Annotated in this window: 36 protein-coding genes and 8 pseudogenes; 23 read left to right on the top strand and 21 right to left on the bottom strand. The window is 69.0% G+C overall.

Annotation, left to right across the window (positions count from 1 at the left end; translation table 11 throughout):
• Positions 1–141 precede the first annotated feature (141 nt).
• From AC07CM_RS40685 to AC07CM_RS40665, 5 genes and pseudogenes are all read right to left on the bottom strand, one after another.
• Positions 142–315: a hypothetical protein gene (locus AC07CM_RS40685; protein WP_478881564.1), complete on the bottom strand. Its 174-nt coding sequence runs from the start codon at positions 313–315 to the stop codon at positions 142–144.
• Between the two features lie 293 nt (positions 316–608).
• Positions 609–1,839: pseudogene (locus AC07CM_RS40680) on the bottom strand (ISAzo13 family transposase); the annotation flags it as partial.
• A 221-nt stretch (positions 1,840–2,060) separates the two neighbouring features.
• Entirely contained in the window at positions 2,061–2,843 is a 783-nt protein-coding gene (locus tag AC07CM_RS40675) for a TIGR03084 family metal-binding protein (protein WP_478881563.1), read from the bottom strand.
• 319 nt (positions 2,844–3,162) lie between these two features.
• Positions 3,163–3,891: pseudogene (locus AC07CM_RS40670) on the bottom strand (MFS transporter); the annotation flags it as partial.
• Between the two features lie 245 nt (positions 3,892–4,136).
• On the bottom strand, positions 4,137–4,550 hold the full coding sequence (locus AC07CM_RS40665; RefSeq protein WP_478881562.1) for a DUF4345 domain-containing protein: 414 nt from the start codon (positions 4,548–4,550) through the stop codon (positions 4,137–4,139).
• A 90-nt stretch (positions 4,551–4,640) separates the two neighbouring features.
• Here AC07CM_RS40665 and AC07CM_RS40660 point away from each other — a divergent pair, with 90 nt between their 5' ends.
• Positions 4,641–5,270 (top strand): TetR/AcrR family transcriptional regulator, encoded by a 630-nt coding sequence (locus tag AC07CM_RS40660; RefSeq protein ID WP_478881561.1) that lies wholly within the window; start codon positions 4,641–4,643, stop codon positions 5,268–5,270.
• 493 nt (positions 5,271–5,763) lie between these two features.
• Entirely contained in the window at positions 5,764–6,972 is a 1,209-nt protein-coding gene (locus AC07CM_RS40655) for a cytochrome P450 (protein ID WP_478881560.1), read from the top strand.
• 801 nt (positions 6,973–7,773) lie between these two features.
• Here the strand turns inward: AC07CM_RS40655 and AC07CM_RS40650 are convergent.
• Complete coding sequence (locus AC07CM_RS40650; protein WP_478881559.1) at positions 7,774–8,076, bottom strand: hypothetical protein; 303 nt, start codon at positions 8,074–8,076, stop codon at positions 7,774–7,776.
• Positions 8,077–8,403: 327 nt separating this feature from the next.
• Here AC07CM_RS40650 and AC07CM_RS40645 point away from each other — a divergent pair, with 327 nt between their 5' ends.
• The 4 genes from AC07CM_RS40645 (at position 8,404) to AC07CM_RS40630 (ending at position 17,113) form a co-directional block, all read left to right on the top strand.
• Positions 8,404–8,973 carry a phosphotransferase gene (locus AC07CM_RS40645; RefSeq protein ID WP_478881558.1) on the top strand — a complete coding sequence of 190 codons (570 nt, stop codon included), beginning with the start codon at positions 8,404–8,406 and terminating at the stop codon, positions 8,971–8,973.
• 240 nt (positions 8,974–9,213) lie between these two features.
• Entirely contained in the window at positions 9,214–9,561 is a 348-nt protein-coding gene (locus tag AC07CM_RS40640; protein ID WP_478881557.1) for a CU044_2847 family protein, read from the top strand.
• The gene (locus AC07CM_RS40635; protein ID WP_478881556.1) at positions 9,528–13,769 is read left to right on the top strand and encodes a trypsin-like peptidase domain-containing protein; all 4,242 of its coding nucleotides are present in this window, start codon (positions 9,528–9,530) and stop codon (positions 13,767–13,769) included. Before AC07CM_RS40640 ends, AC07CM_RS40635 begins: the two co-directional genes overlap by 34 nt.
• A gap of 1,223 nt (positions 13,770–14,992) precedes the next feature.
• Entirely contained in the window at positions 14,993–17,113 is a 2,121-nt protein-coding gene (locus tag AC07CM_RS40630; protein ID WP_478881555.1) for an NACHT domain-containing protein, read from the top strand.
• 36 nt (positions 17,114–17,149) lie between these two features.
• Here the strand turns inward: AC07CM_RS40630 and AC07CM_RS40625 are convergent, their stop codons facing one another.
• The 3 genes and pseudogenes from AC07CM_RS40625 to AC07CM_RS40615 form a co-directional block, all read right to left on the bottom strand.
• Positions 17,150–18,703, bottom strand: a complete 1,554-nt coding sequence (locus tag AC07CM_RS40625; protein ID WP_478881554.1) for an alpha/beta hydrolase — start codon at positions 18,701–18,703, stop codon at positions 17,150–17,152.
• A pseudogene (locus AC07CM_RS40620) lies at positions 18,700–19,214 on the bottom strand (LutC/YkgG family protein); the annotation flags it as partial. The pseudogene AC07CM_RS40620 and the gene AC07CM_RS40625, both read right to left, overlap by 4 nt.
• Positions 19,215–19,489: 275 nt before the next feature.
• Positions 19,490–19,621 (bottom strand): hypothetical protein, encoded by a 132-nt coding sequence (locus AC07CM_RS40615; RefSeq protein ID WP_478881553.1) that lies wholly within the window; start codon positions 19,619–19,621, stop codon positions 19,490–19,492.
• Between the two features lie 419 nt (positions 19,622–20,040).
• Here AC07CM_RS40615 and AC07CM_RS40610 point away from each other — a divergent pair, with 419 nt between their 5' ends.
• Together AC07CM_RS40610 and AC07CM_RS40605 are read left to right on the top strand one after the other, a co-directional pair.
• Positions 20,041–20,760, top strand: a complete 720-nt coding sequence (locus tag AC07CM_RS40610) for a helix-turn-helix domain containing protein (RefSeq protein ID WP_478881552.1) — start codon at positions 20,041–20,043, stop codon at positions 20,758–20,760.
• A 108-nt stretch (positions 20,761–20,868) separates the two neighbouring features.
• Positions 20,869–20,979, top strand: a pseudogene (locus AC07CM_RS40605) (IS5/IS1182 family transposase); the annotation flags it as partial.
• A 105-nt stretch (positions 20,980–21,084) separates the two neighbouring features.
• On the opposite strand, the gene AC07CM_RS40600 reads toward AC07CM_RS40605, so the two are convergent.
• Both AC07CM_RS40600 and AC07CM_RS40595 read right to left on the bottom strand, forming a co-directional pair.
• A complete protein-coding gene (locus AC07CM_RS40600; RefSeq protein ID WP_478881551.1) occupies positions 21,085–21,576 on the bottom strand; it encodes a hypothetical protein in 492 nt (163 codons plus the stop codon).
• 76 nt (positions 21,577–21,652) lie between these two features.
• On the bottom strand, positions 21,653–22,162 hold the full coding sequence (locus tag AC07CM_RS40595) for a RipA family octameric membrane protein (RefSeq protein ID WP_478881550.1): 510 nt from the start codon (positions 22,160–22,162) through the stop codon (positions 21,653–21,655).
• A gap of 102 nt (positions 22,163–22,264) precedes the next feature.
• Between AC07CM_RS40595 and AC07CM_RS40590 the strand changes: the two genes are divergently transcribed.
• The 11 genes and pseudogenes from AC07CM_RS40590 to AC07CM_RS40540 all read left to right on the top strand — a co-directional run bounded on the left by AC07CM_RS40590 (position 22,265) and on the right by AC07CM_RS40540 (position 36,944).
• A complete protein-coding gene (locus AC07CM_RS40590; protein ID WP_478881549.1) occupies positions 22,265–24,460 on the top strand; it encodes a hypothetical protein in 2,196 nt (731 codons plus the stop codon).
• 44 nt (positions 24,461–24,504) lie between these two features.
• Positions 24,505–25,380 (top strand): tetratricopeptide repeat protein, encoded by an 876-nt coding sequence (locus AC07CM_RS40585; RefSeq protein WP_478881548.1) that lies wholly within the window; start codon positions 24,505–24,507, stop codon positions 25,378–25,380.
• A 565-nt stretch (positions 25,381–25,945) separates the two neighbouring features.
• Positions 25,946–26,242: a hypothetical protein gene (locus tag AC07CM_RS40580; RefSeq protein WP_478881547.1), complete on the top strand. Its 297-nt coding sequence runs from the start codon at positions 25,946–25,948 to the stop codon at positions 26,240–26,242.
• Entirely contained in the window at positions 26,239–26,895 is a 657-nt protein-coding gene (locus AC07CM_RS40575) for a hypothetical protein (protein ID WP_478881546.1), read from the top strand. Before AC07CM_RS40580 ends, AC07CM_RS40575 begins: the two co-directional genes overlap by 4 nt.
• Complete coding sequence (locus tag AC07CM_RS40570; protein WP_478881545.1) at positions 26,895–31,592, top strand: putative T7SS-secreted protein; 4,698 nt, start codon at positions 26,895–26,897, stop codon at positions 31,590–31,592. The genes AC07CM_RS40575 and AC07CM_RS40570 overlap by 1 nt, the downstream gene beginning before the upstream one ends.
• Positions 31,593–31,594: 2 nt before the next feature.
• Positions 31,595–32,110, top strand: a complete 516-nt coding sequence (locus AC07CM_RS40565; protein ID WP_478881544.1) for a hypothetical protein — start codon at positions 31,595–31,597, stop codon at positions 32,108–32,110.
• A gap of 107 nt (positions 32,111–32,217) precedes the next feature.
• Positions 32,218–32,343 (top strand): annotated as a pseudogene (locus tag AC07CM_RS40560) (IS630 family transposase); the annotation flags it as partial.
• 64 nt (positions 32,344–32,407) lie between these two features.
• Positions 32,408–33,076, top strand: a pseudogene (locus AC07CM_RS40555) (IS701 family transposase); the annotation flags it as partial.
• A 756-nt stretch (positions 33,077–33,832) separates the two neighbouring features.
• Positions 33,833–34,768, top strand: a complete 936-nt coding sequence (locus tag AC07CM_RS40550; RefSeq protein ID WP_478881543.1) for a hypothetical protein — start codon at positions 33,833–33,835, stop codon at positions 34,766–34,768.
• On the top strand, positions 34,699–35,754 hold the full coding sequence (locus tag AC07CM_RS40545; RefSeq protein WP_478881542.1) for a hypothetical protein: 1,056 nt from the start codon (positions 34,699–34,701) through the stop codon (positions 35,752–35,754). The genes AC07CM_RS40550 and AC07CM_RS40545 overlap by 70 nt, the downstream gene beginning before the upstream one ends.
• Before the next feature lie 215 nt (positions 35,755–35,969).
• Entirely contained in the window at positions 35,970–36,944 is a 975-nt protein-coding gene (locus AC07CM_RS40540; RefSeq protein WP_478881541.1) for a HEAT repeat domain-containing protein, read from the top strand.
• A gap of 334 nt (positions 36,945–37,278) precedes the next feature.
• Here the strand turns inward: AC07CM_RS40540 and AC07CM_RS40535 are convergent.
• The 7 genes and pseudogenes from AC07CM_RS40535 to AC07CM_RS40505 form a co-directional block, all read right to left on the bottom strand.
• Positions 37,279–38,095: pseudogene (locus AC07CM_RS40535) on the bottom strand (IS5 family transposase).
• A gap of 198 nt (positions 38,096–38,293) precedes the next feature.
• Positions 38,294–38,884: a DUF4232 domain-containing protein gene (locus tag AC07CM_RS40530; RefSeq protein ID WP_478881540.1), complete on the bottom strand. Its 591-nt coding sequence runs from the start codon at positions 38,882–38,884 to the stop codon at positions 38,294–38,296.
• A 151-nt stretch (positions 38,885–39,035) separates the two neighbouring features.
• Positions 39,036–41,543 carry an acyl-CoA reductase gene (locus AC07CM_RS40525; RefSeq protein WP_478881539.1) on the bottom strand — a complete coding sequence of 836 codons (2,508 nt, stop codon included), beginning with the start codon at positions 41,541–41,543 and terminating at the stop codon, positions 39,036–39,038.
• Positions 41,540–42,706 (bottom strand): LuxE/PaaK family acyltransferase, encoded by a 1,167-nt coding sequence (locus AC07CM_RS40520; RefSeq protein ID WP_478881538.1) that lies wholly within the window; start codon positions 42,704–42,706, stop codon positions 41,540–41,542. Before AC07CM_RS40520 ends, AC07CM_RS40525 begins: the two co-directional genes overlap by 4 nt.
• Positions 42,703–43,857 carry a GNAT family N-acetyltransferase gene (locus AC07CM_RS40515; protein WP_478881537.1) on the bottom strand — a complete coding sequence of 385 codons (1,155 nt, stop codon included), beginning with the start codon at positions 43,855–43,857 and terminating at the stop codon, positions 42,703–42,705. The genes AC07CM_RS40520 and AC07CM_RS40515 overlap by 4 nt, the downstream gene beginning before the upstream one ends.
• Positions 43,854–45,137 (bottom strand): MFS transporter, encoded by a 1,284-nt coding sequence (locus tag AC07CM_RS40510; RefSeq protein ID WP_478881536.1) that lies wholly within the window; start codon positions 45,135–45,137, stop codon positions 43,854–43,856. The genes AC07CM_RS40515 and AC07CM_RS40510 overlap by 4 nt, the downstream gene beginning before the upstream one ends.
• Positions 45,134–46,396, bottom strand: a complete 1,263-nt coding sequence (locus AC07CM_RS40505; protein ID WP_478881535.1) for a phenylacetate--CoA ligase family protein — start codon at positions 46,394–46,396, stop codon at positions 45,134–45,136. The genes AC07CM_RS40510 and AC07CM_RS40505 overlap by 4 nt, the downstream gene beginning before the upstream one ends.
• A 787-nt stretch (positions 46,397–47,183) precedes the next feature.
• On the opposite strand from AC07CM_RS40505, the gene AC07CM_RS40500 reads away from it, so the two are divergent.
• The 4 genes from AC07CM_RS40500 (at position 47,184) to AC07CM_RS40485 (ending at position 52,588) form a co-directional block, all read left to right on the top strand.
• Positions 47,184–47,852, top strand: coding sequence for a hypothetical protein (locus tag AC07CM_RS40500; RefSeq protein WP_478881534.1), 669 nt, complete (start codon positions 47,184–47,186; stop codon positions 47,850–47,852).
• A complete protein-coding gene (locus AC07CM_RS40495) occupies positions 47,849–48,607 on the top strand; it encodes a hypothetical protein (RefSeq protein WP_478881533.1) in 759 nt (252 codons plus the stop codon). Before AC07CM_RS40500 ends, AC07CM_RS40495 begins: the two co-directional genes overlap by 4 nt.
• Positions 48,608–48,993: 386 nt before the next feature.
• Positions 48,994–49,347 (top strand): hypothetical protein, encoded by a 354-nt coding sequence (locus AC07CM_RS40490; protein WP_478881532.1) that lies wholly within the window; start codon positions 48,994–48,996, stop codon positions 49,345–49,347.
• A gap of 1 nt (position 49,348) precedes the next feature.
• Positions 49,349–52,588 carry a CHAT domain-containing tetratricopeptide repeat protein gene (locus AC07CM_RS40485; protein WP_478881531.1) on the top strand — a complete coding sequence of 1,080 codons (3,240 nt, stop codon included), beginning with the start codon at positions 49,349–49,351 and terminating at the stop codon, positions 52,586–52,588.
• 533 nt (positions 52,589–53,121) lie between these two features.
• Here the strand turns inward: AC07CM_RS40485 and AC07CM_RS40480 are convergent.
• From AC07CM_RS40480 to AC07CM_RS40470, 3 genes and pseudogenes are all read right to left on the bottom strand, one after another.
• The gene (locus AC07CM_RS40480; protein ID WP_478881530.1) at positions 53,122–53,394 is read right to left on the bottom strand and encodes an NUDIX domain-containing protein; all 273 of its coding nucleotides are present in this window, start codon (positions 53,392–53,394) and stop codon (positions 53,122–53,124) included.
• Positions 53,395–53,954: 560 nt separating this feature from the next.
• On the bottom strand, positions 53,955–54,662 hold the full coding sequence (locus tag AC07CM_RS40475; protein WP_478881529.1) for a hypothetical protein: 708 nt from the start codon (positions 54,660–54,662) through the stop codon (positions 53,955–53,957).
• A 303-nt stretch (positions 54,663–54,965) separates the two neighbouring features.
• Positions 54,966–55,458: pseudogene (locus tag AC07CM_RS40470) on the bottom strand (PLL family lectin); the annotation flags it as partial.

The following is a 55,458-nucleotide window of genomic DNA, read 5'->3' as shown; positions in this document are numbered from 1 at the left end:
AGGTCTCTCGATGATTCCACGGCCAGACCAACGAGGAATCCACCATCAGGTCACTGACCTGCGAAAACTCCACACGTAGTTCAGTCAACAGGTAAGCGAGTTCTCCTCGCTTCGTGATGGCAGCTGCTGCTGTCAGGAACCTCAACGGTTCGCGGCTCTGCGGATGGTCACCACGGACGGGTCGGTAGGCGGCACCAGCTCCCTGGAGGAGACCTCTACGAGGTGCGCCGGAGCATCGCCGTGTTGCAGGGCGGTCACGTACTCGATGATCTGAGCGTGGGAGAGCACTGGCACCTTTTGGCGAAGGGTGTGCATGGCATGAATCCTCCCCCGAGTGCCTGCCACCGCCCGGACCTCATCGTGTAGATCGTCCACTGCGGTCCGCGTGACCTGCCTTCGAATGCGGACTCGGTAGTCCGCCTCCCACGCTTTCGTTACTGCAGAGACGACACCGATCTGGTGCAGGCTTCCGTCGACGCGGTCAACCAGGTACGGCCCATTCCCGGCCAGCGCGAAGTCTGGGTTTCGCGTGTGCAGATACTCCTCAGATGTGGCTGCAGGTCGTGTGGCGTGAGGGAGTGAGAGCCGTCGGCCGACCTCTGACGTTGCCGGGGAAGGTTTGGGGGTGGCCGGTCATCCTCAGGGTGAAAGGTGTAGTTCCAGTCTCCGTGGAAGCGGTGGCGTGTGATCGGCAGGGCGGCGATGGCCTCGTCACTGATGCGGATGCCGGTGGGGTACTCACCGCTGTCGAGTTCGGCATGCACGGTCAGACCGGTGCGGCTGGTCGTCGCGGCGATGGTCTGGAGCATGACTTCATGGCTGGTCAGGGGCCTGCCGCGCCAGTTCATGGTGATGTAGGAGAACAGCCGGTGCTCGATCTTGTTCCACTTCGATGTGCCGGGCGGCAGGTGACACACCGTGATCCCAAGGCCGGTCTCGGCAGCGAGGTCGGCCAGATGGGTCTTCCAGCCGCGGGTGCGGTAGCCGTTGGAGCCCCCGCCGTCGGCAGTGATCAGCAGCCGGCGGGCGCGGGGGTAGTCGTGCCGGCCACGGGCCTGCCACCAGCGCCGGATCGAGGCAACGGCGAACGCCGCGGTGTCGTGATCGGTGCCGACGGTGACCCAGCCGGTGTTCGCCGCCATGTCATAGATTCCGTAGGGGATCGCCTTCTCAGCTTGGCCTGGGAAGTCGTGCGTCTTGACCCTCACGGGCTGCCCTGCGGGCCGCCATTCCTGCCCGGCGTTTTTGTAGTCGCCGATCAGTTCTTTCTTCTTGGTGTCCACGCTGATCACCGGGTCTCCCGCGTCCCTGTGGTCGCGCGCCCGCTCGTTGAGGTAGCGGAACTGGGCATCCCGGTCCGGGCGCTGAGAGCCTTCGATGGTCTTGGCGTTGGCCTGCAGACTGAAGCCTTCCTCCCGCAGCAGGCCGGCGACCGTGTCAGCGGAGACCCGGTGGCCCTGCCGGGTCAGCGCCGCTGCCAGCTTCCGGGTCGACTTCGTCGTCCAGCGCAGCGGCGACATCGGATCGCCCCGCTCGTCGGGCTCGACCAACGCAAGCAGCGCCGGCCGCAGCCCCGCATCCAGCTCGGTCGCTTTCTTCCGGCCCCCGCCAGGATGACGGACCCGCCCCAACGGAGCCTGACCAGACCAGTTCAGCCACTCCGCGCGAGACCGTGCCTTCCCGAACCCCGGCCGCAGCAGCGACGAGCCTGATCCCACCATGCCCCAGCGACCGCGCTTCCGCCCCTATGGCCAGCCGACGCTGACGCTCGTCCAGATGCGGCAACAACACCTGGAACTTCGCAGCCAGGACGGCCTCGATCCCCTCCGGTCTCCCCATACCAGAACAACGAGTCCCAGAGCCGGAAGCCACGACTTGTTTCCCGGCAAGCCCTAAGGGCCTGTCGGACGGCCGGTTGATTGCGCCGAGCATGGGCCGCTGACGGCCGCGGAATTGTCGCACTGGCACACACCACGCGATCATTCCGGGGCCGTCGCCGTGTCCGGAGGGCAGATCGCAACCGTCACGCGTTTCGCATGACCAGACGCCCCGACACGCTGTCAGAGGAAGACGCGCGCCACCTCCAGCCACTTCTGAGCGTCCTCGCCGGTCGCCGTCAGGTCGGTTTGGGACCAGGGGCGACGCCGGGTGACACACAGGCAGAAGTCGATGGCGCCGCCCTGTACCCGTTGCGCGGCAGCCTCGGGGCCCCACACCCAGGTCCGTCCGTCAGGTGCCGCCAGTTCGACGCGGAAGGGGTCCGCCGGCTCAGGCAGTCCGACGGCGGCGAAGGACAGCCCCCGTCCCAACACCCCCAGCGACGCCACGTGCTGCAGTCGATCCGTCGGGCGGTGCGCCACGCCCACAGCATCGAAGACGTCCTGCCCGTGTGCCCAGGTTTCCATCAGACGAAGTGGCGCCATCAGGGCCGGGGTCACCTTCGACATGTACCAGGGGAATGCGTGGTCCCATGGCGTGTCGCGCAGTGCCGCCGTCAGTTCCGCTCGACCGGCCCGCCACTCGTCCAGGAGTACCGACCGCGGTTTGGCCGCTCCCACGGCGGCGGCCCTGTCTGCGTACCCGCTGCCTTCGGCTTCCGCCCGCCTGAGCTCGGCGTCGAACGCGTCTGGAGTACGTAAGGCGCTGAGTGCGTTCGCGTCCGCCCACGCGAGGTGGGCTATCTGGTGGGCGACCGTCCAGCCCGGTGCCGGTGTCGGTATGGACCAGTCGTCCACTGCCCTGACCAGGACGTCGAGTTCGTCGCCCTCAGCGACCAGCGCGGGCAGGACGCCGGCGTCATCTACATCGGGGACGGCGAGGTTGTAGTTCAACATGTGCGCCATGGTGCCACTCCTTGCTGACCATCACCGGCGTGATCGCCTGGTCAGGCGCAGCACTCGCACCACGAGGCTGCGGCGTCGGCTGGTGTCGCCTCGGCATGTTCCGCTCCCTGCCTGACGTGCCGTCGGGCCCGGGGAGGACTCGGCGGAGTCGGCTCTGAGATGCCGGGGTCGGCGCCGAGGGCGAGTACCCGCTAGGTGCCGTCGAGGCCGTAGTGATCGCCGAGCAGGGTGTAGAACTCAGGTGCGTAGCGGGGCCGGTGAGCGGCGTAGTGCGGCGCGGTGGACGCGAACACACCCTCACCTGGAACAGCACCGGTCCGCGCAGCCGGCGCAGCGCGAACTGGATCCCGGTGGCCGCGGCGAACAGCAAGAAGATCAGGCCCCCGGACAGCAGCCGGTTGTCCGAAGGCGGTGGCCGTGATCGCCGAGGCGAACACGCCCAGGCTCACCCACAGTGCACGCCGGTCGGGCCGGGGCGCGGACGGCAGCCGCAGCACCGCCCACCTGCGACAAGCGCGTCCATGCTGGTGGGGGTAGCGGCATCCGCAGGACCAGCAGCAGGAACAGCTGCACAACGAAGACAGTGACGTCCGGGGCGGGCAGGGTCTGGGAGAGTACGCCGGTCAGCAGCGGCCCGAAGGCCGTGTCGGCCACCATCGACGTCGAGGCGATGAGGCTGGCGTGCTTTTCTCTCCCGCGGGGGCAAGGTCGGAGACGGCGGCCATGCCCGCAGACAGCACCGCTCCCACCGAGATGCTGCTCAACAGCCGGGCCAGCCCGAGCCCAACACCGAGTGCGCGGTGATGAACAGCGCGGTGGCCACCAGCCCGAGAACAAGGCCCGGCACCAGCACCGGACGTCGCCCGTACCGGTCGGCCAACGGGCCGCCGAGAGACAGGGGGATCAGCCGTCCGGCGATGTATCCGGTGTAGACCAACGTCAGGGTCTCGGCGGTGAAGCCGATCTGGTGCTGCCACAGCACGTACAGCGGCGTGGGCTCGTTCGACAGGGCCATGGCCGCGATGCCGGGCCAGGCAGCCAGCCACATTCAGCGCCGGGACTGCGGCTGGGAGGAGGCTGCGTGCGGGCCCGGCTATCGGCAAGCAGCCCCACCAGAGGCGCCACCGCTCGAAGCTGCTCCACGCCGACCCCCGCCCGGGCCCAGCCGCAGGCGAACACCCAGCCCGGCAGCGTGCCCTCCACCAAGAACACATCCCCGCCCTCAGCCCGCCAAAGCGTTCGATAGGCGCGGTCAATGGGGAGCCGGGCCCGGCTTGTCGCCTCGAGGCGCGTTCATTGCCCGGTGGTGACGGTCTCCGCATTGCTGCGCGGCGTGTGCTCATCCGCGCCGGCCAACCAGAAGAGGACCGGGGGCAGGGTGAGTTCGATGACGGCCAGCGCGACCTGGAACCAATGCGGCCAGCCGTGCACGGCGAGCGAGAGCAGCCGGCCCAGGCCGCCCAGCAGGAACACGCCGGCCAGACACCGCACCGCCCGAGCCGGGATGGGCCGCTGCCGTGCGGTCCAGAGCCACGCCAGCCCATAGCCGACGAAGCTGGCCCCCATGAACCGGCCCCAGCTGTCGACCGTCGTGCCGGCAGAACCGGCTCCGGGGATCGCCTCGTTCCCGAGGAGCACGTGGTACAGGCCGATCACCACACTGGACCAGCCCATCAACGTGGTGAGTATGCGCAGAGTCCTTGCCATGATCCCTCCGAGCTGCGCCGGTCCCGCTTAGTTGACATGTGTCTACTAGACTGGATGCACTAGTAGACGTGTGTCAAGTAACCTTCGTTCGTGCCTCCCCGCCAACGGCTCAGTCCCGCCGACCGCCGCGCCCAGCTCCTCACCGTCGGAGCGCGACTCTTCGCCACACGCCCGTACGACGGTGTCCTGATGGAGGAGGTCGCCGAAGCGGCCGGAGTCTCCCGCGCCCTGCTCTACCGTCACTTCCCCAGCAAGCACGCCCTCTTCGCGGCCGTCTATCAGCAGGCTGCGGACCGGCTGCTCGCCGAGACCCGGCTTGACCCCGCGGACTGTCTGGTGGATCAGCTCATCCAGGGCATGGAGGTCCATCTCGACTACTTCGTGGCGAACCGCCACGCCGTCCTTGCCGCGAATCGTGTCCTCGCGGGCGATCCCGTGATCCAGACGATCATGGCGAACGAACTGGACACACTCCGCACGCGCCTACTGGCCGTACTCCCACTCGCGGAAGAGAGTGCCCGCGAGGCCGTGTCCGGCGTCCTGAAAAGCTGGTTGGTCTTCGTCCAGGTCCTCTGCGTCGACTGGCTCACCCGCGAGACCTGTACCCGCACCCAGCTGCGCGACGTCTGCATCGGCGCGGTCCTCGGCGCGCTCCGGCCGCTGCTCGCCGAGGACCCCGCCCCCGACTGGGCGCCGCAGCGGCCCAGCCCACGCGCGTAGGTCCGCCGTCAGAATGTGAGGGAGTGAGGATCCGTCAGTAAACCCCGCGTCAGCAAGGTTTCAGTGCTTGAAACTTAGCGGCGCAAGCGAACCGCAGGAGCGACGCCCGTGACTGGCAGCGGCCGAAGCGACTGACCTCGCAGACGTCGTCGACGCCGAGATCGTCGATGACGAGAACCACAGGCACCTGCCCTCGGTCGCGTCCGACGCCGCAGCCGCGGCGTGCCGCATCACCCGGGACACGATCCTTGCCGAGGGTGAGCTGCCACCTCATGCCGACGCTCACCCCACCTTCACCGCGAAGGACTTCACCCGGTGGCCGAGTGACCGGACCGGCTCGCCGGGCCCCGCCCTCAGGTGAACCAGCGGCGGGAGGTCGGGTCAGTGGCTGGTCACCGGGATGTCAGCCGGCGGTGCTTGTGTGGCCCGGTCGGAGCACCGCCGCCGGGGACGACGTGTGGCGCGGGCATTCGTTCACCATGAAGGGGAGACCGTGCGCGTTGCATACCCCAGTGTGCTGGACTGGCCGCTGGCCCGCGTCTGTCCGCTGTCGCCGCCACCGGCTCTGGGTGTCGTCCGTGACGGGCCGCCGACGCTGGTCCGGCTGCCGGCGGTCGCCGGTGAGGAACAGCTGGTCTGGTTGATCACCCGCCACGAGGACGTGAAGGCCGCGCTCAAGGATCCCCGGCTGAGCGCCGACGAGACCCGGCCCGGCTTTCCGCTGCGCATCCCCGTGCCCACCGACGACCGGCCGAGCGGGTTCCTGCGCATGGACGATCCGGAGCACGGCCGGCTGCGCAGAATGGTCGCCCCCGAGTTCACGGCGCGCCGGGTGCGTATGCTGCGGCCCCGGCTCCAGGAGCTGACCGACCGGGCGGCCGACGCCCTGGCGGCCGGTCCGCACCCCGCTGACCTGGTGCGGGACTTCGCGGCCCATGTGTCGGCGCTGGTCATCGCCCGGCTGCTGGGGATACCGGACGAGCACACCGCCTTCTTCCTGGAGCAGACCCGGATCCTGCTCACGGATGGCGACCCGGCGCTCTCCTTGGCGGCGCACCACCGGATCATCGCCTTCCTGGACGACACCGCGCGCGCCAAGGAGAAGCAACGGGGCGACGACCTGGTCAGCCGTCTGGTCACCAATCACGTGGCCACCGGCGAACTCGACCGCGCCGACCTCCTCGGAATCCTGAAACTGCTGCTCATCGCGGGCCATGAGTCGACGGCCACTCAGATCGCCTTCAGCGCGCTGAGCCTGCTGACCGACGACGGGCTGCGCGCGGAGGTCCTCGCCAGCGGCGGGGCCCTGCTGCCGGAGTTCGTGGAGGAATCGATGAGGTTCTGGTCGATCATCCAGGACAGCGTCGTACGCCAGGCCACGGAGGACGTCCGGATCGGCGAGACCCTGGTCGGCGAGGGCGAGTCGGTGATGATCAGCCTGCTCGCCGCCAACCACGACGCCACGGTTTTCCACCGACCCGAGCGCCTTGACATCCACCGGGACGCCTCCGGTCATCTGCTGTGGGGCCACGGCGCCCACTTCTGCCTCGGCGCGTCGCTGGGGCGTCTGGAGGTGACGCTCGCCCTCGGTTCGCTCTTCACCACGCTGCCGACGCTCCGCCTGGCCTGCGAGGTCGGCCAGCTCCGCCTTCGCGAACATCCAGTCTTCCACTCCCTCACCGAACTGCCCGTCGCCTGGTGAGCGACTTCCGCAACTGCGCCGGGGATTGCGAACTTTCTTTCTCCCTGTCTGTGCGTCGCTGATTTCAACACGGCCGACTGGGCACACAGCAACCGCCCACGGGAGACCACTTCAGCATCAGCATCGGCGGCGCGGTCACCGGCTCCCAGGTCGGAGCCGGCCACACCGTCGAGCAGCACCAGGCGAACCACACCACCCACCACCCACCACCCGGCCAACCTGCACAAAGCCCTTACCAACCTGCGGCGCGAGATCGCCGCCCGCGCAGAAGGCGGCAACCGCGCCGAGGCGGACGCGCTCCTCGACGTACTGCAGTCCGAGGCCGACGCCGGCCGCCCCGTCCAAGGTATCGGCGCCCGCTTGCGTCAATGGATTGCCGCACACACCCCAGGTCTCCTGGAGACCGTCACCACCGTTGTCGTGCCCCTTGCCGTCCAAGCTGCCGCGGCGGCAGCCAGCGGCGCGGTTACCGACGCGCTGCCCCCGGAAACTGAGGATCTTCAGGGTGGCCACCGATCGAGTGACAGGCGCCGTGGCGGAACTCCGTGCTAGAGGCCTCGAGTGATGGTCGAGGAGAAGGCGTCCATCATGCCCGCGAGTGTGGAGCCCTGTTTGGCCGTGCGGACCATCGATGCCGTACCAGGAGGCGAGGCTGCTCTGCACGTTGGCGGGGCCGGACCAGCCGGGCTCGACCGTGCCACCAGCCGTCATGCGTTCGTGGGCGAGAGCGGCAGCGCCGTAGCTGCGCAGCGCCTCCTCCTTCGTCACGGGCCGATACGGCATGTGGTTCGTCTCCTCGTGTCAGGTCAGCTGGGTCTGAACGGCGGCCATGGAGGTGCAGGTGTCGCGGACGCCGTCGTTCTTGTGGAGACGGTGCCGCTCCAGGCGGATGGCGCCCAGGTGGCGGGCTTCGTAGACGAGGGAGCGCCAGGTGGCCGCGGCGGAGGTGTCGCGGGGGCCGTAGGTGTCCCAGAACGCGGTGCGCTCGTCCTGCTTGGCGCTGGCCATGCGGATGGTCCAGTCGGCGGCCGGATCGCCGAAGAGAGTGCGGTCCAGGTCGAGGACCCCGGTGATCACCGGTTCGGGTGCCTTGGAGTCCAGCATGGTGTTGACGGGCCTTCACTAGGCTCCCTGGAGTTGTCGGATTCGACTGCTCTGGAGGGGACTTGGACGAGGAGTACAGCGATGGGTGTTGAGAGCCGAGTCTTACGACTTCCTCAAGCCGCTGCCGGGCCTCGCCGACGAGGTATTCGCAGCCATCGGTAACATCCATGAACGGGCCGCCCGGAACCGTGCTCGGCACGGCACACCGATCATCATCCCGCCGCCCGAGGTGCTGCCTGACCCTCGCCTGAACCTGTTCTTCCGCGTCAGCCCCATGACGGGCCGGAAGCCGAGAAGCCGGATCCGTACCCGCGCTCGACGTGACCGGTGTACTACCGGCAGCTCGGCGAGATCGCACGGCGCGTCCACGACGTCCGCGGCCCCTCCTTCGGGCCCATCACCGGTCCGACATACGGCAGGTGGAGCGAGGCGCTCGCCGCCTCCTTCGAGGACATCGCCGCAGATTTGGAGGGCATCGGCCTCGACGCGTCCGATGTCCGCAAGGTCATCACGGCGGCACACCACCACCAGGCCGTCCTCGACGAGATCACTGAGCCCCGGATGCTCGCGGGAGATCTGTGGCTCCCCAACACACAGCTTGATCACCATGCCTCGGAGCCCGTGATCATCGGTGTGTACGACTTCGACCGGACATGGTGGGGAGACCCTGCGGCCGACTGGACCATCCGCATGGTCACGGCCAAGCCCGACGAGCGACGGAGATTCTGGGACACCTACGGGCCCTTGGACCGGACCGACGCCGCGACCTGGCGCTCGAAGATCTACGAAGCCCGACATCTCGGTGCCCTCCGCCTGGAGCGCCACCGCCTCGGCAACAGTGAAAGTGTGCGGAACAGCTACGAGTCGATGGCGCAGATCCTCGCCACCGTCGCCTGAAGACGGGCTCAGCTACTTCGACAAGGACGTCCCCGATGCCGACCAGCTGCGCGCGGGCCGGCGCGCAGAATCGGACGAAGCGTGTGTTGCTGGGGCGGCGCCGTAGCTGGTCGTACCGGCCGCCGCAGCGTGGCCCTCGACAGGAAGGGCGCGGTAGCTTCAAGCGTTTCGGCCTGCTACCTCCACAACTCCGCAAAGTCGGCAGCAAGATGGGAAACTTGTCTACGGAGGTGCGTGCGAGTGACGGTATTGGAGTTCGCGGCCGGTCAGGACGGACGCGTCTACGTTGAGGTCCCGGACGGGACGAGTGGCGAGGGCGGCAACGGACTGGTCCGGGCGGGCGCGGGGGAACGCATTGCCCGGGCGGCGTCGGACACCTGGCAAGGCGCCCTGGCGGGCGTACGGTCGGCCGCCGAGGGGGCGTTGGCTCAGCTGCGAGCGATCGACCCGCCGCCCGAGGAGGTGGAGGTGACCTTCGGGGTGGCAGTCGACGGGAAGTTCGGTGCGACTTTGGTGTCGGCAGGAACGAGTGCGCATCTGAACGTCAAGGTGGTATGGCGGAACACGGCCGGGACGACGACGGAATGACGGGCCTGGCAAGCCGGCTCGCGGAGCGTCCGCCGTGGCTGGTCCGGTTTCCGCACCCGTACGGTGACAGCGTTGCGGGAGCTGGCGTACTCGTCGGGCCCCGACATGTGGTGACCTGTGCCCATGTCCTGGAGCAGCAGCTCGGCCGACCGCTTCCAGCACCTGGCCTCGACCTGGCGCATGCCGAGGAGGTCGAGATCGAGTTCCCCTTCGCTGGTGAGCCTGGTGCTGCGGGTGGGCGGATGCGAGGCACAGTCGTGGGTTGGGTGCCGATCGCGGCGGATGATTCCGGGGACGTCGCACTGCTGGAACTGGAGTCGCCCGTCGACTGCACCCCGGCTCCGCTGGCATGTCCCCCCGCGCTGAGCGGTCACCGGTTCTCCGTCCACGGTTTCCCCCATGGTGATCCGACGGCCCGGCAGGCAACCGGTGTACTGCGAGGGGCTAGTGGACGGGAGGGACCGTGGGTACAGCTGGACGCGGAAAGTTCGACTGGCTGGGCGATCGAGGTGGGTTTCTCCGGCGCGCCCGTCTTCGACCACAGCAGGGAGGCCGTGGTCGGTCTCGTCGTGATGCGCGACGATCCCCGTACCCGGACGGGACACATGCTGCCCATGTCCTACCTGCGGACGCTCTGGCCCGAGGTGCGGCGCAACTGCGGCTGGCGATTGGACCTGGACACCAGCTATCGCACGCACTGGCGTCCACGGGCACGCGGTTCCGAGATCGATTCCGACACCGGCGAGTGGTTCTTCACGGGCCGTACCGAGGCCCGTCGCGTCATCAGCGCCTGGTTGGAGGAACGGGACCTCGCCGAATACCCGATCCTGTTGGTGACCGGTGGTCCGGGCAGCGGCAAATCGGCGCTCCTTGCACACTCACTGGTCTCGGCCGACCCCCTGCTCGCTCCGACTGTGCCCACCGATGGCCCGCGCCCGCCGACCGGCTCCGTGGACGTCGCGCTCCACCTAAGAGGGCGTACCCGCGGGGACGTGACAGCGCAGCTTGCCGGTGTTTTCGGTGTTGCTGCGGGCGAGCCCCTCGAACTGCTCGCCGCAGTGGGGGAGTTCCCGCCCACCGCGCAATTCTGCGTGCTGGCCGATGCGGTGGAGGAGGCTGCCAGCCTGGAGGAGTCCCTGCAGATCGCCACCCTGCTGCGGCAGTTGGCCCACACCGGCCGGGTCCGGGTACTGGCCGCGGTGCGTACTGCACCCAGCGGTACGCGCAGGGAGCGGATCCTGAGCAATTTCGGCCGCAGCGTCCCACGCATCGACCTGGAGGACAGCCGGTACCTACACCGCCCCGACATCGCCGACTACGTCACACGCCGCCTGGCCAGCGAGAAGGCGGGCGCGGACCGGTACCGCGCGTACCCGCGAGCCGAATTGGCGTCCATCGGCGAGGCCGTGGCCCGCTCGGCCCGCTACAACTTCCTGATCGCCCAGCTCACCGCCGGATGGCTGACCCGCCGCACTGCGCAAAGAGCCGATCCGGGCGGCCGCGGCTGGGAGGACGGACTACCCGAGACCATCGGCCAGGCGATGGATGCCTACCTCGACACCTGCGGTCCCGACACCGAGACCGTCCGGCGCCTGCTCACCGCGCTGGCCTACGCCCGCGGCGACGGCCTGCCCCGCAGCAGCACCTGGCTGGCCATGGCCGACGGCCTCGGCTTCGGCGCCGGGCACACGGCCCGCGATCTGGAGAAGATCTTCGACAGCGCGGCCAACTACCTCGTCGAGCGCGCTCACGAGGACTCGGGACCACACACGTACCGACTCTTCCACGACGCGCTCGACCAGCATCTCCGAGAGGAGTGCGAGCGTGTCCATCATGCACCCGAGGCTGCGATCACGGCCGCGCTCATGGACGCCGTGCCAGTGCACGACGGGCAGCGGGACTGGTCCACCGCCGACTCCTACACCCGTGACCACCTGTCCGATCACGCAGCCGCTGCCGGACAGCTCGACGCCCTGACCACCGACGCCGGATACCTCGTCCACGCCACACCCCAAAACCTCACTCCCCACCTCCGGCACGCCCGATCCGAACCCGCCCGACGGACCGCAGCGATCTACACAACCTCGACCCACCTGCTGCGCCACCTCGCGCCGCACGACCGCCGCGGGCTGCTCGCCATCGACGCCGCACGCTACGGGGACGGAAACTTGAGCGACCGACTTGCCTCCGGCCGCTTATGGCAGCCGCGCTGGGCCACCGGAGGCGTGGTTCACCCCGCCTTGACCGCGTCGGTGACCCGGCGTGGAACCAATGCGGTGGCCTGCACCCTGATCGACGGGCGTCCCCACGCCGTCTGCCTAGGCCAGCTGCGCGACGACGCCATCTACGTATGGGACCTCGACAGCGACGAGATGCGGGCCGAACTGCCGAACGGTCCCAGTCCCAGCCCGCTGGGAATGCCCGTGGTGGCCTGCGCTGTCATCGACGGACGCCCCCACGCAGTCACGGCGCGCTACAACGACGACGGGGTGCGCGTGTGGGACCTGGATGACAACGTGCTGCGTGCCGAACTAGCGACCGGCCACAGCCACGACGTCGGCGCCCTGTCCTGTACCAGCATCGAGGGACGACCCCATGCCCTGGTCAGCGCGCAGCGCTGTGTGCGCGTCTGGGACCTAGAAGACAACACCCTGCGCGCCGAACTGCCGGTCTGCCGCGACGAGGGCGTCGCGACGATCACCTGCACCCTCATCGAGGGACGGCCCCATGCCCTGCTCAGCGGCTACGACGGCGTGATACGCGTCTGGGACCTGGCCGGCGAGATCCTGCGCGCCGAGCTCCGGACCGGCCAGTCCGGTGGCGTGCGCGTCCTGGCCTGCACCGTCATCGACGGGAGGCCACATGCAGTCGGAAGTGGGGAGTTCGGCGACGGCGCCCTGTGCGTGTGGGATCTCGAGAGGAACGTCAAGCGCGCCGAACTGGCGGTCGATGAAGACCGCGGAGTGGTCGCGCTGGACTGCCTTCAGATCGACGGGCGCCCGCACGCCGTCACAGCCGGGTACCTGACCGACGTTGTGCGCGTGTGGGATCTCGAGAACGGTGCCGTGCGCAGCGAACTGCGGACCGGCCACATTGGCGGGGTACGCATGATCGTGTGTACCCCCGTCCGCGGCCGGCCGCACGTCATCACCTCCGGTGGCGGACGGGGCGCCCGGGTATGGGACCTGACTGTCGATGCGCAGCCCCAGGCTGCAGTGAGCGGCCACAGCGGCGTCGTCAACGCGCTGGCCTGCACCGTCATCGACGGCCGACCCCACGCGGTGTCCGGCGGTGCGGACCGCTCCGACGACACCATGCGCGTATGGGACCTGACCGCCGACCGTCCGGACAACAGGCGCGTTGTCCGGACCGGAGGCACAGTGGACGCGCTGGCCTGCACCGGCATCGATGGACGACCGCACGCACTCACCAGCGATTCCCTGTCAGACACCATGCAGGTGTGGGACCTGACGGCTAATCCGCCGCACCTCGCGCGCGCCGCACTCCACACCGGCATTGGCCCGGTGAGCGCCATAGCATGCACACTCATCGACGGACGCCCGCACGCTGTGGCCGGCGGCGGCACCACCATGAGCGTGTGGGATCTGACGGCCGAGCCAGGGCAGGCCGCAGGCGCCACCTTCCGTACCGGTCACCCCGACCGGGTCACCTCCCTGGCCTGCACCATCATCGACGGGCGCCCTCACGCGATCACCAGCTGCTTCATGGACGAAACAGTCCGGGTGTGGGATCTGACGGCCGAGCCAGGGCAGGCCGTGCGCACGGTGCTGCGCACCGGACATAGCCGAGGGGTGCGCGCGCTGGCGTGCACCGTCATCGACGGGCGCCCTCACCTCGTCACTGGCGGCAACTTCGGCGCGAGGGCCGAGACGCGCATCTGGGATCTGACCGCGAACACGTCACAACCTGCCCGCGCCACCCTCGACAGCGGCGCGGTGCGCGCCCTGGCCTGCACCATCATCGACGGCCGACCCCACGCCGTCACCAGTGGCTTCCACGACGACCCCGTGCGCGCGTGGGACCTGACCACGAACGCCTGCGTCGAGGCAATTCACGTCCCGCTGACCGTGAACACCATTGCCGCTTCCGGCCCGTTCATTGTTCTGGGGATGAACGGTGACCTCCTCACCCTCGAGTGGACAAGGGACGGTGCGCAGCGTCGACGCCCCACACTCTCAGGTTCCTGACAACCACGTTCCACGAGGCCTCTTCTGACTTCGAGGCAGCACGCATGCGAGCCCGACGCCCGGGACAACGTTGTACGGATGCCTGCGGGACTCGACAATCCCGGTTCCGACAACCGACTTGCCTAGTGAACGGGCCACAGGTCTCCGGTGAGCAGGCGCGGTTGGGTGATCTCGTCGAGGGCACGGTGGTGTTCTGCGGCGAGGTCGGCGGCCTTGCGTACGTCGGCTGCGTCCAGGCCGAGATGCTCCAGATCGTCGGCGATGGGTGGAGGGAGGCGATTACGGCGGCGCTCCAGGTGGGATGTCCAGGCCCCGCGACCGGACCGAAGTGCGGGCCGCGGACGGCGTGAACGCGTGCCGTGATTTCGCCGAGCTGGGCGAAGAAGCCGGGCCAGAGGTCGCGGGGGTAGGCACCGAGACGCTCGGGGGCGGGCACACCGGTGAGGTGGCTCTGCACGATCCAGTCCCGGCCGGTGATCTCCTGTGACCAGTCGGCGAACAGGACGCGCGGGATGAGGCCGGCGATGGGGGAGAGGTAGGGGATGGTGGCCGCCTCGTTGCGCATCAGTTCCCGCTCGGAGCTGAACTGCTGCCTCGGAGCGGGGGCGATGCGCAGGATGACAGGCGTCTCCAGGGTCTGCTGCAGGTTTGGGTGACAGGTTGACGTGCCCCACGGTTTGGGTTCCAGCTGCGGTGGCTAACTGGCGGCGGGGATAGACGCTGCGTAGCTCATCTCGCGACTCGCTCCTGCCTGCCAGGTTGTCGACCATTTACCCGTGGGCTACCCCACACCAAGATCTCTATCGGTTCTCCAGCACACGTCCTGCTGAAGAGCCCAGGTCACAGGCCGTGGCGTCGGGCTCCATCCCAGATCAGCTCAGGAGAGACAGCACCGACCATGGACTGCAGGCCGTGCGCACAGAAGAGCGCGATCAGTCCGGCGCCCCCAGCGTGGCGGCCACCAGTCCTCACAGCGGCCGAACGGAGCCGTTCGTGTTGCAAGCCGCCGTCGACGCATCGGGAGCTGCGGTCGTGCTGCTCCCCCGAAGCTCCGCTCGGACCTGGAGCAGCTCTTCGAGAGTGGACCGCCGCTGAGATGAATGCATTGGCCTCCACCGATACAGAAGTTGCCGTCACCGACCTGTCGGATCCCAGGAATGTCGTCCGGGTTCCGGCATGATCACCTTGTGAGACGTGTACCCAAGTGGGCTGGACCGCTGTATGTGGGCCTGGTCGTGGCATTCCTGGCGTGGTACACACGCGGCCATCCAATCAACGATCCAGGCACCGTGATCGGTATGTTCACCGGCCTGCTGGGGCTACCCACCACAGTGGTCGCCGTGCTCCGCCCCGGCAAGACCGGACCAGCCCCCGGCCGGCTGGAGGACATGGCCGACCAACTCGTTCAGGGGACGCGCCAGCAGTGGGAGGCCGAGGCGCAGCTACGCCGCCTCAACGACCCATTCCCGCTGTCGGTCGAATGGGAGGCGGCTGACGCGGATCTGGTCGAGTCTTGGTCGCGCTTGAAGGAGTTGGCTGGGGGCTGGCCTGGTCAGTCCCCAGCCAACTCGATGTGGGCTGTCAATTCGGAGGGGCTGTCAGGCAAGGGAGCCGACATCGACAAGGTCTTCGAGCGCGTCCCCACCCGCCGCCTGGTGGTTCTCGGCGAGCCCGGCACTGGCAAGACCATGCTTCTCATCCGCCTCCTTCTGGCCCTGCTCGAACGCCGCCCGCCCGGCGGCCCTGTCCCGGTCCTGTGCGCCCTGGCCTCTTGGGACCCGGAGCGGCAGGACCTGTACGCATGGATGGCCGACCAACTCGCCCGAGACCACCCCGCTCTACATGCCCCTGCCAACCTCCCAGAGCCCACTCCCAGCACCCAGGCACGCGCCCTGCTTGACCAACGACTGATCCTGCCCATCCTCGATGGCCTGGACGAACTCCCCGAAGCCATGCGCGCCCGAGCCCTGCAAGCCATCAACGAGGCACTACCAGCCGGACAGCCACTGGTACTTTCCAGCCGCACCGCCGAGTTTCGTAACGCCCTAACCCCACCAACGGGGACCACCGTGCTCCTGAACGGAGCTGCCGGCATCCGCCTCCTGCCCCTGGATCCCGCAAAAGCGGCCGCGTACCTGGAGCGCGACGCCGGCGGCCCCGGCACCCAGGCCGCAGCCCGCTGGAACCGCATCACCGCATCACTGGGCACTCACGTTCCCGCCTCCCAGGCGCTGAGTACCCCGCTCGGGCTGTTCCTGGCCCGCACCATCTACAACCCCCGCCCCGCCGAGGACTCCACTCACATCCCCGATCCCGACGAACTCCTCGACCAGTCCCGCTTCCCCACCCGCGAAGACGTCGACGCTCACCTGTTCTCCGCCTTCATCCCCGCCGCCTACCGCCCCCACCCCCGACATCCCTCTCGCTGGGACCCCAAAAAGGCCCAGCACTTCCTTGCCTTCCTGGCCCACCACCTTCAGCACAACCTCGATGGCACCCCCGACCTCGCCTGGTGGCAACTCCACAAGGCCCTCCCAAAACGCACCACCGCACTCGCGATCGGGCTTGTATGCGTGCTGCTGTACTGGCTTCTCGGCGCGCTTCAGTTCGCGTTAGCGCTGACTCTTGTGTCATCTCTGTACCCGCCCCTGACCAATCTCTCGATCAGCCCTTCGGCCGTATTTGTGACTCAACTCTTGTTCACGGTCGGACTCGGAGCGGTGACGGCCTGGCTTGCCTCGACCGCACAGGACAAGGGCCCACGGGCGGGGATCCGCTGGAGCCGACGAGGATACGTCTGGTTCGCGGCCGGACTCATGCTCGGGCTCGTAGCCTGGTTTGCGACCGGGTTCATGTACGGCTTCCGAACGGCGATCCCCTTTGGACTCTTCGTCGGACTCACACTCGGGCCTGTGCTCGGGCTCTGGGCCGGGCTCACGTCGGAACAGCCGGACCTCGCCAAGGCAGTGGGGCCGCGCGCGGTTCTGGCTCGAGACCGCCATACTTTCTGGATCATCACGCTTGTAGGTGGAGTGGCGGCCGGGATCGTATTCGGGATCACGTTCGGGATCTGGATGGCAAGAGCGCATCTGTTCTGGTTTGGCTGCTTTGGGGGACTCTTCGCGGGGCTGGCGGTCGGGAGCTGGAGCGGGCTCTCCAGGGCTGTATGGGCGATCTACCTGGTAGCGCGCGTCAGCCTGGCGATCCTCGGACGTGTGCCCTGGCAACTCATGAGATTCCTCGCCGACGCACATGAACAGAGAGGCGTACTCCGGCAAGTCGGCGCGGTGTACCAGTTCCGCCACCTTGATCTTCAACGGCACCTCGCAGAACGCCAGCCCTGACCGAGGGATACGTACTCAGCCGCCAGGAACATAGCCTCAGGACATGCTGCCCCGGCACACCGTCCCCGGAGCCGGGGTGCGGCCCGTGCGGAGGTAGTGGTCGACCTTCTCCGTGACGCAGCGGTTCTGCGGGTATGTGCCATGGCCCTCCTCCCGGGCCGTCAGGAGGACGCCGACGCCGTCGCCCAGGGCGCGGGCCATGTGGCGGGCGCCGGGGTAGGGGGTGACCGGGTCGCCGGCGCCGCCGACCACCAGGACGGGGGCCGCGCCGTCCGCGTCCACCTGGAGGGTGGCGTGCTCGCCGTCGAACGGCCAGTCGTAGCAGAGGTAGACGCCGGTGGACCAGGCTGTGCCGAAGACAGGTGAGGCGGCTTTGACGCGGGCCTTGTCCCGGGCGAGGCGTTCGAAGCCGGGGCGTAGGCTGGAGTCCGCGCAGGTGATCGCGACCAGGGCGGCGCGGCTGTTGTCGCGCAGGGTCGCCGCGCGGTCGGCGGAGCCGATGTCGTCGGCGCTCTTGCTCAGCGGACGGCCGTCGTTGTGGTCGATCAGCGCGGTGAGGGCCTTGGCGAGCGGCGTCCAGCCGTCCGTGCCGAGGCGGAGATGGTCGCTGATGGCGTACGCGAGGTCGTCGGCGTCGAGGTTCCTTCCGGCGCCGGCCGGGGCCGGCTTCTTCTCCAGGCGGTCGGCCAGGCGCGCCATGCGCCGCGCGGCCTCCTCGGGCCCGTCGCCGGTCGGGCAGTGACGGATACGGGCCGCGCAGTGCGCGGCGAACCGGTCGAACGCCGCCTGGACCGCCTTGACCTGCGACACCTGCTCCTCGTCGAGGTCCTCGGTCGGATCGACGGACGCTTCGAGGACGAGCCGTCCGACGTGCGATGGGTACAGGTGGGCGTAGACCGCGCCGAGCGCCGTTCCGTACGAGACGCCGAAGTAGTGCAGCCGCTCGTCGCCGAGGAGGTAGCGCATCAGGTCGAGGTCGCGCGCGGTGTGCGAGGTGCCGATGTACGGGAGGATCGCTCCGGAGTGCTCGGCGCAGGCGTCGGCCCCGTCGTGGCCGGTGTCGTCCGCGGTCTTTCCGCATCGCACGGGGATGGTCGCGCCGACGCCGCGCGGGTCGAAGGAGACCAGGTCGTAGCGGTCGAGGAGCGGCTCGTACTGGTTGAGGCGTTTAGGCAGTCCGCTCACGCCGGACACGCCGGGGCCGCCGAAGTTGAGGACGAGCGAGCCGATGCGCCGGGCGTTCGGCCCGGTGGCCTTGCGGCGGATCAGGGCGACGTCGATCGTTCTGCCGTCCGGTTTCCGATAGTCGAGGGGGGCCTTGATGGTGGCGCAGTCGTAGCCCGTGCGCGCGGTGGGCGGTGAGGTGCAGCGGGACCAGTGGAGGTGCTGGCCGGTGGTGAGCGCGGTGGGCAGACCGGCGGGCGGGTTGTTCGCGGTGAACTCCGTACGCGGCTCCGTGCTCCGGCCGGGGGCGTCGTGCTGGAGCCAGGCGCCGACGGCCCCGATCGCGGCGAGGACGACCCCGGCGATGATGCGCGCGCCGACCGAGAGGCCTGGCCTGCGGCTGCGTATCGGATGTGCGTCACTCATCTAAGTCCCCGCGCTCCCGCCCTTGGACGCGCGCCCCGTTCCCGCATGCCCGTACCCGTGATCGTCCGATCGCCGAATGCGTTCAGGATACAAGCCTCGAGCTCGATGGCACTTACCAGCACCACTTCCAGGGTGCGCGGGCCGTGCACGCCCTCGACCCGGTCCAGTTCGATGTCGGGTCACGGAAGGGGCTGAGATCCAGGTCAGCGGGCGGGTCGGGTCGAGGCGTTCGAGCGCCCGGGGGCACGGAGGGCACGACCTGGTCCGGAACCCTGACGACACAGATGTGATGGTCGGGGACGAGTGTGATGCGGCGCCGGCCCTGATCGGGGCCGCCGTCGAGCACGATCGTGCCGGTCTCGGCGATGGCCACCGCGCAACCGGTGACGACCCGCGCGGCCCCGTCGAGGTCGTACGGAGTGGTCTCGGCGGTGTCCGGAGTCTGATCGGCGCCGGTCGTCGTGAGCCACCTTGGGTCCAGTCCCTCCGGCACGACCACGGACTTCGAACCATGGCACGGGCCCTATGGGCTCATAGCTTCAGTCGGGCTGGTGCGGCGACGCTGAGCTGGCTCTGCGGGCGACGAAGATGCGTCCTCGGCCGTCCCATCCAGTGGCGCTCCGCCAAGCTGCCTGCCCCACGGCGACGAATCGGGCGACGGCGGCGAGCCGCTGGGCCGGAAGGGGTGGGCTCGCCCGTCGCATGTCGTGTGGTGCTGCAGGCGCTTGCAGCGACGGAAACGGCCCCGCACCGCTGGGTGCGGGGCGCGAGGCCGGGCAGGAGGGGTCAGTGCTGGCGGTGGGTTGTGGCGCTGCCGCCGTGCTGATTGACGCGGGCGAGGATGGCGGTCAGGAGCGCTTCGGTGTCCCGTTGGTAGGGCAGTTGCTGGTCGGCGGAGTTGTAGAAGAGTTCGTACACGTCACCGCCGTCGTTCCAGCTCGCCTGCCAGCTGCCGTGGGCGTGGATCGGTGGTGGAGGCGGACCGCGATGCCGTCTGCGGTGGTGCCGCTGAAAGTCACTTCCGAGCTGTCGGCGAGTGGCAGTGTCACATACTGCCCGGCGCTGTCCCGGTCGGACAGGCAGAGGACGCCTGAAGCACGAAGTCGGGTTAGCGGGACGGTGATGCCCTCTTCGGAGGAGTTGTCACTAGTGGGCTGCGTGCGCTCGGACATGATGGTGTCCCCTTTTTCTTCGTGAGTGGGATGGGGGCCGGGCCACGCGGTGGCCGTAGAGGTCCGACTACGGTCTGGCGGCCGTGAGGCCGCAGCGCACGTGAGAGGGGGTGTGCGGCGAGCTCACCGGCAAGACCCACCGTGGGGTGCGCCGGAGATGGCCTGATGCCACCCCGCCGCCGACGCCAGGCCACACGCCACAACGCCCTGAACGAGGCGGCACAACTTGCCGACCGGCTCCAGCGGGCCGGCTACACCAAACGCGACATCGCCCGCATCATCGACCGGGACCCCTCCTTGGTCTCGCAGTTCTACACCAAGAACAAAGGCGCAGCCTTCGTCCCCGCCCTCCGCGAAGTCCTCACCGCCATCGAAGCGGGCGGCATCACCGACCTGCCCGAACTCACCGCCATCGCCGCCCGCCGCATCACCCGCCGCACCACCGCCTCAGGCACCCGCGCCCGCGTGCGCGGCAAAGCCGTCCTGATCACCCCCACCGGCACCGGCACCGGCCGCGTCGCCGCCCAGGCCATCGCCTCCGGATCCACCCGCCTACGCCCCCTGATCGCCGGAGCCGCCCGACAGGGCCTGCGCCTGGCCTTCACCGTCCGCCTCGCCAAAACCGGCTACGTTCACCCCTCCGGCAGCCGCACCGACTCACCCGGCATCCGCCGCAGCGTCATCCAACGCACCGACCACTCCGAAGAACGCTCCTACGGCTCGGCCCAGACCGGGGGCTTCGACGCCACGGACATCGCCCGCCGAGTCGACGCCACAGGCGGAGACGTCACCGCCGCCATCCACCAGTGGCTCGTAGAAACAGGACGCATCCACCCGGACGCGCACATCCTCCACCTGGAAGTACGCACCTGGCGTCCCCGATAGCCCACCTCACCGCCACGACCTGCCCGGTGCAGACTTCCTGCTGACGCGTCGCCTCGATCTCACCACCCCCGCTGCCCCTGCGGCCTGGCCGGCGGCCTGTGTTCCGTCCGCAAGGGCATCGAGTCCTCCCAACGACTGGGACAGCACCGCTGGGTCGTGGAGCGAACCGTGTCCTGGCTGTCCGGCTGTCGGCGACTCCACCACCGCTACGAGCGCAAGCCCGAACACTTCGAACTCCATCGCACCCCTTCAGCTGGGGCGTTGCGACGACTCCTAGAACCCAAGTTCAGGCGCCGGGGCCTTTGCCATGTCTCCAGGTCCACGTCACACGCCCGATCTCTTCGCCTCCGGTGGCCACACCACGTTGATGGTCAGGCCTGCCGAACGGGCCGCGGCAACGGTGTCAGCCGTTCCTCCACCTCGGCCCGTGGGGACGCTGCCGTCCCAGACCGCGATCAGGCGGTCCGCACCCTGGAGCAGGCGCAGGTTGGCGGCCTCGTAGGCGGCCCGGTTTGCGTGCTCGTACGGCATGACCACCACTTCCTCGGCGGCCTCGCTCAGGGCGTCGAAGTCGGGTCGGTCCACCGGGCGGACCACTGCCTCGCGGTAGTCATGAGAAGGGATGATCGCTGACAGGCGGCCGCCGAGGGCGAGCACTTCCTCGGCGAAGATGGTGTCGGCACCGCGGGCCAGGCACGAGCGGCCGACGAGCATGTCGTCGTGCAGGCCCGCCAGCAGCTCGCGCAGGGCCGCTCGCACGGCGCCGGTTGCATCGTCGGCCAGGTCCATGTGCCCGGTGACGGCGATCGTGGCCATTCGAGAGCCCCCTTCGGGACGCAGCGATTCGCCAGTCACTTTATCCGGTCTGCCGTGCACGGTTCGTCCGGGTGGGTCAGACGGCGAAGACGAAGCCGAGAACATAAGTGACGGCGAAGAGGAGTGGGATCCAGCGCTCAACCCGGTTCAGCGGCAGGTAGACGCGCCAGTTGCGGCCCTCGGCGAGCACCTGCCACTCGGCGGCCACGAAGGCCCGGGCCGGCAGCCGCTCCTCCAACGCGCCGATCACCGCGAACTTCCCTCGATTCAGTTGGTGGTAGGAGCGGACTGTGAACCACCAGGTGACGCACATGCCTACCAGGACGACGAGCACCGCCATGAGCAGAAGGAACGGGGGCCCGGCGCGGTGCTCCCGGGACAGCCAGGCGCCGAGGAAGGCGAGCAGGGCGCTGTGCAGGGTGAGGAAGAAGGTATTGGCGAGGTTGCGGCGGGCGCTGACCCGGTCGGCCATCTCCACGCACAGCTTGTACTGCTCGAAGACCGCAGCCTGGTACGGGGCGGCTGCTTCGGCGTAGTTATTAACACCGATGTCCTCGTTCCACAATGAATCACTGATCTCGGCCATAAAGCCATCTTCCCGTCGTCAAGGCTGCGGCCAAACCTCCGCAAACGGTACGTGCGTTGCGGCAGGATTGGACATAACTTCGAGAAGAAGAGGGTGAGTTGCTTGGATGACGGAGGCTCGGGCGAACTCGACGATCTGCTCGCGATCGCCCCGGAGCATCTGCGCAGGCATCCCCGGTTGCTGTACCACCGGCGGGCGGGGCAGACGGCTGCGAGGGCGCGAGCGTATGCCAGAGGTGGTGACTCGCAGAAGTACGACGACATCGCCTACCGGTATCGGTGCGCCTGCCCGGAGGATGGGCTGACTCATATCGAGACCCTGGCCGGACTCGCTGTGCGTGAGCAGCGGCTCCGGCGGCTGCGGCTGCCGGAGGACGTGGCCCGGCTCGCTGGTCAGCTCGATTACCTGGCGCACCGGGGCCTCGAACTGCCGGCAGGACGCTCCGCATACCGTTTCGCGGGGGGTCTGCTGCAGGTGCTGTCGGTACCCGGCCACGAGGTCAAGGGAAGGTTTCCGGTCGCGGCTCCGACCCGGGCGCTGGAAAAGCTCGCCGAGCCGCAGGACGTACGGTCGCAGCCCACGGAACTGGTCCGGCGTGAGCTGTCCGGCTCCTGCTGGCTCCCGCTGGACCAGCTGATCCGCGCCGGGCGTTTCCCGGAGATGCGGGAGGCGGCGCCGGCACTCACGCGCGGTGTCCGGTTCGATTGCCAGCACGTGTTCGTCTCGCATCGCTGGCTGAACGAGGACCGCCCCGACCCGGACGGCAGGCAGGCCCGTCTGGTCGCCTGGCACCTGTTCGACGCGCTGTGCGAGGCGGTACGGGTGGCCCGCCGCCGTGGACTGCACAGACCTCGTCGGATGGTGCGTTCGTTGAACGTGGCGATCGGGGCGGCGGGTTCGGACCTGGTCGAGTGTCTGGTCGTACAGGTCCTGCGGGAGGTTCTAGACGAGGCCGGACTGGCTGCTGTCGCCGTTGAGGTGGAGCGCCTCGACGCGGACACGGCCAGGCCGGAGGCAGTACGCGTCGGCGACGACGACATCGGGCTGGTGCGGCTGCGGGCTCTGCTCGGCGAATTGCCCGGACTGCAGCCGCTGCTGGCCCGGATCCAGCTCTGGTACGACTACAGCTGCATACCTCAGGCGCCACGTACCCCCGAGGAACAGCTCCTCTTCGAGCAGACCCTCAAGACGCTGACGTTCCTCCAGGGCGCGGCCCGTACCCTGGTGGTTCTTGACGACATCAACGACTACCTGGGCCGGGCCTGGTGCAGCCTGGAGGCAGCGACGGCGCTCCTCTTCGCATCCGATGGCCGCCCCGACGTATTGGGGTCACTTACGCCCGACGGCCGTGCGGGCGCGCTCTGGTCGGGAGGGACGGAGCCCGACACCGAGGCCGAGAGGCTGCAACGGCTGGTGCTGGACCGGCAACTCGTCATCTGGCGTGGCCTGCTGGACACCGAGGTGTTCCGGCAGCAGACCCGCGAGGAGTGTCTGAGTCGTCTGGGCCTGTCCATGACGGACCCGGGCGACCTTTCATACATCTACGACAGTCTGCTCGGCGTGGCTTTCCCGAACGGCCGCTCCAGTGGGAACGCCCTGGTCACCGGCGTGTTCCCGTTTCCCGAGATGAGCGAGGGCCGGGCCCTCGTGCCGTCGCCGGACTACGAAGGGTTCTTCACGGGCGATCCCGACCGGTGTCTACGGCCGGTCGGGACGGTCCATGGGGCGGGCGCGATCGACCTTGCCGGATTTGCCCGGGAGCGCCGCTATGGCGACCGGGCACCCGAGGTGCCCCCGTACTGGCGCACAGCGGGTCTGCCGGTGCGGGGGCCGCGCTGCCATGTCGCGGTCGTCGCGGAATGCGAGAGCGAGGCCGTCCTCATCTCCTCCTGGGTACAGCGGGAGCACGAGGAGCTGGAGTGGCTGCTGGGGGCGAGCGTCGTCTCGGGCAGCTGGATCGCGGTGGATCCGGTCCCGGTGGGCTGGCTCGTCGACGGCCGGTTGCGGCTACGGCCGGTGCGAGTCGAGGCGTGGGCCGTGGTGGGCAAATCCGGGCTCGTGCACAACGACGTCGGCTGGGCGTTGTGTCGGCTGCTGTACGAGGCACGGATACCAGTCGTCACCGTATCCCTTGACGAGTACGGCACGAACGTCAGGCAGGTCGTCGGCGACATGACATCCAGGGAACCGATCAGCGCTCTCCTGACCGGGTGGGACACGCTGCCTGAGCACTCGGCAGGGCTACTCCAGATGCACCTGTACCGCTATCTCCTCCAGCCAGAGGCTCCTGTCGTATGAGCGCGTCGCCAGTGGGGGAGCACATAGGGGGCGAACTCGGTCAGGTGCTTCGCGCCCTGAGCTCAGCCGAGCAGGCGGAGGACCACGAACGGTTCCGTACGTTGTGCCGGCAGCATGCCGCCGAATTGGACGCCCGCCGGGAAGAGTGGCTGCGGGCGCCCGATGCCCTGCACGACGCCATTCGCAGCAATCCGGACTCCTACCTCCCCTACATGGGCATACTCTGGAGAATCGCCGCGGAACTGGATGCCCTGGGGCACCCCGACGCGCTGCGCCGACTATCGGGCGCGGGCGAGCCGGGCAACATAATCGAGCAGCGGCATCAGGCGCAAATACTTGCGGAGGACGGGGAGTTCGAAGCCAGCGAGGCGGTGTTACGCGAGCTGCTCGCCGACTGTGTGGGGGGCAGCGACTGGACGGCAGACATTCACAGCCTTCTCGCCCAATGCGCGGTCAGGAGGGACGACCTCGACACGGCGATCGAACATGCCCGTCGCGCATACGACTTCGCCCTGCGCGCGGGACAGGGCGAAGGGAGCACGAGAGGCGTACTCGATTCTCTTCTCACCGCTCGCGAAGTCCGCCGGGGCACTCCCGACGGGCGGCGACTCGCCGCCTGCCGGGAGACGATCACGTACGCGCAGCGGCTCAGTGACCGCGCTCGGTTCACGGACAGTATTCGGATCCTGCACCGCCTCCGCGACGAACTGGCTGCCTCCCCGCCGCAGTCGCAGGCCCGCGGGTACAGTGGCAAGATCTACGGCCTGCTGGGTCTGAACTACTTCCGCTCGGGCGACCTCGACCGGGCCCGGAGGTGGACACGCCAGGCTCTTGAGGAATGCCGGAACCGACAGGACCGTAGCGGCGAGGAGGTCTACACGGCCAACCTGAACGAGATCGACCGTGCGGACCGGTCGTGACCCGACATCCCTCAGGACAGGCTGAACGTGGCCAGGGGGAGTGCTACCGACAGCACCGGTACACGCGCGTACGGCCCTTCGCCGCACCCGCCGATCTTGGAGGTGCCGGCAGGACGATGTCGCACGGAACGGTTGGCTGGCTCAGCGTGACGTCGTGCGTCCGCATGACGGTCCGTCACCTGCTTGCAGGGCTGACATGAGAGCGACGGTTGCACCGGCTGGCGTTTGCGGCGTGCCGTGTGCAGTGGTGATGATGTGCTGTATGTCTGAGCACGGGGGAGCGGTCGACGGGCCGCAGAGGGTTCCACGGTCGCGACTTGCGGACTACGCGGATATGACTGACGCGTCGGCCGCTCCTGAGCCGGTGACGTCTTCGCGTGAGCAGCGGGATACGCAGCAGGGAGAACATCCGCCCGCTCTAGAGCCTCTGCGTGAAGCCGCACGCGAGTTGCCCGAAATAGCGGCACGGAGGCGGGAGTTCGCGGCGCTGCTCGGCGAGTTCCGCCGTACCCCCGTGCTTGTTCCGCTCGGCGACGGCCCCGGCCCGGACGAGGAACGCGGCTTGATGACTGCGGACTTGGGCGGCATCCGTTTCATCCTGGCCTTCTCGGACGAGCAGGCGTTGGTCCGTTACGCGGTGGCACGCGGCGAGGCGGCGCGTGAGTGGACGTACCAGACGATCCTCGGCGCGCGTCTGCTGGATGTGGCGGTGCCCGCGGTCGGGGTGCCCTGCGGGGTGGCACTGGACTGCGCGGACGGCGAGGAGGGCATGGTGCTCCCGCCGGTGTGCGGGATCGTGCCGGACGAGGCGGCACTTGACTTCGACATCGACGTTGGCAGGGACGCGGGGGGCGCGGCGTGAGCGGTGAGGGCAAGGATCTGAAGACCGAGGGGCTGGCGCTGATCGCCAAGGGTCTGACCGAGGCGCTGGGCGAGTTGAAGGAGCTGGGCATGGTGGGCGAGGCCGGGGCCGGGCGCGGCTTCGGCGACATTGCCCTGTCCGGGCTGGAACTGGGCCATGACGGGCTGACGGGTGAGTTCACGTCGTTCTGCGAGCGCTGGGAGTGGGGCGTGCGGTCGCTGATCAACGAGGGCAACGGGTTCGCCGAGAAGACGAGTCTGGCGGCCGGCACATACTACGAGACCGACGAGTACGTCGAGGGCACCTTCAAGGTCGTCACCAACGCGGCCATCGGCAATCCGTACGCCTCCGAGGAGCAGGTGGAGAAGATGGGCTGGGGCGACATCGCCACGTCAGGGGTGTACGGCGGCAACGTGGACTACAGCAAGGCCTCCTTCGACCAGGCCATGGCCAACAGCGGGCAGGCCTGGAAGGACGCGGGCCGGGACGTGATGACCTCGCACACCATCGGCCCGGTGCCGGGCCTGAACCCGGAAGATTTGCACGGCGCGTTCGGGGTGTCGGACGACGAGTACAACCAGTACCTGGACGACACCTTCGGCCCCTCTCCCGAGGCCCGCGCCAAGGCCGCCGAGCAGGGCGGTGAGGGCTGATGGGACTCGGAGACGTAACCAACTCGCTCCTGGGCGGCGCGGAGGACCTCTACGACGCGGGCAAGAAGAAGCTCGGCGAGGGCGTCGACTGGGCCACGGACAAGGTGGGCGAGGGCCTGGACAAGGTCGGTGCGCACGACTGGGCCGACAGTGTGGAGGACTGGGGTGACGAGGTCGCCTCGGACCTGGGCGCCACGCCCGGCGAGCAGCAGCTCGGCCAGACCGAGGAGGCCAACGAGCTCGTCCACGGCGATCCGGACAAGATCCGTGAGAGTGCCAAGCACCTGCGGGACTTCCACGGCGCCTTCGACAAGGTGAGTTCGGGGCTGAAGAAGGTCGACTCCTCCGGCTGGCAGGGCGAGGGCGGCGACGCGTTCCGTAAGAAGTTCGGCGTCCATCCCACCAAGTGGGCACAGGCATCCGAAGCCTGCTCATCGGCGGCGGGGGCGCTGGAGTCGTACGCGGGCACCGTCAAGTGGGCGCAAGCCCAGGCCAAGGAGGCCGTGGAGCTCTACAAGAAGGGCGTGAAGGCGTCCAAGGACGCCGTCGACGCGTACAACAAGAAGGTCGACGCCTACAACGCCAAGATCAAGGCGAACGAGGACCCGGGCCCCAAGCCCGAGCCGTTCAAGGACCCCGGCAAGGCCGACGTCAAGGCGGCCGCCGAGAAGCTCGCAGAGGCCCGCAAGCAGCGCAACACGGCCGCCTCCGAGGCGCAGGGCAAGGTGAAGGCGGCCCTCGCGCACGCACCCGCCGAGCCCCCGCCGCTGGAGCGCCTCGGCAACGACTTCACGGACGGCTACCAGGCCGCCAACACCGAACTCACCCACGTGGTTGGCGGCGCTCTCAAGGGCACGGCCGGGCTGCTGAACTTCGCCCGTGGCCTGAATCCCATGGACCCGTACAACCTCACTCACCCGGCCGCGTACCTGCAGAACGTCAACATGACGCTGGCCGGCCTGGTCTCCACCGCCTCCCACCCCGAACGGGTCGTCCAGGCCGCCGTGGAGGGCTTCAAGAAGGACCCCTCGGAGTTCGTCGGCCGCCTCATCCCGGAACTCATCGGCACCAAGGGCGCGGGACTGGCCCGCGGCGGGATGCGGCTCGCGCTGAAGGAGGGCATGGAGGGGGTTGCGGAGCAGGGGCTGCGCAAGACCGCGCGGAACGCGGTGGAGGACGGGGCCGAGAACGTGTCGCGGCAGCCGGGCGCAAAGATCTGCGAGAAGGACCCCGTCGATGTCGCGACCGGTCGGATGGTGCTGCCACAGACCGACGTCTCGCTTCCGGGGCAGTTGCCTGTGGTCGTCAAGCGCCAGTTCGAGTCGTCGTACCGGCTGGGTGGCTGGTTCGGCCCCACCTGGTCCTCAACGCTCGAACAGCGCCTGGAGATCGACGCGGCGGGTGTTGTCCTCGTCGGCGAGGACGGCCTGGTGCTCGCCTACCCACACCCGGCCCCCGGCGTGCCCACCCTGCCCAGCCACGGCCCGCGATGGCCACTCGACCGCACGGACGGCGGCTACACGCTGACAGACCAGAAGTCGGGCCACATACGGCACTTCACCGACCGCTCCGACACTCTGGCGGTGCTGGAGCAGCTCGACGACCGCAACGGCAACTGGATCACGTTCGAGTACGACGCCGACGGCGCACCCCGGTCTCTCACCCACAGCGGCGGCCATCGCCTCCGCATATCCACCGAGGCCGGCCGCGTCACCGCACTGCACCTGGCCGGCGCGGCCGAGGACGGCGGGGACCAGGAACTGATCCGCTACGGCTACACCGACGGCCACCTCACCGAGGTCGTCAACTCCTCCGGCCGCCCCCTTCAGTACGTGTGCGACGAACTGGGTCGCATCACCTCCTGGACCGACACCAACGACAGCCACTTCAGCTACGCCTACGACGAAGAGGACCGCTGCACCCACCAGTCGGGCGCCGCGGGCCACCTGCGCTCAACCTTCGCCTACGGGGCAGTTGCCCCCGACGCCGGCGAACACACGACGACCGTCACGGATTCGTACGGTCACACCACCCACTACCTGATCAACCGGCGCTGCCAGGTGATCGCTGAGATGGACGCACTCGGCGCGGTCACCCGCTACCAGCGCGACCGTTACAACAGGCTGCTGTCCCAGACCGACCCCCTCGGGCATACGACCTCGTTCCGCTACGACGACGCAGGCAACCTGGTCACAGCGACCCGCCCGGACGGCCGCGAGGCACGGGCCGAGTACAACGCCCTCGGCCTGCCGGTGAAACTGGTCAATCCGGATGGCACGGTCACCCGGCAGACCTTCGACGAACGCGGCAACCTCACCTCGGTCACCGACCCGTCCGGTCAGACCACCCGCTTCGGCTACGACGAGGGTGGTCGTCTCACGTCGATGACTGATCCCCTCGGCCACACCACCGGAATCGTCTGCGACCGGGCCGGACTGCCGTTGACGGTCACCGACCCCCAGGGCGCGGTGACGCGATACGAGCGCGACGCCTTCGGCCGCACCGCTGCGATCACCGATCCAACCGGCGCCACCACACGTCTGGAGTGGACAGTGGAGGGCCGCCTGTCCCGGCGCACAGCTCCCGACGGCACGAGTGAGTCGTGGACATACGACGGTGAGGGCAACTGCACCAGCCACACCGACCCGGTCGGGGGCGTGAGTCTGTTCGAATACACGCACTTCGACCTGCCCACCGCCCGTACTGGCCCGGACGGGGCACGCTACGAGTTCGAGCACGACACCGAGCTACGCCTGTACCAGGTCACCAACCCCCAGGGCTTCACCTGGAACTACGCACATGACGCGGCCGGGCGGCTGGTCGCGGAGACGGACTTCGACAACCGAACCCTCACCTACGCGTACGACTCCGCAGGCCGCCTGGCCTCGCGCACCAACGCCCTCGGCCAGACGATCGCCTTCGAGCGCAACGAACTGGGCCAGATAGTGCGCAAGGACGCCGCCGGGCAGATCACGACGTACGCCTACGACTTCACCGACCAGCTGGCGCAGGCCACCGATCCGGACGGCACCACGCTCACCATCCTGCGCGACCGCCAGGGTCGTACGGTTTCGGAAGCGGTCAACGGCCGGGCACTGACCTACGCCTACGACGAGCTCGGTCGCCCTACCAGCCGCACCACCCCCGGCGGCGCCACCACGACCTGGTCCTACGACGCGGCCGGGCGCCGCACCAGCATGACCGGCTCCGGCCGGAGCATCGACTTCGTCTACGACGAGGCGGGCCGCGAGCTTGGCCGCCGCATGGGCCACATCACCCTGGAGCACTCCTTCGACGCCCTCGGCCGCCTGACATCCCAGTCCGTACTGGGTCCGGCCGGTCGCAGGACGCAGCACCGCCAGTACACATACCGCGCCGACGGTCACCTGATCGGCATCGAGGACCAACTCTCGGGCACGCGCCGCTTCGATCTGGACGTGACCGGCCGGGTGACGGCCGTTCATGCGGTGAACTGGGCCGAGACCTACGCCTACGACGCGGCGGGCAACCAGACCTCGGCCTCCTGGCCGGCAGGTCACCCCGGCCAGGAAGCGATCGGCAAGCGCACATACACGGGTACCAGCCTCACCCGCGCCGGCCGGGTCCGCTACGAATACGACGCCCTCGGCCGCATCACCCTGCGCCAGAAGACCCACCTGTCCCGCAAACCCGACAGCTGGCGCTACACCTGGGACGCCGAAGACCGCCTGACCTCCGTGACCACCCCGGACGACACCCGCTGGCGCTACACCTACGATCCGCTGGGCCGGCGCACCGCCAAACTCCGCCTCGCCGACGACGGCGAAACCCTCGTCGAACGAGTCGACTTCACCTGGGACGGCACGGTTCTGTGCGAGCAGACCACCACATCCCACGACCTTCCCCACCAGGTCACCCTCACCTGGGACCACCAGGGCCTACGGCCGGTCACGCAGACCGAACGCATCGTCGCGGGCGACGCACCCCAGCAGGAGATCGACTCCCGCTTCTTCGCCATCATCACCGACCTCGTCGGCGCCCCCAGCGAACTCCTCGACGAGCGGGGAGAGATCGTCTGGCGCACCCGTGCCACCCTGTGGGGCAGCACCACCTGGGCGAAGAACAGCACGGCATACACGCCGCTGCGTTTCCCCGGCCAGTACTACGACCCCGAAACCGGCCTTCACTACAACTACTTCCGTCACTACGACCCCGAAACCGCCCGCTACGTCACCCCCGACCCCCTCGGACTCGTCCCCGCGCCCAACCCGGCCGCCTACGTGCCCAATCCCCATATGTGGGCCGACCCGCTCGGGCTGAAGTGCGAGCCGCCGGAGGGATACACCTCCCAGCCCGCTTTCAAGAACGATCCCTACCACCCCGACGCGGTGCAGCGGCGGATCGACGAGATGCGCGAGTTGTACGGGATCAAGGAACGTCCGCCGAGCGGCATGATCGGAGCCAATGGGACCCAGGTGACAAGCAAGACCATGTGGAACCACGGGCCGTACCGGATCGACGTGGAGAATCCGAATCCAGGGCAGCGGGCCGGGCAGTTGCATTTCCAGGACCAGAGCAACCCCACTGCGAAGTATCAGTACAATTTCGACGAAGGGAAGTTCGACGGATTGCCGCGCTCGGTTGAACGGGAAGTCAGCAAGATTTCTGGTTTCGAAGCGGGTGTCCGCAAGGGGCTCAGGGTTCTGGGAGAGGATTAGCGATGAGAATGAACGAGAGAATGCTCGGCCTTGCCGGTGCCGAGCTGTACTCAGTCCTTCCGGACGATGTTCCTGCCGCATATCGTGCGATCGCGGAGGAAGGCTGGACCGTGGACGAAAACGGCGCCTACCTGCTCTCCGCGTTGCAGGCGGGATACCACGGATCCACCGCTGGAGAATTCGAGGATATTGTTCACTTCGAAGCCACAGTGAACGGGCGCGGCATGATGGACTACGACCTTCCCGCTTCAGGACCCGAAAGGCAGAATCGGCTCCTGCGGCGCTCAATCGCTTACGCCTGCCTGGCCTTGCAGGCTGCCCCTGCGGAAAGCGAGCACCCACTCCTGGGGTACATTTCCCTGTCGGAGGGCGGCCTGTCGGACGACACCCTCACGGCCAATGTCACCTTCTGTACACGCCGCCCCGGTATCCCGCCCTACATCAGCGACATTCAGGACTACTCCGAGGAGTCACTGCTCGAGCTGTCCAGAGATGACGCCGTGAAGGCCCTCAAATGATATCCACCAAGCCGATGTTACTAACCTTCAAAGCTTGGTGTAGGCGGGTGCCGACGGCCGGTGATTCCTGCAGAATGCCGCGTGTATGAGATACGCAGCGGAGCGGGCTGACCGACGAGCGGCGAGCCTTCCGCGAGAAGCTGCGGATGGAGGCGGCCGAGCAGTTCCAGCAGGGCGACGAGAACGCGGTCATCGCGCACGACCTGCAGGTCAGCGTCCGGTCGGTGCAGCGCTGGCGCAAGGCCGGGCAGGGCAGGCCGAGAGTCCTGGCCTCCAAGAGGCCGGCCTCGCTGCCGCGAGGTGCGCGACTACGTCGTCGAGCACCTTGCTGACCAGAGGCTGTCCTGGTCGTGGACGACACGGGCTTCCTGAAGAAGGGACTGCGGTCGGCCGAAGTTCAGCAGCGGTACTCCGGCACGGCCGGTCGGACGGAAAACTGCCAGATCGGAGTTCTCCTCGCCTAACGCGACTCTGCGTGGACGGACGCTGATCGACCGACGGCTGTATCTGCCCACGTCCTGAGAGGACCGCGCGCGGTGCCGCCGGGCCGGCACCGGTGACGACGTCGCCTTCGAGACAAAGGGTCATGGTCAAGGCGATGGTCCGTCGCCTTCACAGACCGGATCCCGTTTCAGTGGCTGACCGCGGATGCCGCCTACGGCTTCAGCAAGGGCTGGCGCTTCGAGCTGGAGCAGGCCGACGTCTTCATGTCATGGGCACGACACCATCGTCCCGCTCGGCGACCACCCCCCGTCCACGACTTGTTCACCAGGCTCCCACGCCAGAAGTGGAAGCGCCGATCATGCGGCGCCGGGGCTCATAGCCCCCGGATCTACGACTGGGCATGCATTGAGGTCCGGCCCCCGGCATCGACCCGATCGCCACCACTGGGCCCTCGCCCGCCGCAGTATCAGCCGGCCGGCAGAGATCTCCTACTACATCGCCTACCGCCCGGACGACACCACCCGCTGGGTGCTGCGTGGAAAGGAACCTTTCTTGAGGTGAGCGATCGCAGCGGAGTTTGTAGCGGTTCAAACGACTGGCCGACGCCTGCGGGTGGGAGCGCAGGCGCTGCGGGCGCCGACGGCTGAGCAGAATTGGGTCGGCCGTGAGTCGGGGTGCTGCACGTCTTCCGTGCGCCGTCGATCGTATCCTGTCTGTGTACTGCGCGTGTGTGCGTCCGGATGTTCCGGGGTGGGTGGCGTTTCTGTGAATGCCCTGTTTTATGCGTGTGAGCTCGGTGGCTTGATTTATCTGTGCAGGTCAGCGGAATGCGGTTCTTGTTGTGTGATCACACTCACAGTCAATTGACCGCTCCTGGTAATCGGCCCTTTACTTTCCATGACCTTTATATAATTCATATACGGGGAGATTCGGTGAAGCCTCAACGGGCTGGTGTGTCACCAGCGTGGAGGGCCCGAAGAACACGCACCTGGCTGTGGGGCGGCGTGGTGGCCACGCTCGCGCCCTCGGCGCTGCCCGGGCTGCCTACTGCTGCAGCCCTCGGGACGTCGACGACCGCTGCAGCCGTTTCCGGGTCGGTGGATGAGGCCACCGTGTCTGCACAAGCGCAGGCGTCGGGTGAGCCGGTGGAGGTGACGGAGGACCGGACCGAGTACTCCACCACCGAGGCGAATCCGGACGGGTCCTTCACGCTGACGCAGTCCACGACACCTCAGCGGGTGAAGGAGAAGGACGGCGGTTGGGGGGGCGGTCAATCCGGTGCTCGAGCGCCGTGCAGACGGCCGTCTTGCTCCCAAGGGCGCTGTCGTCGACTTGTCCTTTTCCGGCGGCGGTTCGGGTTCGGACATGATCCGTCTGGGCAAGGACGGACGGTCGGTCACCCTGGGCTGGGCCGGCCCGCTGCCGGAGCCGACCGTGGATGGCGCAACAGCCACCTATGCAAACGTGTTCGACGGTGTGGACCTGCAACTGACGGCCACGGCGGAAAGCTACCGGGAGATCCTGGTCGTCAAGACACCCCAGGCGGCGCAGAACCCTGCCCTGGAGCAGGTCAGGCTCACCGCATCCGGCGATGGTCTGTCCGTGGTGCCGGGGGCCGGCGGGGGCTTGCGGGCCATCGACGACGACGGCAACGCCGTCTTCCGTGGTCCGGCCGGACAGATGTGGGATTCCGCCGGTGACAGTGGATCAGGCCCGCAGACCCAGCTGATGCGCAGCGCCACCCCGGTGCCAGCCAGAGGTCAGGAACATGAGGACCCGTCACAGCCGGGGGAGGGCGACAGCACTGCGGTGCTGCCGGTCAACGTTGATGACGATGCGGTCGCCGTGCATCCGGACCTGAAGCTGCTCCGTGGCCAGAACACCGTCTACCCCGTCTACATCGACCCGTCGGTCGGCCTGGGCGTCTCGGAACGCACGAAGCTCTCCTCCGACGGTGACAAGTTCTGGATGTTCGACGGCGACAAGGGCGTCGAGAAGTGCGGTGTCGCGGACGGTTATTACTGCGGTGGTGGCTACACCGACCGGATGTACTTCGAGTTCGCCCCCACCAAGCTGGCCGGCAAGTACGTCCTGCCACCTTCCGGGCCCATGAGACCTGGTCCTTCAACTGCGACCCCCGCTGGGTGGACCTGGTACGCACAGACAACATCTCCGAGGGCACCCGGTGGCCCGGTCCCAAGCAACTGGACCTGATGGGGGACCGCTACGTTGCGGCGGGCCGCGGTGATCTGTGCAGCCCGGACCAGCCCGACAAGTGGATCGAGTTCAATGACGACCCCAAGGAATCGGACGAGAACCTCAAGAGCACCGTCCGCTCCTTCGCGGACGGCAAAATCAGCCGACTCACCCTCATGCTGCGCGCCAAGGACGAGAGCGACCCCCGTGCCTGGAAGCGGTTCGACGACAACGCCGAACTCAAGGTGAACTTCGCCTACAAGCCGGGCGTGCCCACGAATGTCGGAGTCATCGGGGTCGAGAGTGGCGGCACAGCCGACTGCAGCAGGTCCTCGTCAGACCCGCTCGTGTCGACGATCAAGACTCCGACGGTCCAGGCCAAGGTGCAGACGCAGGTCCAGCCACGCAAGGGCGAACCCGCAGCTGAGCTGCAGGCCGAGTTCGCCGTTGAGCGCGGCGATGACTCGCCTTGGCACCAAGTATGGACCGGCTACCGGCCCGATAAGGGCTGGGCTCCAGACGGGAGACTGGAGACGATGGTCACCAGCGACCGCGCTGACGGCGGCTTGTACCGTTACAAGGCTCCTACACAGTCGCACTGGTCCTACGACGGCAGCAGCGGCTCTCTGTGGTCGTCCTACAGCCCCTGGTGCTACTTCAAGATCGATTCGTCGGTGCCGAAGCCACCCCGCATCACCCCCGGTTCTCCGTACACGCAGTGCACAGCGAACCTCTGCGACGGCAAGGGCGGCCCGGGCGTACCAGGAGCGTTCACATTCCAGCCCAACACCGCCGACATCGACGCAACCGGGCACACCGACATCACCGCGTACGAATACAAGCTGCTGTCCACGCCGACGAAGACGGTCACAGGCAGCCTCAATGCCGACGCGAAAGACGTGACTTCACGACTGTCGGGAACCCAAGTCCTGTCGGTGCGGGCCAAGGACGTTCACAAACGGTTTGGTGCATACGCCGATTTCGTCTTCAAAGTAGCTCCGTAAGTTGTTCGGTGGCCCGGGAGGGCCGGATGTGGCTTCAAAGCAGCTTGCCGACCGTGGCTTGGCTGGAGTGGCCGTCCGGTCCTTCGGGGCGCCCTGGTCGCTGATTGAAATGCGCGGAACGCGTCGCTGTCTACGGAGCTGCGGAACCCCGCGTACGCCGCGCCGCCTGCCGGCGAGCCTGGCCACACCTGGCACCGGACACCCGCATGTCGCTGATGGCTGACCCGGACCCCGAAGTGCGGACCGAAGCGATCCTGCTTGCCCACACCACCGTGCCCATGCCGGTCTCGGTGTTCGTGGCTCTGCCCGACGACAAGCAACGGCAGCGCGCCGCAAGGGAATGCCTGCTCTCCGACGAACTGGAACACGCTCTCGCGCACAGCACGGACGGAGAGTTGCGACGCGCGGCCGCCGGCAACCCGGGCCTTGCGCCGCACCTGGTCGCTGAACTCGGTCAGGACCCGGACCAGGCCGTCCGGTGGGCGGTGTCGGTGCGCCCGTACCTCACCGAGGAGGAACGTGCGCGCATCCCTGTGGAGATCGACCCGAAGGCGCGCTGCAATCCGCTTTCGTGGGTGCTGGCTCTGCAGGACGACGAAGGGGCCATACGCCGCTGCGCCTCCTCCGCCCACCTGCTCGTCCGCCGCAGCGCCGCCTGCGCGAAGAACCTCCCGCCCGACGTCGTCGAACGCCTGGCACGCGATGAGGACTGGGTCGTGCGCCTGTTCCTCGCCGAGAACTGCGCCCAGGCACCCGCCGAGGTTCTGCTCGAGATGTGGCGTACGTGGGACGGCTACTCAGCCGACCGTTTCCCGGAACACCCCAACTTCCCTCGTCAGAACAACCTGCGGTACGCCGACGACCCCGATCCCCGCATGCGTCGGCTCGCCCTCGAAGACCCCGCCGCCACGGCGGACCTGGTCGAGCAGTTCAGCCGTGACCCCGACCGCGGTGTGCGCTGGCGGGCCCTTCGCGACACGCGCCTCACGCCGGCCTCGGTGATCCGTCTCCTCGACGACCCCGACTGGGCCGTCAGAGAAGCGGCAGCACGCGACCCGCGCCTGACCACGCGCGCGCTGACCAGCCTGCTCAACGATGCCACCACCGCCATGTCCGCAGCCGCCAACCCGGCCATCCCAGAGCACGTGATGCACCACCTCCTGGACCGACAACCACCGGTCACGACCTGATTAGCTGGGGATCGGTCGACCGGCAGTAGGCGTGCCGCGACGTGGTCCCTCCGTTGCTTCCGCCGCCCAATTCAGAGCTGTCGCCGTGCCACTCGTCCGGTACGTCGCCCTGTCGGGGTGTGTCCGCTCCTGCCCGGTCATCGCCACGACGGTCCTCCAATTACTTCCGATCCACACCGTCTGCGCGCCGAGCCCCCGACGTGTGCCTCATGAAAGCCGTGTGCCAAGAGCCCGGCCGCTCGCTCACGGGCCGACAGGTGAGGCGGTCACCGGCGTCATGCAGAAATGCCGGGCACCGCGCAGGGTAGTGCTCATTTTCTGCTAAGACCGTGTCCTACGTGGTGAGGCGGACGAGGCGTTTGTAGCAGCAGAGGGCGGCGGCGAGTCCGAGAAAGGCCAGATAGTTACGGGGATTGCGCTCGTAGGGGGGCTGAGTCTGCGGTAGCCGGACAGCCACGACATCGTCCGCTCGATCACCCACCTGCGACGACCCAACCGTTCGCTGGACTCGATGCCTTTGCGGGCGATCCGGACTCCGATGCGCTTGCCGCGTAACCATTTACGCAGGTCCGGGCGGTCGTAGGCTTTGTCGGCGTGGAGGCGCTGGGGTTTGAAGTACCGGCCGCGATGGGGGTCGTGTCTCGTTTGGTGACCTAGCACCATGGGCTTCAGTCCCTGGCTGTCGTGGGTGTTGCCAGCCGAGATACCGACGACCAGGGGCAGTCCGTTCGCGTCCGACAGGATGTGCATCTTGGAACCCGGCTTGCCTCGGTCCACGGGGCTCGGACCTGTGTGTTCGCCCCTTTTTTGGCCCTGACGTGGGCGGTGTCGAGGACGACGCGGGTGACATCGACCAGGTCGGCGTCGTCGAGCCGGTGCAGCACGGCCTCGTGCAAGCGGCCCCAGACGCCGGCTCTCGACCAGATCAGGAAACGGCGGTGAGCGGTCGACTTCGATATCCCGAAGCAGGGCGGTAGAGCCCGCCAGGCGCAACCACTGACCAGCACGTAGACGATCGCCGCGAACAGCGTCTCATCAGGCGTGTCTTGCGTGCCCCCGCCCTGCGGTCGCACCTTCGACGGCGGGATCAGCGGCTTCGCGATCTCCCACAGCCCGTCCGGAACAATCCAACTCCATGTACCCCGCCCCATACCGAGGTCAACGAGGCCTCACCACGTAGGACACGGTCTATGCCGCGCGGCTGTCGAGGTGCACGTCGAGGGCCCCGAGCAGCGCGCTATGGGCTGCACGGGTGGGCGGATCCCCGTCGTGCGAGAACGGATGCCACGGTCCGTCACGTGTGGCGGTCCGGAGTGCGAACAGGCTGAGGGGACTGACCCGCCCCGCGCTCAGTCGTTGATGTGGACCCGGTAGGCGAGAGCGGTGACCTGGAGGTCACCGTGGTCGACCCACTGCGGAAACTTGAGTGTCTTGTGGCTGGTCGCCGCGGGAGGGGTGACCTGGAGGTAGGTCGCGTGGACGGCGTCCGAGGTCCCGGTGTTGGCGTGCGTCCAGGATATGACCGCCTCGGCGCTCTGGCCCTTGTGGAGGGTGAGCGTGGACTTGGCCGGGCTCTTGGCGTACCAGGTGTCGCCCCAGTGGGTGGTGGAGTGGAGCGCCCGGTGAGCGGCGTTCTCCAGGCCGAGACCCGGGTAGCCCCGCAGCAGGCAGGTGTGGGTGCCGGTGTTCTTCAGCTTGAGGATCACGCCCTGGTGGTTCATGCCGCCGGCCAGGCCCTGGCCGAACGAGGCGGTCAGGGCGGAGACGGAGCAGGTCGGCGTGGTGGCCGAGGCGCCCTGCGCGACTCCGACGCCGGCCACGCCCAGCCCGACGGCGGCTGCCACGGCGAGCGCCGCGCGCGCGAGGCGTGGGTGGACGCGCAGGTCGGAGCGGGTGTCCGGAGCGGTCTGGGGCACGTGGTCGCGGTGCTGCTTCGTCATGGTGAGCCTTCTCCCCTTGGTCATCGGCCCGCGGTTTCGGTCTTCTCTAGGTGTGATGCTTCGTGCGCGGAGATTGTTCGGGTGATTTTGCGCCGGGTTGCGCCGGGCTGCGGCGCGCAGTACCGCGTCGCAGCCCGGCATCCGGCTGGCGCTACCGGCGCAGGTCGATGACCGTGCGCAGTTTGCCGCTGGTCGGAGTGCGCTCGAACGCGTCCCTGGGTATGGTCCGCACGATCAGGGACAGCAGTCCTTCCTCCTCGGCCGAGGCCAGCTCCGCCACCTCGGAGGTGAGTGCCGCTCGGGCGGCCTCGGGGTCGGTGGCGTACTGCTCGTCGAGGCGGACGGTCAGCCGCTCCTGGTCGACGCCGGCGTCGACCACCATCTGCACCTCGCCGTGGTAGGCGAGCCGCTCCTGCGCCGCTCGGACGATGCGCCGGTAGTTGATGAAGTACGTGCCCACCCGTACGACGTCGCCGTAGCGTCCGAGCAGCTCCAGACGGGGCACATGGCTGCCGCACGCGCACGGCCCCGCCACGGCCCGGCCCAGGTCACCGATCTCGTAGCGCTCCAGCCGCTGACCGGTCCGCGCCCGGGAGGTGAACACGAGACGTCCCGGCTCGCCCGGCGCCACCGGCCGGTCCTCGCGCGGGTCCAGGATCTCCAGCGTGTGCAGGTCGGTCAGCACATGGTGGACCGAGCCGTCGGAGGACGCGCACTGGTAGCCCAGCGGTCCGAGGTCGGTGCTGCCGTAGGCGGCGGAGCGGATCGCCCGCACTCCGAACTCGTCGGTGAGGACGCGGCGTTGCTCGGCCGTGAAGTGCTCGCCGCCGTAGAACACCTTCCGGATGCCGCCGTAGGCACGCAATCGGTCGCCCTCGGCGTGCAGCAACTGCCAGAGGTACGACGGCATGCCGAAGAGGGTGTCCGCCCCGTGGGCGACCAGTGCCTCGGCGACCACGGCGTGGTCGGGACCCGCGGCCATCGGGATCTGGGTGGCGTTCAGCCGTTCCAGGATGGAGAAGAAGCTGATGAAGCTGCCGTACATGCCGCCGCAGTAGAACAGGTTGGCCGCCCGGTCGCCGGCCGGGTCGAAGCCGGCGGCGAGCAGTCCGTCCGCCGCGGCGCGCATCTGGTTGTCGTAGTCGTCGCAGGTGAACACGGACAGTGCGGGAGCGCCGGTGGAGCCGCCGCTGCGGAAGTACAGGTGTGCGTGGCGCGGATCCAGGGTGGCGAGCGCACGCTGCACGCCCTCCTTGCCCAGCAGCGGTGCGACGGGCGCGGGAGGCAGCACCGGGGGCGACACCAGGTCGTCGAGGCAGGCGACGGTACGGAAGTGCGCATCCGCCGCGCGCACGCTCACCCTGCGGCTGTAGCGCTGCAACGCGTAGACGCCGTCGTGCGGTTCGCCCTCGTAGCCCTCCAGCATGGAGCCGACCGGGGTGACCCGGGTGACACCCGCGGCGAACAGCGCGCGGGACAGCGCGGCCACCTCCGCGCGGTCGCCCCCGACCGCCGCCGTCTGCAGGTAGCGGCGCATGGGCCGCAGCGTCGCGGTGACCGCGTGCCGGGGCAGCGGCTTCACCCAAACGCTGCGGTGGAGCGGGGAGGCGTCGAGTTCGGGCCGGGTATCGGCCAGGACCCGCCAGGAACCGTCCTCGGCGGCGAACACACGGGTGAGCCCGAGATGTTGCTCGAGCAGGGCGAGCTGCTGCACGGTGGTGATCTCGGCCTGCTCGGCCGGCCCGGGCACCGGCGCCGGCCGCGCGCCGGACACCTTCGCCAGCCGCTCGGCGAACCGCCCCGCGAACGCGAACAGTTCCCCGGCGTCCTCGGTGTCGAGATAGATCACCTGCGGGCTGGAGCAGGCCTGCTGTTCCATCCGGCACACGTCCTCGGCGAGCGCGTCGAGCACGCCGTCCTCGGACGCGGCCCGCCGGGTCAGATAGGCGAAGGAGATCCGGTGTCCCCATGCGACCACCCGGCAACCGGCCGGGGCCAGTTCGCCCGCCGCTCGCACCGCGTCCTCGCCGCCCCACACCGCGATCGTGTCGGCCTGCCCGCACAGTGCCTGAAGCCACTCGCGGCGCGAGGAGGGGAAGCGCAGCGCGACGACGCGTTCGGCGATCAGTCCGGAAGGGTCGGCCGCACCGAGGGCGGCGAGCAGGTCCAGGGCGAGGGCCGAGTCGGAGCTGCTGGTCTTCAGCACATTGAGGTTGCCCGCCAGCAGCCCCTCGACGACGCTCAGCGGCGCCACGGCCGCGGCGTTGCCCGGCGCGATGTGCACCAGCAGACCGACGGGTGCCCACGCCTCGTACACCGTCTCGCGGGCGTCCGGCCGGGTGAGCCGTTCCGGGCGAGGACCGCCCAGTTCCCGCCGCAGCTTGCGCTCCAGCGCCTCCCGGGTCAGCGCGGCCGCCAGCTCGCCCAGGACGGCCGGGGCCTGGCCAGGGGGTAGGTGGCCGGCCAGCCGCCCGTACAGCGCGGAGGCGGGGTCGGTCAGGTCGCGGCCGACCGCGGCGCAGGCACCGAGCACCACGTCGGTGGGGAGGGGACGTGTCAGGACCCGTCCGGCGAGCTCCGGCAGCGTGTCGAGCCGTCGGCCGGCCTCTGCCTCGTCGACGAACTCGCCCTGCCAGAGGTGGAGTACGGAGGTGGTCACGACATTCCCTTCATCAGTTCGGCGGCGGCGACCGCGCAGCTGCGGTTGCGGCTCACCCCGGCGCGGCCGTGCACGGTGAACCAGTCGGTGGACAGCGGGCACGGGCACTCCCCGCCCGGATGCAACGACGCGAGGTCGCCCATCACCACGCTGTGCGCGGGCACCGAGGTGATGTAGGGGCTGACCAGGTGCAGGAACCCCCGTTCGCCGTACGGCAGCGGGCGCAGCGTCCCGGTGTCCCGTACCGCCGCGCGCGACCACACGGGCACATGCAACCGGTGCTCGGCGCACTCGACGTACGGCACGCAGTGCTCGACCGAGCCGAAGGTGTCGCGGACGCGGTCGCCCGGGATGCCGAGACGTTCGGTCACCTCGGCGTAGAACGCGTCCTTGCCGATCTGCCGGTCGGCGTGGCCCTTCCAGCCGCCGCCGAGCACCACCAGGGAATCCTCGGGCAGCCGCAGCGGTGGCAGGCCCATCGCCCGCATCCGCTCCAGGGTGAAGTACAGGAACGCGGGGAAACCCAGGATGCGCACCGGCACGTCGTCCTCGGCGTAGCGGTGGAGCGCCGCGATGCAGCCGTTCACGTCGAACTCGTGACCGCTGCCGGTGTGCCGCAGCGCGTGCGTGGTGTGCCGGGCCGGGGCGAAGTCGCACAGGTAGTTGTCGGTGAAGGACGTGCCCAGGTTGAGCGCCGGTGCCGGCTCGTAGCTGTACAACAGATAGTTCACCGGCTGGTCGGGGGTGATCCAGCCATAGTGGTCGAAGATCCGGGCCACCATGCGCTGCGCCGAACGGATGGTCCACTCGTCGAAGAACATCTGCGACTTCTGGCCCGTGGTGCCCGAGGAGGTCAGGTGCAGGAACACTTCCTCGCGCGGGATCGACAGCACCTCATGGCGCTTGAAGAACGCGGCGGGCACGAGCGGGGTGCGCACCCCGTCGCCGACGGTGGGCGCCGGGGTCTCGGCCGGGTCGTCGAGCAGGCCGGCGAAGAAGGATGAGCGGCCGGCATGCCAGGCGTTGGTCTCCGCCATCGCCGCGGCGAACAGCTCGTCGGCGGCGGTGCCGTGGGCGTACGGCTCCGCCAGGTCGCACAGCCGCTGCACATGGCCGAGCGCCGTCGGGTCGGGAACCTCGACGTGAGCGAGATGGGGTTTCATCGGGACACCTCGTGAAGGGGCAGGTAGGTGGAGGTCCAGGCACTCAGGTAGGCGCCGAGGTACGGCCGGAGCAGCGGGCTGACGGCGGTCGTGCGGAAGTCGATCTGACGGCTGGTGCGCGACAGCACCACGTAGTCGTGCAGGCGGTCGCGGATGCGCCGCATCGCCGGGTAGAGCGCGCTCGGCACGAAACCCGAGGCGAGGAAGACCCCCAGGGCCTCGGTGTCGGCCAACGGCAGCAGCGCCTCGGCGTAGTCCGCGCCCGCTCGGGTGAGCGCGGTCATCAGCCCCTCGAGGGCTCCGGCCACCGCAGACGGGCGGGGGTGGACGGCGACCAGGGCGCAGCTGCCCGCGACCGGGTCGAGGTCGGCGTACGCCTCGAAGCTGCCGTCGGCGGCTACCAGCACCGCGTTGGGCGTGTGCAGCGGGAAGAAGCGGTCGCCGGCCTCCGGGAAGAGCTCCAGGAAGCGCCGCCGCACGAAGCCCGGAGCCGCGATCAGCTCGATCGGCTCGGCCCCGGCGGCTCGTGCGGTCCCGGCGGGCTCGCGCACCGCGCCCCGGGAGGGGACGTCCCGTGTGCTCGCGTAGTCGATGCCCACGCCGCTCGACGCGGCGGAGAGCAGCGCCGACAGCCCGTCCGGCACGGTCGCCACGTGTGCGCGCCGGTGCAGCACGCCGTCGGCGTAGCGGGCGAACAGCGCCAGCGTCTCGCACCCGTCGACCTCGACGGCGTTCGGCAGCAGGCCGAGCGGCCGGAAACCGTTGCGCACCACGACGCGCTGAGGGCCAGCGGTGACCACGCGGACGGTGGCGTACACCGAGTCGAGGCGGCCGGTGGCGAACGCCTCGTCGCAGACCGCACCGGTCAGCCGGGAGGCCAGCCCGCCGCCGCGGTGGCCGGGGTGCACCGCGAGGCCGACCAGTTTGCCGATCCGGCTGCCCGGCTCGGTGACGACGACGGCGGAGCCGACCAGGGTACCGCCGGACGCGCGGGCGGTGAGCCAGTGCGCGCTGCCGTCCGTGATCAGCCGGCGCATGACGGCCGGGTCGCTGCCGAGCGGCACCGGGTAGCCGTGGCCGTACACCTCGAAGTACAACTGCCGCAGGTCCGCGATGTCCTGGACGTGCGCGGGGGAGAGGACCACGGTCATGACGCGTCTCCCGCCGCCACCGTCGCCGGTGCGGCGGGGGCCCGCCGCGCGGCGTCGTCGGCACGGTCGCCGAGCCACCACAGCGCCAGTGCCACGGGTACGAGCCCCGCCCCCTGCGCCAGGCACAGCGTCCGGGCCGTCAGATGGTCGCCCAGCGCGCCGAACACGAGCGACGACACGGGGAACGTCGCTCCCAGCAGCGCCTGCATGACGGCGAAGAAGCCGGGCTTGTCATCGGCGGGGACCAGCCGCTGGAACAGCGCCACGAACCGCACGCCGATGACTCCGACGCACCAGCCGGCGACGGCCATCGAGCCGACCGCCGCCGCAGGTCCGGCCAGCAGGCCCGGCAGTCCGAGGGCCGCCGCCATCACCGCCAGGCACACGCTGCCGACGGCGATTGGGCGACCCGGCAGACGACCGCCGGTGAACGACCCGACCAGGGTACCCGCGCCGAGGGCCGCCTCCAGCGAGGCGACGGTCGAGCCGGTCGCGTGCAGCACCTCCCGGGTGTACAGCGGCATCACCACGTAGACGGCCGTGGTGAAGACGTTGGCTGCGGCGAAGCAGACCAGCACGCGGCGGATGAACGGCAGTCCCGCCAGTATCCGGCGTAGTGTGCGCCGCCCGGGGGCCGGGCCGTCCGCGGGCGCGTCCGGGACCGTGGCGTGCGGGAAGCGGGCGGAGGCGACCAGCAGGGCGGCGAGCAGGTACGCGGCACCGCAGGCGGCGACGACCGCGGCCAGCGAGCCGACGTCGACGACGAGCGGGCCGAGCAGCCCCCCGCACAGGCCGGCGACGGACTGCGTGGACAGCTCGAATCCGGTGGCCGCCTCGATGTCGGCGTCCTCGACGAGTTCTGGAACCGACGTGGTCAGGCACGGATCGAACACCGCCTGGCACCCGGCCAGCGCCAGCCCCACCGAGTAGGCGGCGGCCACGGGCAGCGTGCCGGCGTGAGCCACGACGGCGGCCGCAGCGGCCACCACGCCCGCGGCGGCCGCCGCACCGGCCAACACGGTGCGGTGCGCGTGCCGTTCGACGATGCGGGCGACCACCGAGGCGAGCGCCACCGCGGGCACGGTGCTCACCATGAGGAAGAGGCCTGCGTCGAGACCGCGGTGCAGGCCGCCCGCGTACCCCACGAGCCACCAGACCGCGCCGACCTGGAACATCCTGCCGGCGGCCTGGGTGAGGAGCTGACCGGCCCATACCCTCCCGAAGGAGGGGTTGCGCAGGACGAGCGGCAGGCGCCGTGCGGGCGCGGGCGCCGCGCTCACGAGTGCCGCCGTTCGTCGAGCACCCGGACGAGCTTGCCCGAGCGGGAGTTGACCGCCAGCTCGCGGTGCCGCACCCATTCGACGGCGAGCGGGTTCACGTGCCCGGCGGCCGTGGCGTCGGCGTAGAACGGGCGCTGGGCGAGGACCGCCGCCACGACGGCCGCCCCCAACCCGGCACGCCCGGCTTCGGGTTCGGAGACCGCGAGCCGCAGCACGAGACCGTCCCGGCCGTCCCGGCGCCGCACGACGAGCTGGACACCGGTCACCTCGCCCGAGGTGTCGGCGGCCGCGACGACGCCGAGGACGTCCTCGGTGTGCAGGGAGACGGGGCCGACCCGCACGCCCTCCTCGGCGCGCCCGAGGATACGGAAGACACCGGCGTCCCGGTCCACAAACTCGGCCCGGTCGCCCGCCGGATAGCGCAGGACCGGCATGAGCCGCCTGCACAGGCTGGTGACGACCAGCCGCCCCGGCACGCCGTCGCCGTCGACGGCCCGATCGGTCTCGTCATGGAGGATTTCGACCAGTGTGTCGGGGGTGAACGCCCGGTGCACACGCGGGTCCTCGCCCGGCACGGCCGCTCCGAGGACCCCGGCGTCGACGCTCGCATACCCCAAGGAGCGCGGCTCGGCCTTCGGGAACGCGGCTGCCAGAAGCGGCCGCTGGTCTTTGAAAAGGCATTCCCCGCCGAAGAGCAGCAGTTCCACGTCCGGCAGCGTCCGCCCGGCGCCGGTGAGGCGCTCGGCGAGCGAGCACAGGGTCGTCGGCGTGCCGGCGACGACCTGGACCCGGAAGTCCTCCAGGGTGGCCGCGGTGGACTCCCAGGGCGTCGCGCCGCCGATGGGCAGGCGGACGTTGGCCACGGGGGAGCGGTGCAGCGAGTCGAGGACGAAGCTGAAGCTCGCGTACAGGTCGCCCGCGTAGAAGAGGTCCGCCACCCGGTGCCCCGGGCGCAGCCCGGCGCCGACCAGCCCGGCGCCGAACGCGGCGGTGAACTCCCGCCACTCCGTGCGGGTGTAGTAGGAGAACTTCGGCGACCCCGTGGTTCCGCCGCTGCGGAACACGACGGCCTCGTCCAGTGGAGCGGTCAACAACCGGTTGTCCCGGGGTGAATTGGCCCGCCAGAATTCGGCCTGCGGTACCACCGGAAGGTCCGTGACATGAGCCACTCCATCGGGGAGCCGGGAGTAAAGCTCACGGTAGAAGGGCGAGTTCTGGCGGGCGAAACGTATGAGCTCCGCAAGTGGTTGAACGGGCATCAATTCCTGCTTGAAGGCGTGGGCCGCCGACAGGGAAGAGGCCGGCGGGCGCGACGGATCAGGTCCGCTGACAGGACCGGGTCGCGAGGGTGTGAAGAAGCGGCGCGCCGCTGGTGAGCGGGGCGTTCGTGGAACAAGCGTATCTCACCATTCGGGACGGCCTTGCGCCAACTGGCCGTACATGAAAAGGGGCTTGAACGCTTGTGGACGCATTCCGGGAGTCGTCGGTTCCTCCGGAAGCGGAGACGGTGATCACATCAACGGCACCGCTATAACCGCACGTTGAGGAAGCCTCAAGCGGGCCTTATGGAAGAGTGCCCACCAAGGCATTCCGCAAGATGGCCGGAATGTGACGAAGCCGAATGCGATGGGGTGGAGACGGTCATTCCCGACAGGCCGATACGGCACCCCTCGGAGGGAGCGAAATCACAGATGGTCGGCGTCCCGGACCGCCTGGGCGAAGGCTTCCAAAGCCTCCTACGGCACCTTGTGCCCGACGCCCTTGAGCGTGCGGTGCAGTACGGCCCGGTGAACTTGGCGCGGTGGGCCGCTGCGCCGCCGGTCGGAGTGACGGAGTCCAGCGCACTGTCGAGGGCGACGGCGGGCACGGAGGCGAGCCTGGCCTCGATGCCCTCGGTCGGTCCTCGCCTCCCCGCGCGCGGCGCTCGCGGCAGCCGGAGCTCTGACCCTGCTCGCCTCCGGCACGTTCGCTGCAGCCCCCGCCTGCCGCAGCTGGTCACCCAGCCCGCGCACGCCTGACTGGCCCGGCCCGATGAGGCCGTCGGCGATGCAGATCCTGCTGCTCGCACTGGTCTTCCTCGAAGGAGCCGTCGGAGCGTTGGACGTCGGCGCCGTCGCGGCCGCTGCTCGCCACGCCAGCGGATGGCTGGCCGGCGCCCTCCCCGCCGCCTTCCCTTTTGCCGGTCTCGCTGGGGGCGTGCTGTTCGTCCGCCACCGCCCGCAGGTGCCCCGGCACCTGGAACTTCCGGTGGCCGCCGGCGTGTTCGCGGCGGCGTGGCTACCCCTCGCCAGCGACGCTGGCTGGCTCGCCTTGCTCCTGTCCGTGCTCCTGCCCGGCATGCTCTTCGTTCCCTTGCTCACCTTGGCCAGCCTCGCGCTCAGCGACCTGGCCCCAGCGGGCACCGGGACGAAGGCGGTGGGCTGGCTGTCGACGGCCATCCGGGTCGGTATCGCCGCCAGAACGGCCCTCGCCGGACACAGTGCGGGCAACCTCGGGATCCCCTTCGCCTCTGCGGCTGCCAGCGCGCTTGTCCCGACTCTGCTTGCCCGGGCGAGCCCTCCGTATCCGGACCGGAGACGGCCAGCCGTGAAGCACCCGCGCCGAATGCGGTGCCTGCGTGTGATCATGCTCCGTGTATGCCCGTGCGGTCTGCCGTGCCGAGCCCGGATGACGCGCCGCCCACGACCGGAGGGAGCAACGGAGGCGTACCGGTGAGCCGCAGCCGACAGGCTTTCCGTCTCGCTGCGCACCTGAGCGAGGTCACCGGCGTCCGCGTGGAACTGGTCTACGACACCGGCACCGTCTGGCGCCTGAACTGGACCGACGGCCCGCTGCGCGACCAGATGCGCGCTCTGCTCGACCAGGCGCTGGCCGGGGACCACTACGTCGACATGCGCGACCGCACGATCCAGTGCTGGCGGGGGGAATCCTCGCGAGCCTGGGCGGCCCGGGCCATTGCCTCCCGCCGGGAGGGCACCCTCGCCCCAGCCGTTGCTGCGGGCGCGGCCCAGCGCCGCGCCCACCCCCCGACCTGCACGGTCCGCCACGCCACCCTGACACCGGAGGAGCTCGCTCTGCTCCTGCACGTCGAGGAGCTGATCCGGCAGACGCCCTACCCCGACAGGGCCTCGGCACTCGAGGACGAGCCGCTCATCGAGCAGCTCCTTGCCGCCGCCGGCGGCCGCAGCGCCACCTGGCACAAGGTGGCGCCCAGCCGCCCACGGATGCCGCTCGGTCCATTGCTCGGCGTGCGGGCACGGCGGTCAGCCACAGGTGCCGGGGGTAGTACGAGAGCGCCCTCCCGCACCCGCCCTCCGCGCGTGGGCTGCCGCGCGTGCGGCTGGGGCGGCGCCATCCGCCGCCCCAGAGTGGATCATTGCGTGAGGTTCGCGGCCGGAATGATCAGTACGGGCTCGTTGCGGTGCCAGATGTCGTACGGTTCGCCGGGATCGCGGGATAGGGCGACATAGCGGACCTGGTACTGAACCCGAAGGCGGAGGCAGAGGGGTCGACTCTTCTCGAGGGCCGGCCCCTCTGCCGCGTGCGCAGAACTTTCAAGCTCACCGTGCAGCCGCATGGCCCCCGACCACCGCGTTGCCGAACGCTCGCACAGCGCGATGCTGCGGACCCGGGTGCGTTGCAGGCCGAGGGACTCGTCCACCGCGTACGCCGTGTGGGCCAGGAGCACGGTGTGCTGGGTGGCTTCGGGCAAGGCGCCCGCGGGCCCCCCAACCCCGGAAGCGATCTTGCTCCATTCGTGGTGTTATCGAGGAAGAGACGTCATGCGAACCATGTAGACACCATGCGGCCAATACCTCGGAGCAGATGGCTGTGAATCGCGGGAGGAATGGTCGAAATGCATTCCTCGGTTGTCTTTTCGCTGGGCATCGTGGGGGCGCTGGCGCCGGAAATCGTCCGGCTCTACGGAATCCGCGAGGATCCCGCGCGCTTCACGTGGTCGTGGTTCTACCTTGTGGTGACGGCAGCTTTCGCGGCGCTCGGTGGAGTGCTGGCGCTGGTGATGCCCGCTACCACGTACTGGGGGGCACTGTACATCGGGGCATCCACTCCCGTGCTCGTCAACTCATTGGTGCGTAAGAGCCGTCAGGCATCCCAGCCGCAGATGCGGTCCAGCGAGAGCACCCCGCCGCCTTATGGCGGGGCTCCGGCGCGATACGCCCCAGTCGATTCGTACCTGAACGGGCTGTAGCGTGCGCCTCGGCGCGGTCCACGGGACCCGTATCGGCGTCGGCGACACGGTAGTGCTGTGCCGCCCCGACCAGCTCCGCGAGGCGGCAATCGTACTCTCGTGCCTACCTGCCGACCGCCTGACGCCCGTCGTCACCGTCGAGCTGCCGCCAATGTCGGAGGCGGAGTACATCGCGCTCTCCGCCCGGATGCTCGAGTTGCAGAACGGCTTGCAGCAGAGAATCGGTACGAAGCTCGGCAGGGCCGAGGAGTTTTCCCGCGGCGAGAGTGCGCGGCGCTTCGACACCGACTTCGCCACGAGCCAGGAGCTGGGTCAGGCCGCCGCGCCGTACCGTTCCTGGCTCAAGCGCAATGAGAGGATCGCGTCCCTTCTCAAGGGGCTGGGCATCCAGCGCGCCGTACTGCTGGGTGACTTCGCGCCCGAGGAGCTGAACTCCCTCGATCCCGCGGCGAGCGCAGAGTATAACCGCGCAAAGGCCGCATGGGATGGCGAGGAGGACCTTCCCGACTGGACCTCTGCGAAGATGCTCGACGCTGTGCCCGTCCGGTTGCATCTGCTGTGTACGGACCTGGCCGGACTCACCTCGTCCGCGTGGCGGCTCCTCCGTGACCCGGACGGGGCACCGGAGCAGGTAATCGAGGTGGCCGCCGGTGAGCGGGCGGGCTGGGTGGCCGCGCTGTTCCTCGCCCTACGCACCGGGGCGGTGCTACGTGCCGTCGACCGTCCGGTGGCGGAGTCGGGGCCAGCCTTCTCGGTGGCGAATCCTGATGGAGAGGAGGCGGTGCTGGTCGAGGAAACCGGGCACCCCGACTCGCTGCTGGGGGCTGTCTACGCCCACCACCGTGCGGCGCGCCTGGTGATCACTCCGAGGCCGGATATGGAACCGGTCTGGGCGGCGGTCGCCGAGCAGCAGCGCCGGGTCACCGCGGCGGCCCGCTCGATCGGCGAAGGGGTGCGGGGCACCGCGTTCGCCGACGCGCTGTGGCGGGTGTTGTCTTGGGGCGGGCGCGATCCGTTCGTCGCGCTGGAAGCCGCGGTGACCGCGCAGGTGCCACCGTCTGCCGTCGCTGAGGTGGGCGAGCGCAGGCTCACCGTCTTCACCACGGGACTGCCGTACTCCTTCGTCCGCACTGAGACGGCCGACTGGTCCCGCAAGCCCATCGGGCATGTGGCGGCTGACGCCGCGCTGATCATCCTGAACGAGCTGTACGGTGCCGCGGTGTCGCAGCCAGAGGCCGCGTTCAGCCTGGTCTTCGACCCGGGGTTCTTCCGGGTGTCGGAGACGGACGACGTGATGCGCACCGTGGGCGCCCACGTCACCCATCCGATCCTGCTGTCCGGGCCGGCAGTCACGTGGGAAGCGCTAATTAACCTGTCCAAGGGCCTGCCGGTCGAGCTGATCTTCTTCAACACCCACGGTTCGGACGACACGATCATGCTGGGCGAGCCGTTGCACAACTGGCGCATCCCGCAGTGGGTGACACTCGGCCACCGGCCCATTATCTTCAACAACTCCTGCCAGTCCTGGACGGGTGTGGGCCGGGAGTTCGTCCGGGCGGGTGCGCGCGGATACATCGGCACTCTGTGGTCCATCCCCTCCGACCTCGCCGCCGACTTCGCCCGTGTCGTGGTCAGCCGGCTCACCGCGCAGGAGATGCCCGCGTGCGAGGCGATCGTGGACACCGGGCTGCGGGCCGGGATCGAACGCTCCTACATCTACGTAGGAACCGCCGTCGGGCGGCTGGACCGGTCGCGCGGCCGGGCCGTCACCAGTGGCGAGACCGCGCTGGCCGCGTGTGCGATGCTCATAGACGCCGCTATGGACTCCTCGCGTGAGGTGGCGCGCGTACTCCTCCGGGAGATCACGGTCCTCCGGCGGGCTGCCGAGGGCACTCCGCACCAGGACACGGCAGCGTATGTGGATGCCCTACTCGGCGAGTTGGGCACACTGGCCGAGCATCCACTCGACCCGGTCGGCGACCGTGCGGCGGAGAGCGAGCTGATCGCACGGATCGACGAGGCCCTGCACCGGCTCGACCTGCCGTCGGAGACGGTCGATTCGCGCTGGGCCGCAAGATTCCGCCTCACCGCCAACCTGTATCTGCAGCGCGACGAGTGGGCGGCCGCGCTGTCGGACTTGGGGCGCAGCGTCGGCTACGGCGAGGCGTGCGAAGACCGAGCGGACCTGCTGGCGCAGATGGCCGAGATCCATATGCGGCTCGGAGACTGGGTAAAGGCAGAGCATTTGGCCCGCTCCGCGCACGACCTGTGTGAGGAGCAGCAGGACACCGGCGGAGCGATGCGTGCGCTCGGTCTACTCGGGCAGCTGAGCAAACGCCACGGTCGGTACGGCGAGGCGATGGCATACGCCGACGAGGGTTACGCCCTAGCGGTCAGACTGCTTGACCGCAGGGAACAAGGTATTTTCAAGCTGGACCAGTGCTCGCTCCACCGCCTCCTGGGAGACGTCGACGCCGCAATCGCCGCGGCCACCCGGGCCCTGGAACTCTTCCGCGTCGTCCGTGACGAACGGGCAGAACTCTTCGCACTGGGAAACCTCGGGCGGTGCCACCTCCAGAAGGGTGATCTTGCCTCCGCCGAGCGGTACGTCGTTCAAGGTCTGGCGGAGGCCCGCAGCTTGGGCGTCTCCTCCGAGGTGGTGAGCTTCGCGTCCGACCTTGGCGAAGTGCTCTTGTTGCGTGAGCAACCCGCCGACGCGCTGCGTTACTACCGTGAGGCGGTGGCCGTGGGGGTGGAGACCGGATACTGGGAGATGGGCACAATGGCGCTCGCCGAGCTGGTGGAGTGCGCGAGCCGGCTGGGAGACCCGGAGACGCTGTGGGCGGCGGCAATATGGGGCAGCCGCATCTGCCGCGGAGCTGCTGACGAACGGCTGCAGGCCCAGGTCCTGCCGGTCTGTGTCGAAGCCCTGAAGAATGCGTTGCGGACAGGATCGGCAGACTCGACCGCACAGGGATTCAACGACGTTTTCCCACTGGCGCTCCTCGACTCCGACACCGAAGAGACCGAACCATCCCCCCACGAGCAATTTCTCAGCAACGTTGTGCTGATGCTGGCCCAGTGGGCAACGAACACGGAAACCGGGCAGCTCGGCGCGTTTGCCCGCGAACTGGACGCCCAGACCGGGGGCGTGCTGGGCCTGGCAGAGTATATCGCTGACCCGTACACGGGTCCGAGGTCCGGCGGCCAGCGCCGTGGGCGGTGGTGGCGGCGGGGGTAGGCGCCATGGTGGGCCAGGAGTCGGTGACGCGGCGAGCTTCGTCGCCGGGGGCAAGTGACGGGGCGCGGTGCCGGTGGGGCAGAGGTGTCAGCCACGCCCACGATACGGTCGGTTCCCGACTGGGAACGTGCCTGGATAGGTGCGGACACCTGCGCGACCAACAGCAGCAGAAGGAGATCACCCGCCTCCGCCGACAACTGAGGGGCAACCGGCAAGAGCATCAACGGCTTCAGTAGCAGGCTGACGCCGCAGCGACCGTCATCGCCACCCTCCTCGCCGAGAACGCCGCCCTCCGCGAGCGGGTGTCCTCGATGGCGTACTGGTCGGTGTGGCACTCCTCGCACTCACCACACAGCCCGGCGCGACCGCGCGATATAGGCGATGGCGAAGTAGTCGGCCTCTCGGGCTGCATCGCGCTCTACCGCAGGGAAGTCGGCCATGATCAGGTCACCGTCCCGAACTGCGTGGGCGGGAACGACTCGCGCATGTTCCGGGTCCGCTCCATGCGTCTTGATCGTCGGCCAGTGGTTGCTTCAGGGGTAGTGAGAGGAACCGGCAGGCGAAGGTGAGGCCAGCGTCGTCTCCGTCGCCGTGGACGTGGTGCTCCCCACTGTGGCTGTGAGCAGACCGGTTTCCTCGGTGACCTCTTGAAGAACCGCTTCTTCCAGTCCTTCGCCTGATTTGACTCCTCCCGCCGGGACCTGGGTGCCGGCCTCCGGCATACCGATGTGTTCGAACACCAGCAGCTCGGGGACGGCACGATGCCGGATCACGTATGCAGCGACACGGATTCTGGGTCGGGTCATCCCGGCATTGTCCGTCATCGGCGTCGTGCATGATCGCCGGAGGCGTATCGGCTCCAGCGGCAGTGGACAGGGCCGTGGGGTGCCTCCGACCCGATGGCACCCCACGGCAGACTGATGATGTGGTACGGCCTGCGTTCTCGGCGACTGAGATATGGGCGGGGACGCCCGGTTCTGATTCGGTCTTGTCGACCGCAGAGTGATGCCGTATCGCACCACGTGCGCATTGCTGTCGCTCGCTATGCGCCGTCGTTCGCACGGCATGGGTCCCACGGGCTCAGCGCTTCAGTCGGGCTGTTGCGGCGACGCTGAGTTGGCTCGGCGGGGCGGCGAGAAGGGAGCGGAACTGGCTCAGGTGACGGCGTACTCGAGCAACACGGAGGCCATCCGTTTCTATGAGCGCAACGGCTTCGCGTCCAAGTCAGTGATCTTGGAGACTGCTCTGTAGGCCGCAGCGTGGGCCGCCGCACGATGGTGCGGCGGCCGCCCACTTCGCGTGGGTCTCCCGGACTTGAGCCGTGTCCCAGCGTGTGCCTGAGCCCGTCAGCCGATGGCGCGGATCATCACCGCGAGGATCGGCGACGGGGTGCGCACGGTGGCGCGGCGCGCGCCGAGCGGGATCGGAGCGTCCTCCGGCCGGCGGGGGTGTGCGGCCCGTTTGGTCGGGATCCACAGGTATCGGGATCGGTGCCCTCGATCGTGCGGGTGGCGATCGCGTTGCGCTGCCTGAGCCAGCGGCGCAGCGTGCTGACGGTCTCGGCGTCGAGCTCGACGGGGCCGTCCTCGAGGACGACGGGCGGCCGCTCGGAGAGGCGGAGGTTGGAGACGTCGAGCTCTGAAAGCTCGCGCACGGTGCACCCGGTTGCGGCCACGAGGGAGGCGAGCGCCGCGGTGCGGATCCACGTGGCCACATTGGCGGTCGGGGCCCGGCGGACGGCGAGGGTGTGGATGATGCGGGCGGTCTCGTCGGGGTCGTTGTGTTCGCCGGTGGAATTGGCGGAGACTTCCAGGCGCCATGGGGTGCCGAGGAAGGCGGCGAAGGCGTTGTAGGTGATGATCCGGCTGCGCTGGCTCTCGTTGGCCGTGTCGGCCTCGGGGCCGCGCAGGGTGTTGCGCCGGCGTAGCTCTCCCGCGGCCGCGGCGGCGAGCCAGGCGTCATCGCGGTGCGGCTCCATGAGGTCGGCGGCCGCGAGAACTTGGGGCGTGCCGGGGGTGTCGCGAGTACGCGAACCGCGCCAACGCCCTTGGTGCTCCCGTCTGACCAAGGTCAAGTGCGGGTGGCTTTTGAGCTTACCTCGCTACCCCTAGTGCGCCACGGCCCCTAATAGCGCCCGCTGGTCCGGCGGCAGCAATTGCCGCCCGGGACCCGATACGACAGATCTTGAACAAAGACAGCCAGGGCCAGTTGTCCCACGGGACAGACCCCGGCCCCGGGCAGCGCTCCATGAGTCTCACAGTCGTCTCACACGAGCACGATGCGAGCGCAAAGTAGCCGGTCCAAGGGAAACTGCGCCTGCCACGAGGCCTTCACTATCCGACCGGAAAGGTGAAGGCCTCGTCAGGCTGCTGCGAGGTCAGTCGTACCAGTACGCGTCCTGCATTGACCCGTTACTGCTGACGTACCAGATCTCCATGCTGCCCGGGATCCGCGACACGCCCGCGATGCCGCCTGTCCCCGATGCCATGCCCGGGTCGGCGAGTTCGAATTGCTGCCACGGGCTGCCTTCGTACCAGTACGCGTCCTGGATGGATCCGTTGCTGCCCACGTACCAGATCTCCATGCTGTTCTGGATCCTGGACACCGCCGCGACACCGCCGTTCAAGGAGGCGCTTCCGGGTGGGGCGATCTGGTAGCGCTGCCACTGGGCGCCGTCGTACCAGTAGGCCCCCTCGACGGATCCGTTGCCGCCGGTCCACCACAGCTCCATGCTGTTGGGAATCCGGGAAACCGACGCGATTCCCCCGCTCATGGAGGCGCTTCCGGGTGGGGCGATCTGGTAGCGCTGCCACTGGGCGCCGTCGTACCAGTAGGCCCCCTCGACGGATCCGTTGCCGCCGGTCCACCAC

This window comes from Streptomyces sp. NPDC044061, from assembly GCF_056434305.1.
This window is presented reverse-complemented; position numbering and strand designations above follow the sequence as displayed.

Coding starts and splice junctions, on each gene's coding strand:
- AC07CM_RS40685 (WP_478881564.1), bottom strand. CDS start 315: ATGCACACCCTTCGCCAAAAGGTGCCAGTGCTCTCCCACGCTCAGATC.
- AC07CM_RS40675 (WP_478881563.1), bottom strand. CDS start 2,843: ATGGCGCACATGTTGAACTACAACCTCGCCGTCCCCGATGTAGATGAC.
- AC07CM_RS40665 (WP_478881562.1), bottom strand. CDS start 4,550: ATGGCAAGGACTCTGCGCATACTCACCACGTTGATGGGCTGGTCCAGT.
- AC07CM_RS40650 (WP_478881559.1), bottom strand. CDS start 8,076: ATGCTGGACTCCAAGGCACCCGAACCGGTGATCACCGGGGTCCTCGAC.
- AC07CM_RS40635 (WP_478881556.1), top strand. CDS start 9,528: ATGGCGGAACACGGCCGGGACGACGACGGAATGACGGGCCTGGCAAGC.
- AC07CM_RS40625 (WP_478881554.1), bottom strand. CDS start 18,703: ATGAGTGACGCACATCCGATACGCAGCCGCAGGCCAGGCCTCTCGGTC.
- AC07CM_RS40610 (WP_478881552.1), top strand. CDS start 20,041: ATGCCACCCCGCCGCCGACGCCAGGCCACACGCCACAACGCCCTGAAC.
- AC07CM_RS40600 (WP_478881551.1), bottom strand. CDS start 21,576: ATGGCCACGATCGCCGTCACCGGGCACATGGACCTGGCCGACGATGCA.
- AC07CM_RS40595 (WP_478881550.1), bottom strand. CDS start 22,162: ATGGCCGAGATCAGTGATTCATTGTGGAACGAGGACATCGGTGTTAAT.
- AC07CM_RS40580 (WP_478881547.1), top strand. CDS start 25,946: ATGACTGCGGACTTGGGCGGCATCCGTTTCATCCTGGCCTTCTCGGAC.
- AC07CM_RS40570 (WP_478881545.1), top strand. CDS start 26,895: ATGGGACTCGGAGACGTAACCAACTCGCTCCTGGGCGGCGCGGAGGAC.
- AC07CM_RS40565 (WP_478881544.1), top strand. CDS start 31,595: ATGAGAATGAACGAGAGAATGCTCGGCCTTGCCGGTGCCGAGCTGTAC.
- AC07CM_RS40540 (WP_478881541.1), top strand. CDS start 35,970: ATGGCTGACCCGGACCCCGAAGTGCGGACCGAAGCGATCCTGCTTGCC.
- AC07CM_RS40530 (WP_478881540.1), bottom strand. CDS start 38,884: ATGACGAAGCAGCACCGCGACCACGTGCCCCAGACCGCTCCGGACACC.
- AC07CM_RS40520 (WP_478881538.1), bottom strand. CDS start 42,706: ATGAAACCCCATCTCGCTCACGTCGAGGTTCCCGACCCGACGGCGCTC.
- AC07CM_RS40515 (WP_478881537.1), bottom strand. CDS start 43,857: ATGACCGTGGTCCTCTCCCCCGCGCACGTCCAGGACATCGCGGACCTG.
- AC07CM_RS40505 (WP_478881535.1), bottom strand. CDS start 46,396: ATGCCCGTTCAACCACTTGCGGAGCTCATACGTTTCGCCCGCCAGAAC.
- AC07CM_RS40500 (WP_478881534.1), top strand. CDS start 47,184: ATGCAGATCCTGCTGCTCGCACTGGTCTTCCTCGAAGGAGCCGTCGGA.
- AC07CM_RS40490 (WP_478881532.1), top strand. CDS start 48,994: ATGCATTCCTCGGTTGTCTTTTCGCTGGGCATCGTGGGGGCGCTGGCG.
- AC07CM_RS40480 (WP_478881530.1), bottom strand. CDS start 53,394: ATGACCCGACCCAGAATCCGTGTCGCTGCATACGTGATCCGGCATCGT.